Source organism: Coriobacteriaceae bacterium (genome assembly GCA_025992705.1).
Lineage (GTDB): Bacteria > Actinomycetota > Coriobacteriia > Coriobacteriales > QAMH01 > QAMH01.
Window position 1 is genome coordinate 865,071 of the sequence record DAJPGJ010000001.1, and the last position, 57,671, is coordinate 922,741.

Below are 57,671 nucleotides of genomic sequence, written 5' to 3' on the forward strand. Positions count from 1 at the left end.
CATCGCGTGCACGTATTCCAGGCAGCCGGCATCCTGGCCGTTGATGATGCGGAAGGCTGCAATGGCCTCGCGGTAGCGCGCCTCAAGCGGGTTGATGATGGGCAGATCGAGCCCGCAGGCAAGCGCGGCCGTGAGAAAGCTCGCGTTGAGGACGGGACGTGCGGGCAGCCCGAAGCTCACGTTGGAGATGCCGAGCACGGTGCGCACGCCGAGGCGCTCCTTGCAGAGTCGAACGGCTTCGAGGATCTCGGGGATTTCGGGCTGATTGGTGGCGGCGGCCATGACGAGGCAATCGATTGCGATGTCCTCAAGCTGCAGACCAGCCGAAAGAGCAGCGTCGATGATGCGCTCGGCAATGCCGAGGCGCCCCTCGGCAGACGGTGGAATGCCGTCTTCGTCGAGCGTGAGGCCAACGATGGTCGCGCCATAGCGTGCTGCAATGGGCAGCACGGCGGCGAGGCTTTCAGCCTTGCCGTTGACCGAGTTGATGAGTGGACGTCCCGCATAGCCGCGGCAGGCAGCTTCGAGTGCGTGAGGGTTGGCGGAGTCAAGTTGCAGGGGCGCTGATACGGTGGCTTGCAGGCGCTCGGTAAGCTCACGCAGCGCATGCGACTCGTCAATACCCGGCACCCCGACGTTGACGTCGAGAATGTCGGCGCCAGCTTCGATTTGTGCGACGGCTTCGGAAATGGCGAGGTCATAGGAGCCGCTGGCAAGTGCCTCCTTGAGGCGCGGCTTTCCCGTGGGGTTGATGCGCTCGCCGATGGTCGCGACCGTGGGTACGCCTGGCATGAGTTCGACTAGCTCCTGAGCACTTGTCACGACGAAGGAAGGCCGATAGTCGGAAACGTTATCGTGCAACCAGTCGCCATCATCAATGAGCTGACGCAGAGCTGCGATGTGGGCAGGCGTCGTTCCGCAACAACCGCCGACGATGCGAGCCCCGGCCTCCAAGATGGCGCCCATGGCCTGCGCGAATCTTGCGGGGTCGACATCGTAGACCGTGGAACCATCTTCGGCGATGCGTGGGAGTCCCGCATTGGGCTGCACCATGAGTGGGCAGCGGGTGTGCGGGGCCATCTGCGCGACGAGAGGCGTGATCTCGCTTGGACCGAGCGAGCAGTTGATGCCAACGGCCGAGGCACCGAGCGCGGAGAGCGTGGCGGCGGCAACGGCGGGTGTCGTGCCCATGAAGGTACGACCATCCTCGCCGAAGGTCATCGTCACGAAGACCGGCAACGGCGTGTTGTCGAGGCAGGCGAGCAGCGCCGCTTTGGCTTCGAGCAGATCGGCGAAGGTTTCGAGAAAGATGAGGTCGCAACCGGCTGCGCAGGCGGCGCGGGCTTGTTCGGCGAAGATATCGTAGGCCTCCTCGAAGCTGAGTTCCCCAAGCGGGGCAAGCAACGACCCGGTAGGACCGATGTCACCGGCAACGAGCGGTGCTCCCGCGTCACGCGCGATCTGGGCTGCGGCTGCGTAGAGCTCATCGACGCTCGCGTCATGATTCGCGAGTTTGAGGCGGTTCGAGTTGAAGGTGTTGGTGGCGATGCAATCGCTACCTGCTTCGACATAGCCGCGTTGCAAGGTGCATATGTCGTCTGCGTGCGTGAGGTTGAGGAGGTCCGGCACATCGTGGATTTGCGAGAGGCCCGCCTGTTGGATGAGGCTTCCCATGCCGCCATCGCATAGCAGCGGCGCGCGGCCATCTATGACGCGTTTGAGGAGATCGTTTGCGATTTCGAGTTCTCGGGGAGCTGCCATATCCGCCCTTTCAGATCGTGGGTAGATGATACCGCAAGACAAAGCGCGGCCTTTGTGTCGCGAGATAGAGTGTGCGCGGCGTGCAACAATCATCTGGGTACACTCGCGTGCAAGCTTTTTTCGATTTTGCGTAATCGCAAAAACTCGGATGCAAGTTTTAAGCGATTTTGTGTGATCATCCAACGGGTTATGCGCATTATTTTCGATTTTGTGAGGCGGCCATCTCCTATGTTTCGCAAAATCGCAATTTCTTTGCACGCTGTCCGTTGCAGGCACACATTATCGAAATTAATCTGCACGAGAGTTCCGTGGCCTTAAATAATTGCACCTTACGTATGAGGATCCGGCTTTAAGCCGACTATCGCAGTGACGCTCTTCATCGGCGTCATGAGGTGCGAGCTTGCGGTATGGATGCCGAGTAGCTTGCCGGCATCGATCGTCTGGATGAGGGCGTCTTGCAGCTCGAGCGGCAGGTCACCAAAGCCGGGGCTAAAGCGTTTCGTGGGTACGAGATCGATTTCATCGGCGAGTTCGGTGATGCGCCGAGACGCGGCCTGGGCGGCTTCCTCGGCCATTGACGAGGCACACGCATCGAAGAGTAGCGCGTCAAGTGGGTTCGTGGCCTGCAGGCGTGCAATCGTGCGCTCGCTCTCCATACCGAGGGTCACCGCGAGCAGGCAGGCAAGGGTGCAGCCATCGAGGTGGCGGGCGATGTTGCGCCCGGTCAGGACGAGAGAATTGCCCGCGAGTGCGATGCCATCGGGGCGTTCGCGGTCAATCGCGAAGCTACGTGCGATGCCACGTGGCCGGGCGACGCGTTCGCAGCGCGCGACAGCGCCATCGAAGCGAGTTGCGAGTTCGTCGGTGAGCTCTTGGCCGCGTTGCCCGAGGTACTTGAGGGCGCGGAACTCGTCAACGTGGCAGGAGAGTGCCTCGGGACCGAAACGCATGACGCGCAGGGCGCTGAGCGTGTCGTCGGGAATGTCCATCGGCGTCTCCTTCGTCGGTCCGATCGCAAGCGCGCCATTTCGGCTCGAGGTGCATGGTATCAGGACGGGGAGCCCCCGTCCCTCTTGTCTGCCGGTGGGGTTGAGATTTCTCGACTCCGGCGCTTCGCGCCTACGCTCGAAAAGACAGGAGGGGGCGCGCTCGCCCCGCTCGAAATGACAGGGGGGCACGCTCGCCCCGTTCGAAATGGTGGGGCTAGTGGGCGCCGTATTGCTCGTAGTAGGCGTCGAGGGCGGCCTTGAGCGTGTCGTCGATGACCACGCGGCCACCGCGCTCCTGGTTATGCAAGTAGCCGATGACCTCGTCCATCGTCACGATGGCGGCAGTGGGAAAGCCGTACTTCTCGCTTACCTCGTCAATGGCGCAGATCGTGCCGCTCGGGCCGACCTCCTGACGATTGAGCGAGACCATGAGCCCCACGACTTCGACATCGGCGATGCTCTTGAGCAGGGGATACGTCTCATCAATCGACTTGCCCGAGGTCGTAACGTCCTCGACCATGACCACGCGATCGCCGTCGTGCAACTCGGCACCGAGTAGGATGCCCGCATCGCCGTGATCCTTGGCCTCCTTGCGGTTGGAGCAGTAACGCGCTTCCTTGCCGTAGAGCTCCTGCAGACCGATGCAGGTCACGACCGAGAGCGGAATACCCTTGTAGGCGGGGCCAAAGACGATGTCGAAGTCCAGGCCGAAGGCATCGTGAATGGCCTGTGCATAGTAAAGGCCAAGTTTATGCAATTGATTGCCTGTTACGTATGCGCCGGCGTTCATGAAGAATGGGGATTTACGTCCGCTCTTGAGCGTGAACTCCCCGAACTTGAGCACATCGGAATCGACCATGAAGTCGATGAACTCCTGCTTGTAAGCTTCCATGGATCTCCTCGTCTTTCCTGTCAATGAGACAGTTGAATCTGTCCAATCTGTCCCATAACTTCCTCCTCTGGCTAAGATATGAGACAGCGTGCCAGGCACGTTGTCTCAGAAGGAGAGGTCCTCGATGCGGCGCATGGCTTCCTTGGTGGCCTCGGCATCGCCGAAGGCGGTGAAACGGATGTAGCCCTCGCCAGCCGGTCCGAAGCCTGCGCCCGGCGTGGTGATGACGCCGCAACGCTCGAGCAGGATATCGAAGAACTCCCACGAGCTGATGCCTCCAGGGGTGCGACACCACACATATGGGCTGTTCACGGCACCGTATACTTCGTATCCGCAGGCTTCGAGTGCGTTCCTGATGACGCGAGCGTTTTGCTGATAATAGGCAATCGTTTGCATGACTTGCTGTTTGCCCTCGGGCGTGTAAATAGCAGCCGCGCCTTTCTGGATGACGTAGCTCGCGCCGTTGAACTTGGTCGTCTGGCGGCGATTCCACATGGCGTTGAGGCTTTGGTCATCGCGCTCGAGCGCCTTCGGCACCACGGTGTAGCCGCAGCGTGCGCCCGTGAAGCCGGCTGTTTTGGAGAACGAGCGGAACTCGATGGCGCAGGTCTTGGCGCCCTCGACCTCGAAAATGGAGTGGGGCACGCCTTCCTCGACGATGAAGCGCTCGTAGGCGGCATCGAAGAGGATAACGGAGCCGTGCTCGTTGGCGTAATCGACCCAGGCCTTGAGTTGGTCGTAGGTGAGTACGGTGCCCGTGGGATTGTTGGGCGAGCACAGGTAGATGAGGTCGACCGGGGTTTCGGGCAGCGCCGGACAGAAGTCGTTTTCCGCGGTCGTGGGCATGTAGACGATGTCCGTCCAGCCCTCCGTCGTCTCGTCGTAGAAGCCTGCGCGGCCGGCCATGGCGTTGGTGTCGACGTAGACGGGATAGACCGGGTCGCATACGGCGACGCGATTGTCGATGGCGAAGATGTCGCCTATGTTGCCGCAATCGCTCTTGGCGCCGTCGGAGACGAAGATCTCATCGGCGGCGATGTCCACACCACGGGCTGCGAAGTCGTGCTCGACGATGGCCTCGCGCAGGAAATCATAGCCTTGTTCGGGGCCGTAGCCATGGAAGGTCTCCACATGGGCGAGGTCGTCAACGGCGGCGTGCATGGCCTCGACAACGGCAGGCGCGAGCGGACGCGTCACGTCACCGATGCCCATTTTGATGAGCTTGATGTCCGGATGGGCCGCGGAGAAGTCGGCCGTACGATGGGCGATGTCGCTGAAGAGGTAACTACCGGGGAGTTTCTGATAATTCTCGTTGACTGTGGCCACGAGGAGTCCTTTCGTGTGGGAGTAAATCGTAACCCGTAAGTGTACAACGAGAAGCGACCGTGGTTGTGGCAGAATAAGCGCCATGAAAAAACGCATCATATATATGGTCACTGTCGCGCTTGTGGGTGCTTGTGCGCTTACGGGCTGTGCGTCGGGGGCCAAGACACCCGTTGCGTCATCGGCAACGAGTACCGCACCGGCGATGATTGGCAGCAAGGCGGCGCAGGCAGCTGACGTTGTCGGGGCACAGCTCGAACGCTTGGATATCGTGGAGGACATGCGTCCTGCATTCGATCACGGCGAGAAGGGCCGGGAGTTCCAGCGCTACATCGTCTTGCACGACACCGAGAGCGAGGCCGATGCCGCGAGCATCGTGGAGTACTGGGACCAGGCCGGCACGGGCGTGGCGGCGCACTTCATCGTCAACCGCGATGGCAGCATCGTGCAGTGCGTGCCGCTTGATCGTATCGCGCATCATGCCGGCTTTGGCGATACCGGTCACAACGAGCTCTACGGCGTTATGGACGAGTCACGCGACGATAAGGTGGGGACGGTCCCCATTGGCAGCGACATGGCCGATTACGGGATGAACTCGTATTCGGTTGGCATCGAGATGGCGCACGCGGCCGGGCAGGACTATCCCGAGGCGCAGCTCGCAGCCGTGGATGCGCTCATCGCGTACATCGACGGGTATTATGGCTTCGAGAGCCGCATCATCGACCACAAGGTCTGGCGCACGGGCAATTCGGACACGAGCCCGCAGTTTGCGGAGTACCTGGCCAACTACCAGGCCCATGGGACGCATGTGTAGAGGTATTTGAACAGAGGCAGTTGACCCGCGGAGTCTTAATGGAAAGCGATATGCATGGTACAATATAGCCAGCGGATGCCTGCGACGTGTATGTCAGGCAACGCCTGGTTAAGGTAGACCGCCTAGCGCCTATTGACGCGGGCGGTCATCTTTTTTCCGAGCGCTGCTCGGAGTCATGGTCATGAATTTGGCTATCGTTGTGCCAAGACCGATTACTGCTGTAATCAACTTGAGAACCTGGGCCAGAAGATCCATGGGCATCACCTCCCCTCTTGGGAGAGAAGCGTTGCCGACTCGCGGGGCTTACACCGCTGACCGGTGGTAATTCTAGGGCTATGTTTCAAAAAGTGTGTCCGGCGGGACATCACTGACGGTACCTCGTCGGCATGTGAAACTCGTTCCAGTCGAGGGCTATGTTTCAAAAAGTGTGTCCGGCGGGACATCACTGACGGTACCTCGTCGGCATGTGAAACTCGTTCCAGTCGATGGCCTTCCCATACCTCTCCGGGCTTCCATCCGAATGCCGGCCCTCGCCCGAGACGGTTGCGAAAAGCCCGTCGACGTCTTCGTCCCTCGGCATGCGGCGCAGGATCTCCGCCGGGCTCTCGGGCTCTTCGGTGTGCATGTAGCACCACCACATGACGGCCTTCACGCGGTGCAGCAGCGGCAATCCCCGATGCAGCCTGAGCATCTCCCTCAGTTGCGCGTTCAGGCTCTCGATCGGGTTGTTGGTGGAATCCCAGCGCCCGCCGCGCTCCCTTTGCATCTCGATGAATGTGAAAAGCGTCCCTTCCTTCACCAGGCGGTTGAGGCTTCCCCTGGCCCGCCGCAGCCTCTCGTGCGTGTAGACCCTCCTGCCGTCTTTCACCGTGAACTCCTTCAGGAACTCGCTCCAATCGGAGCACCACTGCGCGTAGTCGACGAGCCACTCCCTCATCGCGTCCTCGTCTTTGGCCCTCGTCAGGCGGTTCGCGATGCCCAGGAGCTCGCGGCCGCACTCGAGCTTGGGACTCTTGGTCGTGTAGCGCTTGACCTGGCGCGCGGCATGCACGACGCAGCGCTGTATCCTGGTGCCGGGCCATACGGTGCGCGCCGCCTTCGCGAGCCCGGTGGATCCGTCCGACACCACCAGCATCGGAGCGGGTATCCTCATCATCAGCGCCGCCCAGGAGCTCGAGCACTCCCTTTGCGCCAGGTGCCATGCGATCACGTGCTCCTTGGAGCGCGCGACGAGCACGACGGCGTCGTGGGAAAACCAGATGCCGTCGAGAAAGACCGTGTCGAAGACCTCGCCGGTGAAAGGGGCGATGGGCCAAAGCTCCCAGAACCCGGCGCACTTTCGCCAGAAGGTCGACCTGCTGTATCCGAGATCGGCGATCGACCTCTTGGAGAGGATCCAGGCAAGGAAGGCCCGGAGCAGCTTGGCGGCGTTGTCAATCCTTCTCGTCTTGGAGGCACCGCACGACTTGCACCGCCAGCGCTTGGTCCCTGCCTTCGTGTATCCGTTCCCCTTCATCTCGCTTCCGCAAACGTCGCATCTCGGGCTACTCAAGGCGTCATCCTGTCCACTAGGCAACTTTTCCCTTCGGAAAGCTTGCCTGAACAGGCACGTCAAGAGGAAAGCGGACACACTTTTTGAAACACCTTCGAGTTGGGCGATTCCAACTCAAGGACCTGATTTGCTTGTGTTCAACTGGGGTAACGGGTCTTATTCGGACACACTTTTTGAAACATAGCCCTGATTTCATCTGTTTCTCCAGGTGAGAGTGCGTAAAAGTGCCTTCAAAGTTGTCTGCGTCCAATTATGAGGGTGGACAAAACGTGTTGATAGATTCAAGCATATCCCCAGATCAGGTGCCATAAAATCCCTCTGAAAGTTGCCCGTGTTTGAATTACGGGCATGAACAACATCAAATGCCCTGTGTGCGGGGGCAAGATGGTACGGAACGGCAAGACTGCTGCAGGATCGCAGCGTTGGCTTTGCAAGTCTTGCAGGGCGACCACCACGCACAAACTAGATAACACCGCAAAGCAGCTAAAGACCTTCCTCAAATGGCTTCTCTCGAACGAGCGCCAGGCAGACATGGCCGGTGGCGGCCGTACGTTCAGACGCAAGTGTTCAAAGTTCTGGAGCATCTGGCCGCTGGCTCCGATCACAGGGGAGGTCCACCATGTCGTCTTCGCAGATGGCATCTATCTGGCCCGCAACGTCGTCGTCTTGATCGCCTGCACCCAAGAGCATGTGATCGGCTGGTATCTCGCGCGTTCGGAGAACTCGAGGTCATGGGCTGCCCTCATGGGCAAGATACCCCCGCCGGATGTCGTGGTCTGCGATGGCGGCACGGGATTCGAGAAAGCGCGCAAGAGGGTATGGCCGACAACCCGCGTCCAACGCTGCACCTTCCATGCTTTTTGCCAAGTCAGGGCGCAGACGACGTCACGTCCCAAGCTGCAAGCCGGAGTCGAACTCTACGGATTGGCCAAGGAGCTGCTCGCGATCAAGGAGGTGGCTTCAGCATTGGCCTGGCTTGAAGCCTATAGCGCATGGTGTTCCAGGTGGGAGGGTTTCCTCGCCGAAAGGACCCTCGATGAGGAAAGCGGACGGATGCGCTGGACGCATGAGAGGCTGGTAACGGCGAGGAACGGCTTGAACAGGCTCGTGAGCAAGAACCTGCTGTTCACCTTCCTGGATCCAGAGCTTACCTGCGACGGGCCAATCCCGAGCATGAACAACAAGATCGAGGGAGGAATCAACGCACAGCTCAGACGCATGCTGAGAGACCATCGAGGGCTGAGTTTGATGAGAAGGGCGAAGGCTATCTTTTGGTGGTGCTATGTTCATACGGAAGTCCCGCTTCCGGCAGCTGAGATTCTGAAAACCATGCCTACGGATGACGATATAGAGGAACTGTGCAGGCAAGTATCGACAGAATCTCAGAGAAACCGATGGTCCTGAAGAGTGGGGCGATGGGCTAGTCTGGGCAGAACTCAGGCATGCTCTCCCATGGCGCGCCGAATGGGATTAGCCATCAACACGTTTTGTCCTATAACCCAAAAAGAAGAGGACCCGCCTGAATGGATGAGAGGAGAAGGCGGGTCCTCACAAGGAGGGATGCGACTAAGCGTCGCGACTGATTCGTGTGCCGAGTCAAATTACTTGATTTGACGAATCAGGCGGGCAAGTTGGGGAGACCTTCCCGCTGACATGCAATATACGCGCATTGCGTTCAAAATGGGGCAAATTCGCATTCTCGCCACATCTTTTTAACTCTCCTGTTGCTTTTTACGCCGTTTTGTGTAGACCCTGTGATGAAAGTCGATTTGTCCATATCTTGATAATCTCTCAAGACTATATCCTAGATGTTGATAATTACCGATAGTCCCGTCTATTCACGTTTCCGCAATTCTCATCTCTTCACAAGGTTCTCATAAATGTTGGAATACATGCGAGCGGGGAAGCCGTTGAGCGAAGGTACAAGGGAGCGCGCCGTAAAGACCACGAAGTGGGCTGTCGGGAAGCGACCGTCGAAGCGAGGCGGCTTCCCCGCTCGCACGTAACATCGTTTAGGCGAAAAATGCCCTGTCCATTTCCTCATTCGGCGGCGCTGAGTGCTATACTTCGCGTCACTGCGTTGATGGAGGACAGTTGCATGCTTTCTCGAAGCAGAAAGCCAGAGACGTGCCCGTGTTGCTGGAAAGGCGCGACGCATCAGATGCATGCAAATTCACTCCGGAGCTACTCGCTGAACGGCATCTGCCCATTAGGTGAGTCGGGTGCTCCCGATACAGGGCACAAATGAGTGGGTTGCAAGATGCAGCCAACCGAGGTGGTACCGCGGGTTATCTTGATCCGTCCTCGCATGTCATGCGGGGGCGTTTTTTATTGCCCTCACGTCGTGTGGACGATTGGTCGAAAGGACAAGAGAATGGCGCTGAAGGAAGAACTGGAAGGCTTGCGCGACGAGACGCTTGCCGCCATTTCGGAGGCCGAGACAAGCGATGCACTCGAGGAAGTGCGCATCGGCGTGCTTGGCAAAAAGGGATCGCTCACGAGCGTGCTGCGCAGCATGCGCGATGTCCCGCCCGAGGAGCGTCCCATCGTGGGCAAGCTCTCCAATGAGGTGCGCGATGTGATTGAGGCGGCACTTGCCGAGCGCAAGACGGTGCTCAAGGCAGCCGAGCTTGATGCCCAACTTGAGGGGAGTGCGGTTGACATCACGCTGCCTGGTCGTAGCATGCCCATCGGCAGCGAACATCTCATCAACCGTATTATTCGCGAGTGCACCGACATCTTCGCGGGTATCGGTTACGAGGTCGAGGGTGGACGCGAGATCGAGACCGACTGGTACAACTTCACGGCGCTCAATTCGCCCAAGGACCATCCGAGCCGTTCCATCCAGGACACCTTCTACATCGTCGACCGCTCTGGCGAGGTAAGCAACGTACGTGGCGAGAGCGATGTGCTCCTGCGCACGCAGACCTCGGGCACGCAGGTGCATGCCATGGAGGACAAGGAGCCGCCCATCTACATGATCAGTCCGGGTAAGGTATATCGTCATGACGTGGCTGACCCCTCGCACCTGCCGCAGTTCCATCAGATCGAGGGCCTCGTCGTGGACAAGGGCATCACCTTCGGCGATCTCAAGGGGACGCTCGACTACTTCATCAAGGCGTTCTTCGGCGAGGAGCGCAAGACCCGCTTCCGCGCCCACTTCTTCCCCTTCACCGAGCCATCTGCCGAGGCGGATGTTTCCTGCGGCATTTGCGGTGGCGAGGGCTGTCGCTTCTGCAAGCACACGGGTTGGGTCGAGATCCTGGGCTGTGGCATGGTCGACCCCAACGTCTTCGAGAACGTGGGCATCGATCCCGAGGTCTATACGGGCTTTGCCTTCGGCGTGGGCGTCGAGCGCCTTGCCTGCCTCAAGTATGACGTGCCCGACCTGCGCATGCTGCTCGAAGGCGACATGCGCTTCTTGCGTCAGTTCTAGCCCGCAACGTTTGTAATAGATAAGGAAACCACCATGCTTGTTTCATTGAAATGGCTTGACACGATGGTCAAGGTGCCCGATACCCTGCAGGACTTCTGCGACAGGCTCGATTTGACTGGAACCGGCGTCGAGGGCGTCGAGAAGATGGGTGCCAACCTCGACGGTGTGAAGATCGGCCTCGTTAAGACCTGCGAGCCGCATCCCGATAGCGATCACATGCACGTCACGACCGTCGACTTTGGCGATGGCGCCGAACCGACGCAGATCGTGTGCGGAGCGCCCAACGTGCGCGCCGGTCTCAAGGTTGCCGTCGCGACCATCGGCACGGTTCTGCCTGGTGACTTTAAGATCAAGAAGTCGAAGCTGCGCGGTGTCAAGAGCTGCGGCATGATCTGCTCGGAACGCGAGCTCAACTTGGGAAGCAGCCATGAGGGCATCATGGAGCTGCCCGAGGACGCGCCCCTGGGCGAGTCGTTTGCCACCTGGCGTGGCCTGACCGACACGGTGCTCGATCTCGAGATTACGCCCAATCGCCCCGACTGCCTCTCGATGAAGGGATTTGCCCGCGAGGTGGGCGCCATGTACCACATCCCGTGGCACTATGATCCGCCCTGTGATGTGCCCGGCCCCACCAATGCCGAGGACGTGCGCGACCTCGTCTCGGTCGAGATCGACGACCCCGAGCTGTGCCCGCGCTATACGGCTCGCATCATCCGCGACGTGAAGATCGGCCCCTCGCCGCAATGGCTCGTCGAGCGCATCACGGCCCTGGGCGCCCGTCCCATCAACAACGTCGTCGACATCAGCAACTACATCCTCTTCGAGTTGGGCCAACCCCTGCACACCTTCGACCTGCGCGCCTTTCCCAAGGGCGCCGATGGCAAGCATCACGTGGGCGTGCGTGCCGCGCGCGATGGCGAGAAGTTCACGACGCTCGATGGCGAGGAACGCACGCTTACCAGCGACATGGCGCTCATCACCGATGGAGAGAACCCTGTCGCCCTTGCGGGCGTCATGGGCGGCCTCGACAGCGAGGTCACCGAGACAACGACCGATGTGCTCCTGGAGAGTGCGACCTTCTCGACGGCCCACACGAGCCGCACCTCGCGCAACCTCTCGCTCGTGAGTGAGGCCTCCCTACGCTACGAGCGCGGTGTGGATGCGACCACCTGCGACGAGTACTCCGCCATCGCCGCCGCTCTCATCGCCGAGGTCGCGGGTGGCACCGTTTGCCTCGAGGTTGTCGACGAGTACCCCATTCGTACCGAGCGCGCGCACCTCATGTTGCGCCCCGATCGTCTCCGTGCCCACATCGGCGCAGACATCACTGACGAGGAACAGTTCCGCATCCTCACCGATCTGGGGTGCGATGTCGAAGGCAAGCCCGGCGATAAGCAGGTCGAGGTCATCGCTCCAACCTTTCGTCCCGACCTCACGCGGGAAATCGACCTGTACGAGGAAGTTCTGCGCATCTATGGTATGGACCGCATTCCCTCGACGCTTCCTGGCGGCGCTCATGCGGGCGGTCGTACGGTCGAGCAGCAGCGCATCGAGCTCATGGCTCAGACGTTACGCGCGTGCGGCATGAACGAGACAATGACATACTCGCTCGTGCCCTCCGACGACATGGGCAAGACGCGTATGCCCGAGGAAGGCCGTGGCGAGGCCGTCGAGCTCATCAATCCGATGAGCAGCGAGCAATCGGTCCTGCGTCGCAGCATCATTCCTGGCTTGATGCGTAGCGTTGCCTACAACCAGAGTCGTGGCGTCTTCGACGTACAGCTCTTCGAGCGCGGTGTCGTCTTCGGTGCGGTCGAGGGGCGCAAGTCTCCGAAGGAACGCACGATGCTCGCCGGCGTGCTTGCCGGTTCCTTCACGCTTCCGGGTTGGAACCAGGCGGCGCAGGCCATCGACTTCTTCGATGCCAAGGGCATCGTCGAAAACCTCATGCGCGAGCTCTGCGTGCAAAAGCTCCAGTTCAAGGCTCTTGATGCCGATGAGGCCCCCTGGTTGACGCCGGGACGTGCTGCAAGCGTTATCGCAGGCGGGCGTGTGCTGGGTTGGGTCGGCGAGATGCATCCGCTCGTCTGCCAGGCCTTTGATGTGGAGGGTTCCGTTGCCGCATTCGAGTTCGACGTGCATCAGCTGCTTGGCGTGGCCGGCGATATGCGTCCCTATGTGGACGTACCGGTCTATCCGGGCATTGAGGTTGACCTTGCGATCGTCGTTGATGAAGACGTTACGGCGGAGCGTATCGAGCAGTGCATCACGAGCGCCGGCAAGAAAGGTCCCTTCGAGAGCGTGCGTCTCTTCGATGTCTATCGCGATGACGAGCGCGTGGGTGCGGGCAAGAAATCCATGGCGGTCAGGATCACCTATCGTGCGAGCGACCGTACCCTCACGAGCGAGGAAGTCGAGAAGGCCCACGAGCGCATCGTCGCCAAGGTCATGAAGGCGACAGGCGGCGAGGTGAGGAGCTAGCGCAGGTACTTGTAGAACGCGGCGCAGGAGCCTTCGCTCGAGACCATGCAAGGGCCAATGGGGTGCTCCGGACTGCAGGCCGTGGCAAAGAGCGGACACTCGCTCGGGTCCATGACGCCGCGCAGCACATCACCGCAGCGGCAACCCTTGGGCTCGATCGTCGGCTCGATGATGGGTGAGAACTTGGCAAGCGCATCGAAGCGGGCGTACTTCTCGCGCAGTCTGTAGCCAGAATCGGGGATGAGGCCCAGACCGCGCCAGGTGGCATCACAGGGCTCGAAGGCCTCGGCGATGGTCGCCTGGGCATCGACATTGCCCTCGTCCTGCACGCCGCGCCGGTAATCGTTGACGATGTCGGCCTCGCCGCGCGCGAGCATGCGCAGCAGGATTGCGATGCCGCTCAGCAAATCGTTTGGCTCGAAGCCCATGATGCATCCGGGAATGCCATAGTCACGCGCGAGGAATTCGTAGGGCGTGCGGCCGATGATGGTCGAGACGTGCCCTGGCAGTATGAGGGCATTGATGGCGACCTCGGGGTCGTTGACGAGCGCTTCGAGCGTGTGCGGTACGGTCTTGTGCGCGGCAAAAACGCTGAAGTTCTCGATGCCGGCTGCCTTGGCGCGCTTGATGGTCGAGGCAATGAGCGGTGTGGTCGTCTCGAAGCCCACGCCCACGAAGATGACCTCGCGATCGGGGTTTTCCTGGGCGCAGCGCAGGCCGTCGAGCGGCGAATACACGATGCGGATGTCGCGTCCCGCGGCCTTCTCCTCGTTGAGCGAGGAGGTCGAGCCGGGCACGCGTGTCATGTCGCCAAAGGTCGTGATGATGGCATCGTCGATCCGTGCAAGCGCGATGACGGTGTCGATGTCCTCGTTGGCCGTGACGCAAACGGGACATCCCGGCCCACTCACGAGCTTGATGCCCTCGGGCAAAATGCTGCGGATGCCCGCTCGGGCGAGTGCGACCGTATGCGTGCCGCAGACCTCCATGAGCCTGATGTGCCCGTCACAGCGTTCGAGAGCTGTCGGGGCAATATCGTTGATGCGGGCGATGAGCTCCTTGCCGAGCTTGGGGTCGCGAAATCCGGAGAGGTCGAGCATTAGGCGACACCTGCGCCCATGCCGGGGTGGTCCTCATCGATGAGCTCGGGGAATTGCCTGATGAGCTCGAGCGTTTCGTTGGCGAATTGCTCGTCGATGATTTCGATGCCGTAGCCGGCATGCACGAGTACCCAATCGCCGACTTTTACCTTGGGGACAAGATCAAGTGCCACCTCGCGCGTGACGCCCATGATGTCAACGGTGCCCATCATCTGCTTTTCATCAAACTCGGTGACTTGAGCGGGTATTGCCAAGCACATGTCTATTCCTCCAAACGTGCGCAGGCAACGATTGCCTGTCCATACGAGATACATCCATCATTGGGCGGAAGTTCGCGGTTGATGTAGACCGTGAATCCCAGGTCTCCTAAGCGCTCACGCAGCTGGGAGAAGAGTATGCGGTTGACCATACAGCCACCGCTCAAAGCAATGTCGTTGATCCCCGTCTCGCTTCGCGCCCGTAGCGTTTGTTCGATGATAGCGTTGATGAGGCCCTCATGAAACGCTCGCGCCGTGAGCGGGTGCTCATCGTCATTGCGCCAGGCGGCTGCCTCGAGCAGGCAGGCTGCCTCGCCGTCATAGCCGGGATGCGTGCAGATGCCCAGGAGTGCGCTTGCCGCATCGAAGAGGCGTCCTGTAGACGAGCACAAGGGCGAGTTAATGCCCTTCTCGATCATTTGGTCGAGCAACGTGCGGTTCTCGAGGCGTTCGAGGAAGCACGCGAATTGCGGGTTATCGAGGGAGAACTGGCCGAAGAATGCATCGTCAAGCTCGTCATATGCCTTGAGCAGCGCATATGCAGTGCGCTCGGGGTTGAGGATGGCGGCAGCACCGCCTGGCAACGAGAAGCCGGGTAGGTGCCAGAAGCGTTCGAATTTGCCACGTGTGGCGATGAGAATCTCGCCACCCCAGATCGTGCCGTCCGTGCCGTATCCCGTACCGTCGAGCGCGATGCCGATGACGGGGTCTTGCAGCTTGTTCTCGCCGAGCACCGAGGCAATGTGCGCATGATGATGCTGCACTTCGATGAGCGGCAGGTCATGTTCACGTGCGTATTCGCGTGCCCATTTGCTTGCAAGATATTCGGGATGCATGTCGCAGACAATGACCTGCGGATGCGTGTCGAAGAGCTGTTCGTAGCGCTCGCGTGCCTGGTGCCATGCACGCATGGTGCCTCGATGCTCAAGGTCGCCCAAGTGCTGCGTGACGTAGACGCGTTCGTCTTCGCATAGGGCGAAGGTGGCCTTTTGCTCGGGGCCAGCGGCAAAGATTGCGGGATATGTGACAGGGGCCTGACCCCTGTTACATGCTAGGAGCAAAGGTGCGGGTGCGTAGCCGCGGGCGCGGCGTATCATCTGCGTCTCGCCCCTATCGTCGATGCGCATGACGGAATCATCGTAGCGTGCGACGATGGCGCGGTTGTTGCCGAGAAAGCTATCGGCGATAGCCCTGAGCGCGTCAAGGGCGTCGGCGTCGGTCGCGACGATGGGCTCTCCGCTGCGGTTGCCGCTGGTCATCACAAGGGGGCAACGAAGCTCGTCCATGAGCAGATGCTGGAGAGGGGTTGCCGGGAGCATGAGGCCGATTTCGGGCAGGTCTTCTGCGACGTTTGCGGCGATGGGGAAGCCGTCCATGCGCTCGAGCAGCACGATGGGTCGCGCAGGGCTCTCGAGCAAAACGGCCTCGTCATTGGATACGCGGGCATAGCGGCGCGCCATCGACACGTCACGCACCATGACGGCAAGGGGCTTGCTCGGCCTGCGCTTGCGCGTACGCAAGCGCTCGACGGCCTTTTCGTTACTGGCATCGCAGGCCAGATGCCAGCCACCCAGTCCCTTGATTGCGAGCACATCGCCCGCTCTCAATCGTTCATAGGCTTCGGCGATAATCGCATCCGACTCTTCCCGCGTGAGGTGCTGGCGCTCAAGAATCAGCGCGCCGTCATCGTCGAAGGAAAGCGTCTCCGCGTTCGCGTCTATCCACCAGAGCCGAGGCCCGCACTCGAAGCAGGCGTCGGGCTGGGCATGATAGCGCCGGTCCGTCTCGTCTGCGTATTCGGCAGCGCATTGTGGGCACATGGCAAACGGGGCCATCGAAGTCCTGGGCCGGTCGTAGGGAAGTTCCTCGATGATGGTGAAACGCGGACCGCAATTGGTGCAGTTGATGAAGGGGTAGTGATAGCGGCGGTTGCCTGGGTCGAAGAGCTCCTCGACACAGGCGTCGCAGGTGGCGAGATCGGGGCTTACCAATGTGTCTGCATGCTCGTCGCGAACCGATGCACGAATGGAGAAATCATCAAGCTTCTCTTCCGGCTTGGCCGTGACGTGCAGCTCAGAATGCGGGCGGCTGCGGGTGCGCTATCGACGAGTGCGGTTCTCGAACGCATCAAGCGTGCCCTCATCTTCGTACTGCACTTGGATTTCGACGCCGTGAGTATCGTTGAGCACCCATCCCCGTGCACCCAAGCGAGCGTGCGAGACGCGCGACGTGGGGCCTGAAGCCCACGCCTTGCACGATGCCGTTGAGATGTATCCTGCGCGCCTGCATGTACCGCCTTTCGTCGCGACCGAGTGTACCACGGGCGGCTTTACGGAACGGGAACGGAGGGGAGAGGCGTAACGGGCATCGTAACGGAGGGACGGTCCCAACGTGTCGGTTTCTGCGAAACGTTAGGACCGTCCCTCCGTTACCCTCCGTTACGATGCCCCTCCTCGTTTCGGCCAGCTACGTGAAACATGTTGAAGCACCCGCCCAATCAACCTATCCTATCGGCATATTGAGTTCACGTAAGAGGTGGCCACATCATGAAATCTGCTCTGACAAGACGTCTTATCCCGATGCTCTGCTCCATTCTTGTCCTAGCTGCAGCGCTGGGCCTCTGTGCCTGCGCCTCGCAGCCACAGGCGGGCTCCATCCGCATCGGCACCATGCCCACCGAGGACATATTGCCCATGTGGGTCGCCGAAGACGAGGGCCTCTTCGAGAAGGCCGGCGTCAATGCCGAAATTGTCGTCTTCGATTCCGCTCAGGGGCTTTCGGCGGCGCTCACGGCCGGCGAGGTCGACATCGCGATGACCGATCCCATGCGCGCGGTCAAGCTCTGCGAGTCCGGTACCGACCTCTCGCTTGAGTGGATCACGCTTGGCACGACGCCGCAGCAGGGACGCTTTGGCGTGCTGACCAGCGCCGATAGCGGCATCACCTCCCTTGCCGACCTTGCGACCGGCACCAAGGGCGTGGGCCTAGCGGCCAATACGGTGCCCGAATACGTCTTCGACAAGCTCTGCGAGCAGGCCAACATCGACCCTGCGAGCATTCCGGTGAGCGAGGTGGCAAGCCTGCCCGATCGCTATGGCCTCGTGGCTGCCGGCCAGCTCGATGCTGCCGCCCTTCCCGCGTCCATGCTCGCCCTTGGCCAGGCATCGGGCCTGGTATTGCTCGCCGATGACACGACGGGCGACAATATCTCGCAGTCGGTCATGGTCGTGCGCGATGCCTATGACACGGGCGAGGGCGCCAAGACCCTGGAGGCCGTGCGCGAGGTGTGGGATGAGGCCGCAAGCCAGATTAACGCCGATCCCGAGAAGTACCGCATGCTCCTCGTCGAGAAGGCCAATCTCAACGAGCAGGTGGCATCCACCTACGTCATCAGCGAATACCCCATGGCGCGTACTGCGCAGGGCGAGCCCGCCTATCCTCCCGCCCAGCTCATCGATCCGGTGCTCTCGTGGATGAGCGCCAAGGGTTACGTCACCAAGAACGTGAGCTACGACGAGTCAAACGGCTCATTCACCATCTCGTAGACAGGCGCCACGTAAGTCATGGCAGCATCTGCACAGATGAGGAGCTACGAATCTCTCACGCCACTCATGGCCGTGCGCCTGGCCGCACCCCATACCTGGCCGGGTCCCTCCGTGCTCACGACGGTCTTCGGCGGCGTCTACGCCATCGCCTGCGGCTATGATTTCTCGCCGATCATCTGGTGTTTGCTTCTGGCCGTTGCCGTCTTTGCGCAATCGGCGGTCAACACCTTGAACGATTGGGCGGATTACTGCGCTGGCACCGATACGGTCGAGAACTCCGACGACCCCACCGACGCCGTGCTCGTCTACAACAACCCCAATCCGCGCTCCGTGCTCGCACTGGGTCTTGCGTACATGGCCGTGGCGCTCATCTGCGGAATCATATGCGTCATCTGGGCGGGCAGCGCGATTCCGCTTGTCATCGGTGCCGTCGGTGCCCTCTTCATCGTCTGCTATTCGAGCGGCAAGCTACCTATTTCCTATCTGCCCCTCGGCGAGCTTGCTAGCGGCATCGTCATGGGTGCGCTCATTCCGGCAGCCGACATCTGCATATTTGCCGCCCATACCTATCCGCATGCCGGCCTCTTTGCCATGCCCTGGTCTGTGGACTGGTTGCGTCTTGTCTCGTGCCTCGCGCCCTTCGTCATAGGCATCGGCATGGTCATGGCCACCCAGAACAATTGCGATATCGAGCGCGATGTTCCCGTGGGCCGAAAGACGCTGCCCATCGTCTTGGGGCGCTCCCGCAGCGTCATCGTCTATCGCGTCTTCGTCGTACTCTGGATCGCCATTGTGTTGCATTGCGCGTTCTGGTACTTCAACGCCGGCTTCTGGGCCGCCTGCGTCACCTTGGTGTTTGGCATCGGCGTGATGCGCTCGCTTCTCACCACGCCCGCTTACCCATGAGGTGCGCGGCCCTGCCATGGGCGCCATCATGAAGGCCAACCTCTTCTTCAACGGCGCGCTCATCATGGCGGCAATGGTGTCGCTTATGTGATGATTGTCGTTAAAGCTAGGAAGCGCGGCTCATAGCCATCTGCTGATTTGCACTAAAACATATCAACACTTGTGCGTGAAGAACCGATAATAGAAAGAACGGCATTCTTCAAGTGAGGTAAACATGTCTCGGAAAACCATTTACGAAGCGCTTGCGCCTATTTTGGCAGAGAGCGAAACCGCCAAAGAACAAGGCACGAAATACGAAGCGTTATGCGTGTATTTCCTGAGAGCAGATCCGTTCTGGTCGAAGTTCTATAGCCGTGTGGGTACGTTGGAGCAGGCGGCAACTTGGCAGGATAGTCCGGTTTTCGGACAAAGCAAGGATATAGGCATCGACCTTCTTGCGCAAACGGCCGAGAACGGGGAGTGGCATGCTATCCAATGCAAGTGCTATAACCCCGAGAAGGCTTTGCCCAAGGGCGTATGCGATTCTTTCTTTGCTGCGCTCATGAATCGCAATGACATTTCTGACTGGCTCATCATGACGAGTGCAGGTGGCGCTGGCAAGAATCTTGAAGCTCAGATGTCGGGTGACCTCAGTCGCTTCATCGATACTGCGAAGATGGCGGCATCTGCGCTCGACTGGTCGCATTTCATCGATGGCCTGCCTCCCGAGGAGCGGGTTACCTATGATCCGTTACCCCACCAGCGTGATGCCATAGATTCCGTTCTCTCCGCTTTTAACGAACAAGATCGCTGCAAGGCCATCATGGCCTGCGGTACGGGCAAAACGCTTATGTCATTGCGGCTTATGGAAGAGTGGCTCAACGGCAATCCTGGCATTGTCTTGTTCTGTGCTCCCTCAATCTCTCTTGTGGGACAGTCTATGCGTGAGTGGATGGCGCAGACGCGCGTTCCCATGAGCCCACTCGTCGTTTGTTCTGATGCCAAGGCCTCTCGTCGTGGTGGCGCCGACAGCATGCCCATGACTCTTGCCGATTTTGAATATCCAGCCACGACAAATCCGGAAAGTCTCATGCGCTCATACAGAGCACATCGCAAATCTAATCCTGACGGTGGTGTAGTTGTTTTTTCGACCTACCAATCAATCGACGTCATACACCAAGCTCAAGATCTAGGCCTTCCAGAATTCGATCTCATCATCTGCGATGAGGCACATCGCACAACGGGAAACGCCTTGCCCGGTGTATCCAAGACCGAGGCTTCCGCCTTCATGAAGGTGCACTACGACGAAAACGTGCAGGCAAAAAAAACGCCTGTACATGACGGCAACTCCGCGCATCTACGGTGAGACAGCCAAGCGCAAAGGAGCCGAGGAGGACTACACCATTGCCGTCCATGGACGATGAGGCGATTTACGGGCCCACGGCATATCAAATTAAATTCGGCGAAGCAGTGGAAAAGAAGCTGCTCACCGATTACAAGGTCGTCGTCTTGACCGTCCAAGAGGATGCGCTATCGGATCGTCTGCCCTCGCTCGAAAGCGATCAAGGCGTTAACGCGCGCATGCTTGAGCCTTCGGATATCGGAAAGATAATTGGATGTTGGAAAGGACTTATCGACCACGGCGAAAGTGCACCTGAAGACGCCACCGGTTTGGGCGATATGCTTGTGGTGGATGACATGGAGCAAGTCGCTGCCGACGCAGTCCCGCTCCATCGTGCCGTAGGCTTCTGTTCGACCATCGATGCTTCCAAGACCATATGCGAAGCTTTCACGCAGATTGTCGAAAACTATGCCGAAGAAGCGCCTGAAAACTTGCCTCTTAAATGCGACTTGAGACATGTGGACGGCAACATGCCCGCTGATCGTCGCGCTCGCAACATTGCGTGGCTGGGCGAGAGGGTTGAAGAGGGCGAGTGCCGCATCTTGACGAATGCACGGTGCTTGGCCGAGGGTATTGACGTGCCAAATCTAGATGCAGTCATCTTTTTCAACGCGAAGAATTCCACTGTGGACGTTGTGCAAGCCGTGGGACGCGTCATGCGACGCGCGGAGGGCAAGGATTACGGCTATATAATCCTTCCCATCTTCGTACCGGCCGGAATGACACCGGAAGAGGCGCTAGATGACTCCAAGATATTCGCAAACGTATGGAGCATTCTGCAGGCGCTTCGTTCGCACGATGAACGTATTGAAGCCAAGGTGAACGCGCTTGCGCTTCACCAGGAGGCAGCTAAGAACAAATACGCGGGCTCGGCAGACCACAGGGGTTGGGACGAGGGCTTGGAAAGCCGCAAGGAAGCCGAGCAGCGCAAGGCAGCCGAAATCGCCGAAGGCGTGCAGACGCGTCTTTCTCTCTACCCTGTCGAGCGCTGGGAAAAGGCCGTCAAGACGCAACTCGTCAAGAAATGCGGCACGCGCATCTATTGGGATGAGTGGGCTGAAGACGTGGCTAGGATTGCGGAGCGTCATATAGAGCGAATTGGCGCGCTCGTAAAAGACGACGAAGGAGTCAAGGAACAGTTCGCTGTGTTCCTAAAGGGTTTACGTGACTCGCTCAACCCTGGCATTACAGAAGACGAGGCTGTGCAGATGATTGCGCAGCACATCATCACAGTCCCGGTGTTTGAAGCACTCTTTGGCGATTACGAATTCGCGAAATCCAACCCCGTTTCCATCGCAATCGACTCTTTCCTGGCATCGCTTCAAGGCCATCGTATAGATGAAGCTTCTGATGCAGAAGTGCTGGAGGATGTGTACGCGAGCGTACGTCGTCGCGCGGCAATGGTGCAAACCGATGCCGCACGACAGCAACTTATCCGGGACCTTTACGAGAAGTTCTTCAAGGTGGCGTTTAAAGCTACCTCAGAGAAGATGGGCGTGGTGTATACGCCAACCGAGATTATCGATTACATTTTGTATGAAACGGATCGTGTTCTGCGTAGCGAGTTTGGACGTGGCCTTGCCGATGAGGGCGTGCATATCCTTGACCCCTTCGCCGGTACGGGCTCGTTTATAGCGCATCTCATAGAGAGCGATCTTATACCGGACGATAAACTTGGCTACAAATACAGAAACGAACTGCACTCTAATGAGATTTTGCTGCTTGCCTACTACATTATGACTATCAATATCGAACAGGCGTTCTACTCAAGAATGCAGAGAGAGAGAGAGAGAGAGCTCATCTGCGCATAATGAGGACGGTGGCTTAGGGTATCAGCCATTTCCAGGTGCTGTCCTTACTGACACCTTCCAGATGACCGAGGAAGGCGACACGCTGGATGTGGAAGTGTTCACTCAGAACAGCGAGCGCGTATTGCAGCAAAACGAACTGGACATCCGCGTAATAGTGGGCAATCCGCCTTACTCCGTCGGGCAGAAGAGCGCGAACGATAATAATGCCAACGAGACCTATCCCACATTGGATGCACATATTGCTGCTACCTATGCGGCGAATACTCAGGCGACAAACAAGAACTCGCTCTACAACTCGTATATCCGTGCATTTAGATGGGCCTCTGATCGTATTGATGAGAAAGGAATAGTTTGTTTTGTATCTGGTTCTGGTTGGCTAGATGGGCCATCAGGACAAGGTGTTCGAATTTGCTTCGAGCGTGAATTCGATTCCATTCATATTTTTAATCTGCGAGGCGACAAGGAATTTCGGAGACTCTCTAAAGAGCAATTGAAGTCTGAGGGTGACAACATATTTGCGAGCGGTTCTAAGTCACCTATTGCCATCACCATGCTGGTAAAGAACCCCAACGCAAAAGAACAGGGCATTTTCTACCATGATATCGGTGACTATCTCACTCGCGAGGAAAAGCTCGACATCATCTGTCAAGCCGCCAAAGACGGCATCAAAGATTGGCAACGCATCACACCCGATCGCCATAACGACTGGCTTAACCAACGCGACGACAGCTGGTACGAGTTCGCACCGTTAGGTCTGGAAAAGTACAAAGAGCCTCAGGGAATATTCGCGACGTGGTCATGCGGCTTGAAAACGCAGCGCGACCCTTGGGCGTGGGGCTATTCGGCATCCGCTGTGAGAACTGATATGAAAAAGCTTATCGAAGGGATGGATGAGCAGATAAAGAAATGCGCAGGTGACGAGGGTAAACTCGAATATGACGCGAAAAGGTATAGCTGGACGCGCCGCCTTTTGGACTTTGCCAAGAAGGGCGAGCTCGTGGAATATGATTCCGAGCACGTGATTCTTGGAATGTATAGGCCTTTCTGCAAGCAATACGTTTACTATGACGCAAAGATGAACGAAAGGACCTACCAACAACCGCGCCTTTTTCCGTTCGCAACAAGCGAAGGGAAAAAGGCCGAAAGGACCTACCAACAACCAATCGCCCCTCTTTTGCGAAAAGAAAAAGGCGCGGTCGAAATGACCTACCAACAACACTCTCCTCTCTTGCCGAATATCTATATTGCTACGACAGGAGGAAGCAGCCCCAGTTGCATGGTTTCAGGTCTTTTGCCTGACCTTCATTTCATTGGCGATTCTCAGTGTTTTCCACTGTATTGGTATGAGAAGCAAGATTCGCTTGGTGGTCTCTTCGACAAAACAGACGATGACTACGTTCGTCATGATGCAATTACTGATGAGGCGCTTAACGTCTTTCGTGCGGCTTATCCATATGTTTTTGCTGAACGCAAGAAGAAGGACGGTGGCGAAGAAATCATCAAAGAGGACATCTTCTTCTATATCTACGGCATCCTTCACTCACCCGAATATCGGAAGAGATTCGCAACGAATCTAAAGAAGGAGTTGCCACGTATTCCTTTGGCAGAGAACTTCACGGCTTTCTGCAATGCTGGACGAGAACTCGCCTATTGGCATCTTAACTACGAAGAAGCCGATCCTTATCCACTCGAAGAGGAGGGCGACAGCATTAATCCGGGTCGTACTGAGAAGATACGCTTTGGCAAGTGCAAGAAGGACGACGAGCATCCTAAAGGCGAGGATCGCACCGTGCTTCATGTTGCGGAGAATCTGACGCTTAGAGGCATTCCCGAAGAGGTCTATAATTACGTGGTGAATGGAAAGAGTGCCATTGGCTGGCTGATGGATAGATACAAAGTCACGACTGATAAGGCGTCAGGCATAGTCAATGATCCGAACGAGTACAGTGATAATCCTCGCTATATTGTTGATTTGGTGAAGCGGGTTGTCAGAGTTTCGCTTGAGACGAATGAGATAGTGAATATGCTGCCTCCTCTGAATGAGAGATCACAGCCTGCCAACTGGCCTTTTGCATGGAAGACGGAATAGATCGTGCTTTTCCAGCCGCATGCATATGGAGGTCGCAGTGTCATATCCTGAAGAATCGATACTGGTTGGTGCGGCAGAAAGTATCTGGGAGGGCAGCGACGCACGGGTGAACATCGGCATAGACGTTGGCGACAAGTTGCTTGAAGCTATGCGCCCGTTTCTCGACGACGAACTAGAGCTCGTGTTCATAACTGACAGTGACATAAGGCATATCAAGCGTAAACATGGTGCTGCTGAGGAAGAGCGTGGGCAAAAGTCCATCACCCCCGAAGACTTCGCATGTATCCCCAAGGTCCTCAACGAGTTTGATACGTGCGAGCATACTGATACCGACAAACTCGGAAGCAAGAAGTTTCTTCTGCAGAAGGACATCAACGGGATTGTCTATATCGTCACGATTCAACGAGGCAAGCGAAAGCTTCAGATCAAAACGATGTGGAAGGGGAATCGGTCGGGTGCCTCATGCTAGCCTTGGAGGCTCCCTTGGGCTTACGTCCGAAACGACCCCGACGATACTGCCATTATAACAGGGCATTATGAAGATTATGAGATTGGGGAGGCGCGATGTCCGTTTCCCCTCGCCCTCAATCCGCTATCATGGAGCATCGTTGTTGCGATAAGGGGGAGCTGTGGCCAAGGAACACGTTCACGGGGTATTCGAGTCGATAGCCGATGGCTATGATGCGGCAAACGATCGCATCAGCCTGGGTATGCACCGTCTGTGGAAGCGCGCGCTATGCAAGGCCGCCCTCAAGCCGTGCACGAACGCCAAGCGCGCCGGTCTCGTGCTTGACGTTTGCTGTGGCACGGGCGATATCACGGCCATGCTCGCCGAGGACAACCCCGATGTTCTCGTCTGCGGACTCGACTTTTCCGCGTCCATGCTCGACGTTGCCCGCGAGCGCACGAAGGACCTGTCCAACGTGATGCTCGTCGAGGGAAACGCCATGGATCTTCCCTTCGATGACGATACCTTCGATTCGGCCGTCATCAGCTTCGGGTTGCGCAACACGCCCGACTACGAGCGGGTTATCAGCGAGATGGCCCGCGTGACCAGGCCCGGTGGCGTGGTGGCGTGCCTGGACGCCTCCGTTCCCGAAAGCGATGTGATCCAGCCCTTCTACCAGTTCTACTACAAGAACCTCATGACGCTTTTCGGCGGCGGCATTTCCCATCGCAAGGAATACGACTGGCTCTACGAGAGCACCCAGGAGTTTCTGCGCAAAGACGAGCTTGCGTGGCTCTTCGCGGACTGCGGGCTCATATCGGTGTGCGTACGTCCGTTCATGTTTGGTGCGGCGGCGTTGCACACGGGCGTAAAGCCGCTCTTCAGCGTACCGCTTGCAAGTGCCGTTGCCGATGCCGTGAACAGGGCGGCTTGCGTCAGGGACGATGCATCCCATGCATAAACTCGAGTTTCGCGATGTGACGCTGCGCTATGGCGATGACGACGCCGGCCTGCTCGCCCTCGACGGCCTGAGCCTGAGCATAGAGGCCGGCGAGTCGGTGGCCATCATCGGGCCTTCGGGTTGCGGAAAGTCCTCCACCTTGCAGATGGCGGCGGGCCTCGTGCGACCCACGGCCGGCGAGGTGCTTGTGGATGGGGAGGTCATCACCAGGCCCCGCCGCAAAACGGCGCTCATCTTGCAGGACTTTGGGCTGTTGCCCTGGAAGACGGTGCTCGCCAATGCCGAGCTCGGCCTCAAGGTACGCGGCATCGGCCGTGAGCAGCGCGAGGCAAAGGCGCGTGAGGCTTTGGGCCTCGTCGGCCTTGCCGACTTCGCGCATGCTTACCCCGGTGAGCTTTCCGGCGGCATGCAGCAGCGCCTCGCCCTGGCGCGCTCCATCGCACTCGATGTCGACCTGCTGCTCATGGACGAACCGCTCTCCGCGCTCGATGCGCTCTTGCGCGAGCAGCTGCAAGACACCCTGCTCGAGCTCTGGCACAAGGAAGGCTACGCGCAACTGCTCGTGACGCACTCCATCGACGAGGCGGTGTATCTCGGGCAGCGCATCGTCGTGCTGAGCGCGCGTCCCGGCCATGTGGTCGGCGTGCTCGATAATCCCGCGATGGGCCAGGTTGCCTATCGCGGCAGCTCCGCATATTACGAGCTTTGCAACGAGATTCGCGCCTTGCTGCGCGATGCATCGCATGCTCACGAAGACGGGGAGGCGAGTCATGCGTAAGACCTTGGGATATGTCTGGGGCACTATTTTCGTCATCGTCTTGTGGTGGGTGTGCGCGGTGCTCATTGGCTCGCCCGCCCTTCCGACACCGGCAGCGACGTTGCCTGCGCTCGCCGACAACATCGGCAAGATCGCTCCCGAGTTCATGGTGAGCCTCGGTCGCATCCTGCTCTCGATGGCCATCGGAGCGCTCTTCGGCGTGCCACTCGGCCTATGGATTGGCCGCTCCAAGCGTGCTGACGCCATCTTTGGCCCCGTGCTCTACGTGCTCTATCCCGTTCCCAAGATTGTCTTTCTGCCCGTCCTCTTCGTGCTCTTCGGCTTGGGAGGGGAGGGCAAGGTGGTGCTCATCGCCATTGCCGTGTTCTTCCAGATGATGGTCACGATGCGCGATGCAGCGAAGAACGTGCCGACTGGTGCGGTCGAGTCCATGCGCTCGCTCGGTGCGAGCAAGTTCGCCATCTACCGTGACGTCATCTTCCCGGCAACCATCCCTGATCTGTTCACCGCGCTGCGCATCACCTGCGGTACGGCTGTCGCGATTCTCTTCATCGCCGAGTCGATGGCCGGTTCGAGCGGCCTGGGCTATTACATCATGCATGCATGGTCGCTGCTCGAATACGCCCGCATGTTTGCCGGCATCGTTGCGATGGCACTCATGGGCGTGCTGCTCTACGAGGCCTTCGACATCGCCGAGCGTCGCCTCACCCGCTGGCGTCGTGTCGCATAGTCGAGGGGCTTAATAACGTGTCAGGGGGTCAGACCCCCTGACACGCGGACGTCGTGTTTCCTGGTTAGATGCTGTAAAACGCCGTGCATGCATAGAAGAGGCAGGTCAGGATGACTGATCCGGCGATTAGCAGACCCGCGGGCACGAGGCAACCGAGCTTGAAGGCCTCGCCGCATCCTCCGATGCAGCCGCCATGTCCTGGTCCGCCCAGATATTCCATGTCGTAACCATCGACTCTGCCGTCGTTATTGAAGTCAGGCCCCATGCTCCTGTTTCCTGTTCCCAATCGGTTGCCGAGCTGCGCTATCATGTTCTCATGTTACGTCTGGACATTCCACAGTCGGCTCTCAAGATTCTGGAAGCGCTCGAAGCTGCTGGCTTTGAGGCCTTTGTCGTAGGCGGTTGCGTGCGCGACGCTCTCATGGGCCGCACGCCCAACGATTGGGACATCACCACCTCGGCACGACCCGAGCAAACCAAGGCCGTGGCTGCCGATGCGGGTTTCAAGACGATTGATACCGGCATCAAGCATGGTACCGTGACCGTTATCGTCGATCATGAGCCCTTCGAAGTTACCACCTATCGCGCCGATGGTAGCTACAGTGACGGACGGCATCCGGATTCCATCGAGTTCTTGGACCGCATCGATGGCGATCTTGCCCGTCGCGATTTCACCATCAACGCCATGGCATACAATCCTTCACGTGGCCTTGTCGATCGCTTTGGCGGCCAAGCCGACCTCGAGGCGGGCATCCTGCGTGCCGTGGGTGACCCGCGCGAACGCTTTACCGAGGACGCTTTGCGCATCGTGCGTGGACTGCGCTTTGCCGCGCAACTCGGATTCGCAATCGAGCCCGAGACCTCGGATGCGATGCACGAACTGCGGAGCCTGCTCGACAACATTGCTGTCGAGCGCATCTGGGTCGAGTTTCGCGGGCTGCTCGAAGGACCCTATGCCGTCGACGTCCTACGCGCCTACAACGACGTGGTCTTCACCATCATCCCCGAGCTCGAGCCCGAGTTCGAATTTGACCAGCGCAACCCCTTCCATCGCTATGACGTATGGGAACACACCCTGCATGCTCTTGAGGCAGCGCCGACGGACGTGGAGGCGACCTTGCGTTTCGCGTTGCTGCTTCATGACATCGGCAAGCCCCACTGTCTCACCATCGACGAAGAGGGCAAGGGCCATGCCTATGGGCACGAGAAGGTGGGTGAGCCCGTCGCCGCAGAAGTTTGCCGCCGTCTGAAGCTGTCCCGTTCCGAATGCGAGATAGTCACACAGGTGGTGCGTCATCACATGTTTTCGATTCCCGACACCCCCAAGGCCATGCGTCGCTTTTTGCTCAAGCATGGCCCCAAACGTGCCCAGGATCTCTTCGCCATCCGTCGCTGCGACAAGAGCGGCATCGGACGCGGGCAGATGGTTGACAGTCCCATGAGCATAGCGTTTGCCAAGGCCGAGAAACTCATGGACGAACAGCTCAACGCCGAGCCTGTCTTCGGCGTGAAGGACCTTGCGATTAACGGTTCGGATTTGATCGCGCTTGGTATGGAACCCGGGCCAGTTATCGGTCATGTGCTGCAGGTGCTTTTGAATGAGGTTGTCGATGGCGACGTGCTCAACGAACGCGAAGCACTCATCGCGCATGCTCAACGGCTGATGTAGTTACAGCGATACCGCACGATGGGAAGAGCCGAGGTCCAAGGGAGCGCGCCGTAAGGACCGCGTAGCGGGCCGTCGGGAAGCGACCATCGAGGTTTGCCATCGCCATAAACTGTTGCTGATTCGCCATGGCTCTTGCGTTAGAATCGGGGGTTACATACCGATGAAAGGACACCACCATGGCCGAGAAGAACAAGCAGGTCCGCTTCAACATCCAGGCAAGCCCCGACCGCATGTGCGGCGTATACGCCAACGCCTCGATCGTGAGTACGACCAATGCCGAGTCCCGCATTGACTTCCTCTACGTCGACCATGCCAACAAACAGGGCGATGACGTTCCGGCACACCTCGTCGCGCGCGTCATCATGCCCACCACCGCGCTCGCCGACCTTTCGGAGACCTTGAGTAAGCACATCTCCAAGCATCTCGAGCAGGGAATGTAGACTCCATCGAAGCCGATTAAATCAAGAGAGACGAAAATGCCTGATACGCCAAACTACAAGCACACGATGAACCTCCCCAAGACTTCCTTCAAGATGAAGGCGAGTTTGCCCCAGCATGAGCCGGAGCGCCTCAAGAAGTGGGAGGACATGGACCTCTACTACAAGGTACTCGCCCATAACGAGGGGCACGAGTCCTTCGTCCTGCATGACGGGCCGCCGTATGCCAACGGACCCATTCACATCGGCCATGCGCTCAACAAGACGCTCAAGGACATCATCGTCAAGTATCATGCGCAGCGCGGCTACTACGCACCATACGTTCCCGGCTGGGACTGCCATGGCCTGCCCATCGAGAACAAGGTGGAGGAGGAACTCGGTCCCGAGAAGATGGCCAAGATTGACGTCCCCACCTTCCGCAAGATCTGCCGTGAATATGCCGAGAAGCAGGTCGATGGCCAGCGTGAGGGTTTCAAGCGTCTTGGCGTTTCCGGTGACTGGAACAATCCCTACCTTACCTTCACGCCCGAGTACGAGGCGGGAAACATCGAGGTTTTCAAGGACCTTTATCTTTCGGGGGCGATCTACCGTGGTCGCAAGCCCATCCACTGGTGCACGCATTGCCACACGGCGCTTGCCGAGGCCGAGATCGAGTATTCCGACGAGGTGAGCCCCTCCATCTTCGTGAAGTTCCGCTTTACCGAGGTGCCCGAGGCCTTCAAGCCGGTCATGCACGATGACGCGGCGATGTCGGTCATCATCTGGACGACCACCCCGTGGACGCTTCCTGCCAACGCTGCCGTGAGCCTCAATCCGGATGCGGAATACGTTGCCGTGCGCGTGCGCGGCGAGTACTTCGTGCTTGCCCGCGAGTTGCTGGAAAGCGTCGCCGAGAAGGCGGGTTGGTCGGGCTACGAAGTCGTCGAGAAGGACGGCGAGCCCTTCGTCGTGAAGGGCGTCGACCTGGCAGGCGCTACATACAAGCATCCCATTCATGCTGACATGACGGGCACCCTCATCTACGGTGATCATGTCACGTTGGATACGGGTTCCGGTGCGGTTCACACCGCTCCCGGCCATGGCGCCGATGACTACGAGGTCGGCCTCAAGTTCAACATACCCGTCATCATGCCCGTCGATGACGATGGCACGTTTCTGCAGGGCGGTGGCCCCTGGGCTGGCAAGGATGCCGTCGCCAGCAACGAGGACATCATCGCGTGGCTCGACGAGGACAACGCGCTCATCGCTCGCGAGGATATCACTCACTCGTACCCTCATTGCTGGCGTTGCAAGAATCCCGTTATCTTCCGCGCGACCACGCAATGGTTCGTCTCCATGGACAAGACGGGTTTGCGCGAAAGAGCGCTCGAGCAAATCGATGATAACGTGCGCTGGATTCCCGCCTGGGCTTCCAACCGCATCGGGTCGATGGTCGAGGAGCGTCCCGATTGGTGCATCAGCCGCCAGCGGTACTGGGGCGTGCCCATCCCGGTCTTCAAGTGCAAATCCTGTGGAGAGATTGTCGCCAACGAGGAAAGCTTCGATGCCGTCATCGAGCTATTCCGCACCAAGGGTGCCGATGCCTGGTACACCACTGCCCCCGAGGATTATCTGCCATCGAGCGTGTGCTGCCCCAATTGCGGCAGCCATGACCTCGAGCCCGAAAAGGACGTCCTCGACGTCTGGTGGGAGTCCGGCGTGTCGCACACGAGCGTCTGCGAGGCTCGTCCGTACCTGCATCGTCCGGCCGACGTGTACCTCGAGGGTTCCGACCAGCATCGTGGCTGGTTCCAGTCTTCGCTGCTCACGAGCGTGGGAGCCTATGACGAGGCTCCTTTCAAGACGGTCGTGAGCTGTGGGTTCACGGTCGATGAGAATGGCCGCAAGATGTCCAAGTCCCTTGGCAACGTCATCGACCCACTCGAGGTCTGCAAGGAGTTCGGTGCCGACGTTTTGCGCCTGTGGGTGGGTTCGGTCGACTACTCGCAGGACATGTCCGTGAGTCACACCATCTTCGAGCGCACTTCGGATGCCTACCGTCGTATTCGCAATACGTTCCGCTACCTACTCAGCAACCTCAACGACTTCACCAACGAGGATTACGTCTCTGCCGACGAGATGCTCGAGTTTGACAAGTGGGCTCTTGCCCGCCTGCAGGCGCTCGTAGAGGAGACGACGCAGGCTTACGAGGACTATCACTTCCATAGCGCCTATCGTGCCTGGTACGACTTCATCGTCAGTATCTCGTCCGAGTACTTCGATGCGGTGAAGGACCGTCTCTACGCTGACGCTGCCGCTTCCGTCGAGCGTCGCAGCGCCCAGAGCGTGCTTGCTAACATGCTTGAGGCCATGGTGCGCCAGTTCGCCCCCATCCTGACCTTCACTTGCGACGAGGTGTGGGAGAAGTACCCCGAGGGCATGATGGAGGATGGCCGCGTGGCATCTGTCCAGCTGGCCGGATGGCCCGCGGCGGAGGACTTTGCCCCGCAATTGCCGGTTGCCGAGCGCGATGAACTCTTGGCTTCCTACGAGGTGGTCATGGCGGCTCGCGATGCCGTGATGAAGGCCATCGAGGAGGCGCGAAACGACGGCATGTTCACGAAGAGCCAGGAGGCCGCCGCGACGATCATGGGCAACACGCAGCTCATCGAGGCCTTGGCTGCCCACGGCCTCGATACGCTTGCCGAGGCCTTCATCGTCTCGGCCGTCGAGCTCGAGGAGTCCGATGACGCCGATGGCTTCGTGGCGAGTGTATCGCCGGCACCCGGCGAGAAGTGCCCCCGCTGCTGGAACTACCGCGAGCTTGGTCCCGACGGTTTGTGCGAGCGCTGCCATGACGTCGTGTTTGGCCTCGAGTTCGAGACCCTCGAGTAGCGCATAGGTGTCGCGTAAGCGGACATTCGCGCTGTTCATTCCCATCGTGATTGCGATGGTCGCCCTCGACCGCCTGGCCAAAGTCTGGGCGGTCGATCATTTGCGCCAAGGCGCTGCCGGTCCCGATTTCGGGCTCGTCGACCTCACGCTCGTGCACAACGCCGGCGCGGCCTTTGGCATGGGGCAGGGGAGCGGCACCATCTTCATCGCGATTGCAATTGTGATATGCGTCGCTGTCATCATCTGGCTTGCCGTTGGCAAGCGTCATAATGCCCTGGAGATCACGGCGCTCGCGCTCGTGGTCGCCGGTGGCATCGGTAACTGCATAGATCGTCTTACCACGGGTTACGTCGTCGACTTCATCCGTTTCACCTTCATCGACTTTCCCGTCTTCAACGTCGCCGATATCTGCGTGACCTGCGGCGTCATTCTCTTTCTCGTCGCCATCATCTTTACGGGCGTGCTCTCCGATGCCGATGAGGAGGAGGGGTGATGACGAACGTCTTCGATCGTGAGGTAAGCGTCGACGAGCAAGGTACACGCCTTGACGTCTTCGTGGCTTCCCTCGGCATCGATGAACTCGCTTCGCGCTCGGCTGCCGTGCGCCTCATCGAGTCCGGTCGCATACTCGTTAACAGCCAGCCCACGACCAAGAAGCGCATCGTGGTGGCCGGCGATCAGGTCCACATCGAGATTCCGCCCCGTAGCGGCGAAGGTGGCGTAATCGAGGCTGCCTATGACATTCCCCTGGACATTCGCTACGAGGACGAGCATCTCATCGTGCTCTCCAAGCAGCCGGGCCTCGTGTGCCATCCGGCGCGGGGGCATTATGGCGACACCCTGGTAAATGCCCTCGTCGCCCATTGCGGCATCGGCAACCTGGCTCAGGTGCAGGGCGAGGACAGGCCGGGCATCGTGCATAGGCTCGACCGCGACACGAGCGGCCTCATGCTCGCGGCCAAGACCGACCTGGCGGCTGCCCGTCTGCAGGATGGCATACGTACGCGCAACATCGACCGACGTTACCTCACGCTCGTCCATGGTTCCTTGGGTCATGACACGGGCATGATCGATGCGCCCATCGCCCGACATGTGACCGATCGCACGCGCATGGCCGTGAGCGATGCCCCCAATGCAAAGGGGGCGATCACGACCTTCGAGGTGCTTGAGCGCTTCGAGGCCGATCGCTATGACGACGGCTACAGCCTGCTCGAATGCCACCTTTTCACGGGACGTACGCACCAGATTCGCGTGCACATGGCCTACACGCACCACCCCGTCGTGGGAGATCCGCTCTACGGGCGCGCCGCGACGGCCAAGGCGCGCAACCGCAATGCCGCAGAGCATAGCGAGATGGGGCTCGACCGGCAGTTTCTCCATTCATGGCGTTTGAGTTTCGAGCATCCCATCACCGGCGAGAAGCTGAGCTTCACGGACATGCCCAGCGACGATTTGCAGATGATTCTGAATGAGCTTGCCCCGCGCTCCATGGGTCGCACGGACTATGGTCACGAGCTGCTGGGCTAACGTATGGACATCTTTTTCTTACGTATAGGTATTATTTTTGCAAATCGTATATAAATCTTCCCGATACGTACTATAATGAGCTCCAGATAAATAATATTCCCTATATGTACTATTTTGGAAGGTCAAACGGGCTTGAACGGAGTCAACGATGGTTTCCAGAGACCAGGCAATCGCGGCGGGGAGAAAAATCGATGCTGCTGCGGATATGGGATCGCTTCTTAAAGAGCGACGAAAAAAGCTCGGGTATACGCAGGAGCAAGTTGCGAGTTCCCTTGGCTACAGTCCGCGGCTCGTCGGAGAAATCGAGCGAGGGCGCGGGACGGTCGGATTTGACCGCGTGATGAACTACGCGACGAGCCTCGGTCTTGATATCGCCGCATTCGAGAGATGATAGTCATGGATGAGGATGGCATCAGCGTATTTCGCGAAATCAATGGCGTATATCAACGGGTTGGCATGACGAGGGTTCGAGAGGATGGCTTTACGTTCGAATATGATGATGAGTATCTGAACGACCAAAACGCGCGCGCCATATCGAGGAATCTTCCATTGGCCAATGAGGTTTTCTCAGGCCGGGCAACCAAGGAGTTTTTCGATGGGCTGCTTCCCGAAGGCAGCCTGCGCAAACGGCTGTCAGAGGCGATGCACTTCGACGAAGGAGCGACGTTAGCTCTTCTGTCACGTTTGAACAACGAGTCCAGCGGCGCGTTGGTTTTCGGAAGCGATGAGGCGTCCCTGCTTTCCGAGAGAGGATACGAGCCTCTATGCGCTGACGATCTTGCGGCATTCGCAAAATCGCCCCAGAGAAAGACCATGCAATATGACATGTCATCACGGCTCTCCCTGGCTGGCGCACAAAGCAAGATCGGCTTGTTCCATGAAGGCGATGACCCCAGCAGCGGCTGGTTTCTCCCTAAAGGATCGGCGCCTTCAACTCACATCATCAAGGCGGTCGATGGAACCTTTCCCTTGCAGAGCATCAACGAAGCCCTTTGCCTGAGGACGGCGCGTTACCTCGGCTTTGAGGTGGCTAGACATGCCCTTATTGATGTCGGTACCGATGAGCCGTTATTGGTGGTCGCTAGGTTCGATCGGATGACGGAGCCAGAGCGGGTATATCCGATTCGCTTACATCAGGCGGATTTTTGCCAGGAACTGGGATATCCCTCATGGTTGAAATACGAGCCAACCGACGGTAGCTATGCCGCTAATTGCCTATGGCTAATCTCACGGGAATCATCCGACCCCCTTTCGGATAGAAGGACCTTTGTCTCGCGGCTTCTCTTGGATTGGGCCATAGGGAATTGTGACAACCATTTGAAAAATCACTCGTTCGTGTGGAACGAGGATTGGAGTCACGTGAGGCTGTCTCCTCTTTACGATGTCACTTGCACGACGTTGTATCCGGAACTCAGCCGGGAGATGGGCGTCTCCCTAAGTCGGAGTAGAAGAATTGACGACGTGACCGTAGACGATGTCAAACGGCTTTCGACAGCGGCCGGCATTGGCGAGTCGATTGTTCTTGGCGAGCTGGAAAAGCTGCTTGCGGGTTTTCAAGAAGCTCTCGAGAAAGCGGAGGGGGAAATCATCGCTGAGGGATTTCCCGAGGCGTCTCGTATAGCTGCGCATGTTTCCGAGGGATTCGACGATCGAACGAGGCGGCTTGGGCTATAGCCTGCTCGCGCTATCTGGGAAGCAACGATACGAAAGATGCGTTTGCGGTACGTGGGATGTGCTGTGACTATTGAAACGTGCTTAGGATACGGCAAAACTTCCCTGTTACGACACATCCCATGTGCCGTAAACGCGTGAAAAAACATGGAACCATAAACATACGTGGACTTACACTGGAGGTAAGTCAACTGAACACATAAGACCCTCCTTATTGGAGGGCCTTCTTTTTCACCGTTCGGCTTATTCGCCAAAATTGATTCTCTAACCTTTCACGTAAACGGTATTACCTTTACATGTATGTAAAAGTAATTACCGTCTACGGCAATCGAATCTTAGTTAGGATGCCTCATGAATTCCATGAAGATGCAAGATCGCCCGACATTCATCGCATATCTGAGAGTTCTAGCATTTGTCGTGACTCTCTTGACGGTCCTGTCATGGGTGGGGACGGCCGCCTATGCCTTCGCCTCTCCCATGCAAGATGCCGACAGCGTCCTCGAGGCACAGGCGCCAGCTACTTCCACCGCAGCCTCGGCGGATATGTACCGCATGTACAACCGCAATTCCGGCGAGCACTTCTACACGGCCAGCACCGTCGAGCGCGACAGCCTCGTCAACGCCGGCTGGCGCTACGAGGGTGTGGGCTGGCGAGCGCCCGAGACGTCTTCCGCTCCGGTTTATCGCCTGTACTCGGGTACGGACCATCACTACACCACCAGTGCCTATGAGCGCGACAGCCTCGTCGCCTCTGGCTGGCGCTACGAGGGCATCGGCTGGTACTCCGAGGACGCCATCAAGGACAAGCCGCTGTACCGCCAGTTCAATCCCAACGTGAACACCGAGGCCATCCACAACAACTCCGGGTCCCACAACTACACCATGTCCTACGACGAGCATAGCTTCCTCGTGGGCGTGGGTTGGCGTGGTGAGGGCGTTGCCTGGTATGCCGCAGGGGAGGGCGCCTTGCTGCCCAACACCAATCCTTCGGCCGATGCCCTGCGCGCGCGGTTGAACCTCACGACGTATCTGCAGCCATCGCTGACCTATAACTACAAGGGAGCGGATTGGCAGGGCTACATCGTGCTCCATGACACCGAGGGCGGTGGCGATCCCATGAGCGTCGTAGATGGCTGGCTCTACAACGGTGCTGGCGTGGCGTCCCACTTCGTCGTGGGTCTGGACGGTTCCATCGTCCAATGCGTCGACATGGATTACGTCGCCCACCATGCCGGCTGGGGCAACCGCGGCTTCAACCGGGAGTTCGGGGTGCGCGAGTGGCCCTACGACGGGAGCATCGACACCAATTACGGCATGAACTTCTGCTCCATCGGCATAGAGATGGTGCACTGGAACGGCCAGGGCTACTATCCCGAGGCCCAACTCAACGCCCTGGATAACCTCATCGCCTACATCGATGCCTACTACGGGTTCGAGTCCACCATCATCGATCACAAGATGTGGGCCATCGGCAACTCGGACACCTCATCGGACTTCGCAGGCTATCTCGAGAATTACCAGCGTTTACGCCATCACTAGAAGTGCGTACGTAGGTTGCATGCGCAATAATCACGGAAGTCTAGGATGCGGATGCGTAGTTTTTGGATAGCATGCGCAGAAATCGCGAGAGTCTAGGATATGTCAGAGATTACAGCGCGTATATCGCGAGATTCTATCGTCTTTTAGCTGCAGACCCTAGACTTCCGCAATATATGCGCGACTGCTCTTCCGGAATCCTAGACTTTCGCAATAAATGCGTACTCCTGGTGCAAAACGGAGCGTTGCGTCTGCTCGCCATTGCAAAAGGCCGGCGCACCGTCAAGGTACACCGGCCTCGTCCTTGCTGTGCGAGCGCTTCGCCCTATTGCTTCACGGCAACGACGACGAAACGCTCGTCGGCCGTGCCGTAACTGCAGGTCGAAAGTGCGAGCAAGTCGTCACCGTAGCTTGCGCTTATGCCCGTTTCGTACATGGCGAGTTGCTTGACGTTTGCCACGTAGTCGTTGAACTGCTGCTCGGAAAGTTCGCCAACTTGATCCCAATAACGATAGGGGCTGGGTGCTGTCAGGTCCTCGTACCAGCAACCGAGGAGTTGATAGGTGCCGAAGCCCGTTGCGCCTTCGATGGTGTTGTAGTCGATTACGTGGGAAAGGCCGAAGTCCGGGTTGTCGAAGCTGCGCAGGCTCGCGAACATGCTGCCGTCGTTCATGTTGTGGCCGTAAATGATGGAACTATTGCCATCGAGCAGGCAGCCCTTGCCCAGAAACGGCGTGCCTGCCGACGAGTACTCGCCTTCGAAGTTGCGGTGCAGGTAGTACTCGGGGTCGTCGGGTGTGTACATGACGGGATAGTCGATACGCGTGTCGGCAACCTTGATCCACCCCACGCAATTGGGATTATCCGTCACAAGCGCATTGGGGTTGCGATCGTATTCCTCCGTGATGGTGTTGAACTCCTCGTTTGCGGCCCAGTATTTGTTGACCTGCATGAAGATGAGCACGGCACATACGATGACGACAATGATGCAGATAATCTCGGCGATGAGAAATCCGCGGCGTCTGCCGGACCTGCTGGCGTGTTTTCCCTGTGCCATGCCTAGTAGTTCCCTTCGAAGAAGTCGGTGTCCTGAGGCAGCTCGTATCCGGTGAAGTACGCGTCGAAGTCAAGGCCGAGATACGAGCAGAGGTTCGCGAGTTCGATCATCGTGTTGTCGTTGACGGGGATGCCCTCCTTGCGCAGGCGCTCTTCGTTGAAGTGCTCCTTCTCGCCGTGGGTCCAGACGCGCTCGGCATCCTGCGCCACGGGGCTATCCCGCAGCTTCTGGAGGTAGTCGGAAAGATGAGCCCTGATTTCGGTGGGATCGCCGAAGATAGCCGGATCGATGACGATGAAGCCGTGGCAGATACCCGTCTTGTCATCGAAGGTGCAGCACTCGTCCGAGGTGTTGCCCATGGAAAGTATGGAGGAAAACAGCTCGCAGACCATGCCCCAGCCATAGCCCTTGTGACTGCCGGTCTTCTCGCTTGCGCCACCGAGCGGCATAATGCCACCGCCCTTCTTGCCGACGATGTTCGCGAGTACGTCGGGGGCGTCGGTGGTGGGCTCGCCCTGGGCGTCAAGGGCCCAGACGGGCGGCAGGGGCTCGCCGTTCTTGTTGTAGATCTCGAGTTTGCCGCGCGTGACGACGGAGGTCGATGCGTCAAACCAGAAGGGATAGGGGTCTGCCGGGGCGGCGATGGCGATGGGGTTGGAGCCGAGCATGGCCTGGCGCCCAAAGGTGGGAACCATGATGGCCTCGGAGTTGGTGCAGGCGATGGCGATGAGCCCCTGGTCGCAGGCCATCTTGGTGTAGTAGCCGGCGATGCCGAAGTGGTTGCCGTTGCGCACGGTCACCATGGCCATGCCGCTCTTCTTGGCCTTCTCGATGGCAAGGTCCATGGCGAATTTCGAGATGATCTGGCCCATCGCGGAATGGCCGTCGATAGTAGCCGAGACGGGCGTCTCGAAGACGACTTCGGGGGTCTCGTCGACGTGGATGGTGCCCTTCTCGATGCCCTTGTGGTAACGCACCATGCGCTGCATACCGTGGCTCTCGATGCCATAGAGGTCTGCGGTGAGGAGCACGTCGCTGATGACGGCGCTGTCTTCATCGGAAAAGCCGAACGCCTTGAAGACGTCGTTGCAGAAGGTGTTGAGGGTGTCATATTGCCAGTTCACGTAAGGCATGTGCTTCCCATTCTCTCGCGCGTGTACGTGCTCTATAAGATACTCCATTTGGGCTGGTTGGCACAGGCGCTATATGATGCGGACGGCGTTTTGTAACGTTTTATCCGATGATGACGAGGAGCATACCGTCGCGCACGCCAATCTGAAACTGCTCCCGGCAGCTACGGTTGCTTACCCCGAGGGGTATGGCGCAGCTCAATGCGGCATCTTCAAGCTCCCATTGCAGGCCGCGTTCGGTGACGCCGTAGGCATCGCCCCCAAAGGCGAGTACGGAGACGCGTGTTCCTGGCGGTGCCGAAAATCCTTGCGGTTCATTGGATGATGTGACGAGATGCACGCGCTGGGAGTCCCCGTATAGTACGCCGCTTGCGCCATGTTCGTGCAGGAAGGCGAGGGTCTGCATGTTCGCAAGCTCATGACCGACATCTCCGCCGAGTGCCGCGTGCAGGGCGAAGTTCGTGTATCCACGTGCCAGGCCCTCCTTGCATGCGTAGATGGTGTCGGTGTCGTCCTTGTCGCAGGGCAGCTCGATGCGCTCGCAGGTGATGAGTCCCACGAGCTCGGGTGCAAGGCTGTCGAGGTCGCCTACGAAGAGATCGGGCTCGAGGCCTGCGGCAAGGCAATGCGCAAAGCCGCCATCGACGGCGATGAGGAGGTCATCGGGTTTGACAGGGGGGACGTGACAGGGGGACGGGGGTTCTGTCACGCTGGGTTCGCGTGACAGAACCCCCGTCCCCCTGTCACGTCCCCCGGGTCCGGCGCAGACGATGTGGCAGGTGCCGCTCATGCTTGCCTGCCCTCGTCGATGAGCTCGCGTAGTTCGCGACTTGCCGCCTCGATGTCATCAGCGGCGATAATAGCCGAAACGATGGAGTAACCGGCAAGTCCCAAGCCGGCAAGCGAGGGTATGGTCTGGGCGTTCACGCCGCCGATGGCTACGATGGGAATGTCGACGGAGTCAACGATCTCGCGTAGCTCCTCGATGGTCAACACGCCGGCCTCGGGCTTGGTGGCGGTGGGGGTAATGGCACCGACGCCCAGGTAGTCGGCACCCGCCTTCTGGGCCGCCTGCGCTTCTGCGACGCTTGCGGCAGATACGCCCACGATGGCATCGGGACCCACGATGTCACGCACGCGCGATGCTTCGAGGTCTTCTTGTCCCACATGAACGCCGGCAGCGCCGACGGCGACGGCAACCGCTGGATCATCGTTGATGATAAGCGGGACGCCATATGCATCGCAGATGCGCTTGACATCGCGTGCGATCGTTTCGTACTCCTCGCGAGTGACGTGTTTCTCACGCAGCTGTACAAGTGTCACGCCGCCTGCACAGGCCGCCTCAACGGCTTCGACGAGGGTGTCGGTCGACATAAGGTCACGGTCGGTGACCAGATAGAGCGTGTAATCGATGGCGGGTTTCATACGCGTCCTTTCGGATTGTCTTGAGCCCTGGTCAATCTTGTCTAGAGAGCCGTGCGCTTCCAGACGTTCGATGCGCGCAACGGGTCGAACACCTGTGTTCCGTGTCCGAGCGCAAGCGGTTGGACGAGTGCGCGAGCAATGAAGTCGTGACCGTCACGGACCGCATCGACAAGGGGCTTGCCGCATGCGAGGTTGCAGGCAATCGCGGTCGAGAGGCAGCAACCGGTGCCGTGGTATTCCCCTGGCAGGCGCGGCGAGACGAATTCGTGGACCTCATCGCCGACGTACAGACGATCGACGAGAAGGTCTGCCTGATCATGCCCGCCCTTGATGAGCACGGCTTCTGCGCCGGAATCGAGAAAAGCGCGGGCTGCGTGCCCCATGCTCTCGGCATCGCGTACTTCGACGCCCGTGAGTTCGGTTGCCTCCGGGATGTTGGGAGTTACCACCGTCGCACGAGGAATGAGCGTATCGCGCACGAGTTCAAAAACGCTTGCCTCCGTGAGCGTCGCGCCTGACGTGGCGACGAGTACGGGGTCGAGCACGACCGGAACCTCCGGGTGCTCGACAAGTGATGTGGCGACTGCCTGGGCCACGCTGGCGTCCCCCAGCATGCCGATCTTGATGGCCGCCGGCGGCATGTCGGCGAAGACCGCCTCGATTTGCGCCTGCACGATAGTCGGCTCGATATTCTGGATGGCGGTGACCTCGTAGGTGTTTTGCGCTGTCACGCCCGTGATGGCGCAGGTGCCGTGAACGCCGTGCGCGGCGGCGCACTTGAGGTCGATCTCGATGCCCGCTCCGGCGCAGCTGTCCGACGCGGCGATGATGAGTATGGTGTTGTCCATGGCAATCCCTTCCGGTCCCGCATTACCGGAACCGTCTTGTCGGTCGCGAATAACTTCGCCTCTCAGCCGCACCTTGTCGCGCAGCTCCCGATAGGTGTTAGGTAATGGTAGCATGTCGCTTCTGTCATTTCGAGCGAAGTGAACGCAGCGGCCCTCCCTTGTCATTTCGAGCGAAGCGAACGCAGCGGGCCCTCCCTTGTCATTTCGAGCGAAGCGAACGTAGTGAGCGGAGTCGAGAAATCTCGCCCCTCGCGTTTCATCGGATCGTGTCAGAGGAGATTTCTCCACTACGCCGCCTGACGGCGGCTCCGGTCGAAATGACAGCGGGGCACGTAATTAATCCTTGCATGCGTCTTGCGGCAGAGATAGAATTGGCAAGCTGTGCGAAAACGCATGGCAGTAGCTTTTATTTCACATGCGAGGGGAGCCGCCCCGCTAGTGGCCCCGAAGGGGGTTGCGGGCAGCACGGCGATGATCCGAGCAGAGGACTAACGAAAACTGGAGGTTTACCCACAATGGCTACAACTGTGTCCATCAAGTCCCTTCTGGAGGCCGGCGTCCACTTCGGCCATCAGACCCGCCGCTGGAACCCGAAGATGAAGCCGTATATCTTCGGCGAGCGCAACGGCATCTACATCATCGATCTCAAGAAGTCCCTCTACGCCATCGACGACGCGTATAGCTTCCTGCTCAATCTGGGCGCAGCTGGCAAGAAGGTCCTTTTCGTCGGCACCAAGAAGCAGGCCCAGGAGCCCATCAAGACCGCTGCCGAGCGCTGCGGTATGCCCTACGTCAACTATCGCTGGATGGGCGGCATGCTCACCAACTTCGCCACGATCCGCACGCGCGTGCAGCGCATGGAGGAGATCGAGGCCATGAAGGCCGACGGCCGCTTTGACGCATACACCAAGAAGGAGCAGGCCGGTCTCAACAAGGAGCACACCAAGCTCGAGCTCGCCCTGGGCGGCATCCGCAACATGCATGACCTGCCCGACGCGCTCTTTATCGTTGACACGAAGCACGAGGATAACGCCGTGCGCGAGGCGCATCGTCTGCATATCCCCATCGTGGGCCTCATCGATACCAACGCCGATCCCGACGATATCGATTATGGCATCCCCGCAAACGACGATGCCATCCGTTCGGTCAACCTGCTGTGCCAGCTTGCCGCCGATGCGCTCATCGCCGGTTCCGGCACGGTTGTTACCGAGCAGGAGATGACTGCGGATACGGACAAGGAAGTCCCCGCTATCCCCGAGGAGCCCGAGATCTCCGAGAGGGTCGAGGTCTCCGAGTCCACCATTAAAGAGATTGAAGAGAAGACCGAGGAGGTTGCAGAGTAATGGCAGAGATCACCGCAAAGATGGTCAAGGAGCTCCGTGAGGCCACCGGAGCTGGCATGATGGAGTGCAAGAAGGCTCTTACCGAGGCTGAGGGCGATTTCGAGAAGGCCGTCGACGTGCTGCGTACGCACGGTCTTGCCAAGGCAGCCAAGAAGGCCGGCCGCGCGACCAACGAAGGCCGCGTCAACGTTGCCGTCTGCAAGAACGATGCGCGCAAGGGCGCCGTCGTCGAGGTCAACTGCGAGACCGACTTCGTTGCACTTACCGACAAGTTCCAGGACTACTGCGACACCTTCACGCGTGCCGTCGTCCATAACAATCCCGCCACCGTCGACGAGCTCCTCGAGAGCGAGTACGAGGGCGAGAAGGTTGGCGATGCGCTGACCGAGGCCATCCACATCATCGGCGAGAACATGCAGATCTCGAACTTCAAGCGTCTTGAGATCGACGGTACGGGCGCACTGGTCCCCTACATTCACATGAACGGCCGCATCGGCGTGCTCGTGGGCTTTACCTTCGACAACGAGGCCACGGCTACCGACGAGCGCTTCCTGGCCATGGGCAAGGACGTTGCCATGCAGATCGCCGCGACCAATCCCGTGTCGCTCGACAAGGAAAGCGTGCCTGCGGACATCCGCGAGCACGAGTTCGAGATCTACAAGGCCCAGGCTGCCGAGTCCGGCAAGCCCGAGAACATCCAGGAGAAGATCGCCACGGGCCGTATGGAGAAGTTCTACAAGGAGAACTGCCTCGTGGAGCAGGAGTTCGTGAAGGATCCGGACATCACCGTCGGCGCCTACATCGCCAAGTGCGCCAAGGAGATTGGTGACGACATCAAGGTCGTCTCCTTCGCCCGCATCGAGCTCGGCGAGTAACGCTCCTTCAACTGCACGTCAGTCGGGAGGGGATAGCGCACGGCGTTATCCCCTCTTTAACAAAGGAATGAGACAGTTGCTCAGGGACGTTGTCTCATCGAAAATGAGACAACGTCCCTGAGCAACTGTCTCATTTCGCGCTTCTGGAAAGATTGGATGAGCTATGAGTGAGGTTCGAGTTCGCTTTGCCCCGTCGCCGACGGGCAAGCTGCACATTGGCGGTGCACGCACCGCCATCTATAACTGGGCGTTCGCACGCGCGATGGACGGTACCTTCGTCCTGCGCATCGAGGATACCGATCCCGAACGCTCGACCAAGGAGAACATCGACCTCATCATCCGCGCCATGAGGTGGCTCGGCCTCGACTGGGACGAGGGTCCACACATCGGAGGCGACTACGGTCCCTATATGCAGACCGAGCGCTTCGACACTTACAGGGAGGCCCTCGAGCAGCTCAAGGAGAGCGGTAATGTCTATCCCTGCTTCTGCACTTCCGAGGAGCTTGCGGCGCGTCGCGAGGCCGTGCAGGCTGGTGCTGCCAACGAGCCCGATCCTTGCCGCAGCCTGAGCCGCGAGGAGGCCCAGAAGCGCATCGATGCGGGCGAGCCCCATGTGTGGCGTCTTAAGGTCCCCGAGGATCGCGGCACCATCGTCGTGCACGACATCATCCATGGCGATGCGGAGTTCGATGCCGCCCTCATGGACGACATGATTCTCGTGCGCAGCGACGGCACGCCCACCTATAACTTCGCGGTCGTCTGCGATGACGTGAACATGAAGATGACGCACATTATCCGCGGCGATGACCATCTCTCCAACACGCCGCGCCAGGTCCTCGTCTACGAGGCCCTTGGCTATCCCACGCCGACTTTTGCTCATCTGCCGATGATCTGCGGCCCGGATGGCAAGAAGCTCTCCAAGCGTCACGGTGCGGCAAGCGTCGAGGAATATCGCGATATGGGCTACCTGCCCGATGCGCTCTTCAACTACCTCGCGCTGCTCGGCTGGGCGCCTGATGGCGAGACCACGCTGTTCACGCGCGAGCAGATGGCCAAGCTCTTCACGCTCGAGCGCATCAGCAAGAATCCGAGCTCGCTTGACTACGACAAGCTCGAGTGGATCAACAGCCAGTACATCCAGCAGATGGGCGCGGCGGCCTTCGTCGACGTACTCGCACCGTATCTCATCGAGGCGGGGTATGCAGCGGACGAGGCCGGTGTCGAGGCGATGCGCCCGCGTCTGGAGGCCATCTATCCGCTCGTGAGCGAGCGCGTCAAGCTCATGACCGAGGCCGTGCCCATGATTGCCTATCTTCTCGACGAGCATATCGAACTTGACGAGAAGAGCGTCGAGAAGGTCCTCCGCAAGGAGGGCAAGGCCGCGAAGACGGCCCTGCTTGAGGCCGCTGAGGTGCTCGCGGATTGCGAGTGGACGGTCGAGGGCATCGAGGCCGCGTTGCGCGGCTTGCTCGAGAAGCTCGACGCCAAGCCGAAGTTCGTCTTCCAGCCGATTCGCGTTGCCGTGTGTGGCAACATGGTGAGCCCGCCGCTCTTCGAGTCCATCGAACTTTTGGATCGGGCCATTGTCGAACAACGGCTCAAGGCCGCTGCCGAGCTCGCCGTCGATTAGTCGACGGCGAAGCTATTGGCGCATAGACCACCGTGGTCGATGGCGATGACGCCCTCGTTGCCTAGGCGGCAGTAGAAGCCAACGGGCTTGCCCTCGTAGAGATACACGCCGGGCATGGACTGCCATGACTCGACTCTGCACGGATCGTCATCATCGATGACGGTGTTGATGATATCGACGCGAGGCGGTTGGTAGAACTCCTGCACGATGTATCCGGCATCGAGGTTCTCGTCCACGATGCGCTCCCATCGCTCCTGGTCAAAGTCGACGCCGGGGTATACGCCGTGCGCGCCGTAATCATCGGCCGGTTTGATGATCCAGGCGTCCTTGTCGTCTTTGACCTCGTCGAGCGTGAAGCCGTTCACGCCGCTTTCGAGACGATAGGTGCGTGGTACGTGTGCGTCCACGAAGGCGGCTTCCTCCTCGCTCAAGAACGCGCGGGTGCGCTCGTCGAACAGGGCGATGTTGACTTCCTTGGAATGCACGACCGTCGTGCGGAAATGCCCGATGAGACAGACTTTGCCAGCAGCCACGGCGTCGATGAGACCATCGCACTCGCCCGGGTGCTGCAGGATTTCGCTCGTGACCGCCCGACGGTAGATGGCATCGACGATCTGACCGTCAGTCGAGTCGATGAGATGCTCACCGTCAAACTCAAAGTCACGTATGTCGGTGAAACGCGCGTCGTATCCTGCCTTCTGGAATGCTTCAATGAAACGGTTGAAGTCGCTGAAGACCCCGCTTTCGCGAAAATCGGTGACGGCAATCGTCGGGTTGGAACGTGCGCTGGGACGGCTTTCGTATATACGCATGAAGGACGCGACCCAACTGTCGAAGAGCTCGAACTGCCTGAGCTCGTGCTCCTGGGAGAAGCGGCGATAGGCCTCGCCTTGCATGAGGGCCTTGCCGATCATGTAGTCGCGTGACATGGCACCGCTGCCGTCCGTGTTGAATTCGCAAAACTTGTAGCTTAGATCATCCTCGTTCAGGAAGAGGTCAAAGCGCGCCATGGGCAGAAGGTCGTCGTAGTCGCAAGGCAGCATGATGAGGCGATGCAACTCCTCGGGAAAGTGAAAGAGCTCGCGATAGCCCTCGTCGTCAAGGTAACGCCTAATCACCTTGCAGAGAATGCGATGCATGGTCGTTACTTGATCGGCGATATAGGCGCGGTCCTCTTTGTTGAAGAGGTACGGCACGTAGGGAAATGGCGCAGGCGCCCCATGAACCCAGACATCTGAGTCGGCGATGAAGGCAAGCGCCATTTCTCGCCCGTTGACGTCTCCATCCAACGCCAGGATATCGGCAATGTACTGCGCGCGTTCCTCTTTCATGAACCCTCCGCTCTGTCGTTTCACATGCTCAGTATCCCACGGTGTGCGTGTCGTGCATAGCGCAAATCGTATCCGGGTTCGTTCCGATTTTCGTTGGAGTGAGGTCTTGAATCGATGGGTGTTTGCTCGGTGATTTGACCAAAGACATTCGGCGTTTTTGTTGGATTTGCCTGAAAGAATTTTCCCCACGGTAGTTTGGCGAGAAAGGATGAACATGGCCGCAAAAGCGCAGATTGCATATCCCGGAAATGACGAAGAAGTGCCAGATGACGAGCATGACACGATTAAGGACGAGGAGGCCCGCGGTGACGAATGCGGCGATGGGTCCACATGTGATATCGACGAGGATTTGCTCGAGTTCGCCGAAGGCAAGGTCAAGAACGATGAAGGCGAGGCTGGGGCAGCGAACGAAGATGCCGAAACGGTCGTTCGTGCACCGAGCGTGCCTCCAGATCGCAGTTTCGATATCTCGCCCGAGGAATTCTGCGGGGATCCCTACGAGCAGGAAGGTCATATCGAGTCACGTCAGGAACTCGGCAGGAAAGGCGAAGAGGCGGCCGTGCGCTACCTCAAGTCTCGCGGGTACACGATCGTCAAGCGCAATTGGTTCTGTCGCTTCGGGGAGGCGGACATCATCGCGCGCGATCCGGAAGACACGCTTTGTTTCATCGAGGTCAAGACGCGCCAGAGCCTCGAGGCCGGGCTTCCCGAGGAGGCGATCACGCGCAACAAACAAAGCCGCTACGAACGCATCGCGCTGTGTTACATGATGGTGACTGATGACTGGGATGACAACAGCAGCGTCCGCTTCGATGCCATTGCGATCTGTGTTACGGCACCTCATCGCGCGCTCCTGCGTCATCATAAGGGTTGCTTCAATGAGTGCTTCTAGGACCGTACGCGCCTGCGTTCCCACCTGTGCCCTCTACGGCGTCCAGGCCGTTCCCGTCACGGTCGAGATCGAGATCGGGCCGGGGTTGCCTGGCTGGCACATCGTCGGCATGGCCGATGCGTCCGTGCAAGAGGCACGTCTGCGGGTGCGAAGTGCCGTGAGGGCGGCCGGTTTCGATATGCCGGCCAGTCACGTGGTTATCAACCTGGCTCCTGCCACCGTGCGCAAGAGTGGCTCCGGCTTCGATTTGCCTATCGCGATCGCATATCTTCTTGCAACGCGACAGATTGACCCGGCTTGTGTCGAGGAGACCCTGGCCGTGGGAGAGCTTGCCCTTGATGGTGCCGTGCGTCCCGTTGACGGCTTGCTCGCATACGCCATCGGTGCCCAACGAGACCAGTTGCGCCTGCTATCCGCATCCGATGCAACGTGCATGCCAAAGCTCAGCGGGCTCGATCACGTGTGCATCGATCATCTTGCCCAGCTGCGATCCGCATCGTTTTCTCCTCCCGACACGCTCGAGGCTGGGGTAGGTGCCGAGCAACTCGATTATCGTGATGTCGTCGGCCAACAATTCGCCGTGCGCGCTCTCACGATTGCGGCGGCAGGCGGGCATGGCGCTCTGCTCATCGGGCCTCCCGGTGCGGGCAAGAGCATGCTTGCAAAACGCTTGCCGAGCATACTCCCGCCGCTTGACGAGGAGGAGCGCATCGAGACGGCACTCATTCACTCGGTTGCCGGCCTCGATTTGCATGCCATTACGTCAGGGGTACGCCCCTTTCGCGCACCGCATCATTCGGCGACGGTCGCTTCGCTCGTCGGTGGCGGCTCGGGTAACGTGCGGCCGGGCGAAGTGTCGCTCGCCCATAACGGTGTGCTGTTCCTTGATGAGTTCGCCGAGTTCTCGAACAGCGCTTTGCAGGCTCTGCGTCAGCCCATCGAGGACGGCAGGGTTGTCGTGAGCAGGGTGGGCTCGCGTGCGGTCTTTCCCGCGCGCTTTCAGCTCATCGCCGCCTCCAACCCCTGTCCCTGTGGCTTTCTGGGTGATGTCGCGCACGCCTGTCGTTGCAGCGAAAACCAGGTAAGTCACTATCAGGCAAAGCTGGGCGGTCCGCTCAAGGATCGTATCGATCTCATATGCGAGGTCACCCGTGTCGATCCCACACGCGTGTTGGAGAGCGGCAGGGGCACGTGCTCGGCGCAGATCGCCGACGAGGTGCGTGCGGCACGCGAGCGTGCGAGCTGGCGTGGCGAGCGTACGGAGTCGCTTGGAAACGTCACGCCGCATGAGGTGATCGAGTCATGCGGACTCAGCACCGCCGGCCACAAGCTCATCGAGGACATGGCACACAAGCATTTTCTCTCGGGGCGTGGCATCGTGCGTATCCTGCGCGTGGCACGCACGATTGCCGACCTCGACGAGAGCGAGTCCGTTCGCGAGGAGCATCTGCTCGAGTCGTGTATGTACCGTGTCGACAATAACCTGGAGTAGCCATGGATGATGCATGCCAATTGGACGGTCCACGATTCGAGATTGATATCGTCTCAGACGAGTATCCGGCCATATTGCGCGATACGCCCGATCCACCTCGCGTGCTTCGCGGTATCGGCAACCCGGCCGCCTTACGGCCGGGCATCGCCATCATCGGCTCTCGCAAGGCGACGCCCTATGGCCTGGCCTGCGCCGAGGTCTTCGCCTCGCATATCGCCTCGCGCGGCATTCCCATCATCTCCGGTGGCGCGATGGGATGCGACCAGTGCGCGCATCGCATGGCGCTCGATGCCGGTTGCCCGACGGTCGTCGTCTTTGGCTCGGGTGCCGACGTGACCTATCCCAAACGCGGCCGCGAACTGTTCCAACGCGTCATAGACGCCCAAGGTGCTGTCATCTCCGAAAATCCCTGGGGTACCCAACCCCTGCGCCCGACCTTCGTGCGACGCAACCGCATCATCGCGGGGCTTGCGGCACTTGTGCTCATCGTCGAGGCTGGCCTTCCGAGCGGGACCTTCTCGACGGCGGATGCGGCACTGCGCGCCAATCGCGACGTCGCGGCCGTGCCCGGCTCCATCACCTCGCCCAACTCGCGTGGCACCAACCATCTCATCACCCAGGGCGCCTATTGCGTCGTCGATACCGAGACCCTCGATTCCGCGATCGAGCTTGCCTGGGCCCATTCCATGTACGAGCTGCTTTCCGATAGGGTCGCAAAGGGGGAGGGGGATGCATGCGATGACCTCATCGGCGACGATTCCGTCTTGCGCGCTCTTGCCGCCGAGGCGCTTTCCGCCCAGCAGCTCGCGGCCTACTTCGACTTCTCTCCCGGCGAGCTCTCGAGACGCCTTGCCTCCTACGAACTCGACAACCTCGTCCAACGTGGCATGGACGGTCGCTACCAGCTCGTGCCAAGACGCTAGGGAAGGAGGGAATCGTCATATGTAATTCCTCGCATCATGAGACAAGAAGATGCGGCAATGGTAAGGTAAATCGGTGAGTTCAAGCAGCTTGCCGAAAGGAATGCACCATGGAGGATCAGGAAATGACCAAAGAGGAAATGCAAAGGTACCTGAATCAGCAAGCTGAAGCAGGTATTCCAGAAGAGCAGGCGCTCAAGAACCTCGCGGATGTCTTGGGCATCAGCTATCCCAAGCTCGAGAAGTAGGGCTTTGGAGCGGTTCTCTATAGGTGAGGTCGTTTGTTGTCTATGGTCGATAGAGGGTTTCCGATGGTCACGGTCATCGGGGCAGGACTCGCTGGTTGCGAGGCCGCTTTGCAGCTCGCCTTGCGCGGCGTGTCCGTGCGTTTGGTCGAAATGCGCCCCGAGCATCCCACGCCCGTACACAAGACGGGCAACGTCGCCGAGCTCGTCTGCTCGAACTCCCTCAAGAGCGTCGATCCCGAAACGGCAGCAGGATCGCTCAAATACGAGCTCGATGCGCTTGGCTCCAGACTCCTTGCTTGCGCCTTTGATACGCGCGTAGCCGCAGGCGGCGCGCTTGCAGTCGATCGCGACGAGTTCTCCGCCGCCGTGCAACGCCTCATCGACGCATCACCCAACATCGAGCTCGTGCGCGAGGAGTGCACGAGCATTCCCGATGGTCCAGCCATCATCGCGACCGGCCCGCTCACGGCTGATGCGCTCGCGAGGCAACTTGCCGACGAGCTCGGCTCGCAAGGTCTTGCGTTCTACGATGCGGCAGCTCCCATCGTCGAGGCGGAATCCCTTGACCGCTCGGTCATCTTCGCCCAGTCACGCTATGACAAAGGTGACACGGCCGACTATCTCAACGCTCCGATGAATCGTGAGGAGTACGAGGCCTTCGTTGGCGAGCTCGTCAACGCGGGCCGCGTCATCGAGAAAGATTTCGAGCGCCGCGAGCTCTTCGCAGCGTGCCAGCCGGTCGAGGAAGTCGCGCGTACCGGGCGCGATGCGCTCTCGCATGGTGCCCTCAAACCGGTTGGGCTTACCGATCCGCGTACGGGCAAGCGCCCCTGGGCCGCCGTGCAGCTGCGCGCCGAGAACGCCGCGGCGACGGCATACAACCTCGTCGGCTTCCAGACCAACCTGCGCTTTGGCGAACAGGAACGCGTCTTCAGGATGATTCCCGGCCTCGAGAACGCCGAGTTCTCGCGCTTCGGCGTCATGCATCGCAACACCTTTGTCGACACACCGCACGTGCTGACGAAGACGCTTGCCATCCCCTCGAGGCCCGAGGTACACCTCGCAGGTCAACTCACGGGTACGGAAGGATACCTCGAGGCCGTCGCTTCGGGTCTCTTCGTCGCGCTCGCCGTCTACGCCGAGCTCGCCGGGCTTGATGCACCGGTCTTGCCACGCGACTCACTCTTTGGTTGCCTGCTCGCGTATGCGACCGATTCTGGCACGAAAGATTACCAGCCCATGCATGTCAACTATGGCATCATCGATCCCATCGAACCCAAGATACGCAACAAGCGCGAGCGCAAGGCTGCCTATGCCGCGCGGGCGCATGCGGCTATCGACGATTTCGTTGCGAGGCGCCCCGACCTTTTCGATGGAGTATCGCAATCATGACGAAGATCTTCTCTCCCGAGGAATGCTTCGCCGACGAGCGCCTCGACGCGAATGCCGCGCGTTGGGCTTGCGCCTTTGCGCGGCATCTCTCGGTCGAGCGGGGGCTTTCCGATAACACCGTGCGTGCGTACTGCATCGACATACGCAGCTACCTTGATTGGGCCGCACGTAGCGGTCTCGACCCGCTTCAGGTGGAGTATCGTCGGTTTCGCCGTTATCTCGTGGAGCTCAATGCCTCTGGCTATACCCCCAAGACGGTCTCTCGACGCCTTTCGGCCATACGCACCTTCTTCAAGTACCTGAACGTCCAGAATGTCACGCAGCTCAATCCAGCGGCAGCGACGTCATCGCCCAAGCTGGGGCGCGACCTCCCGCGCAAGACGAGCGATTCCGACATCGAGCGATTGCTTGCCGTATGCGAAGGCGATTCCGTCGGTCTGCGTGACCAAGCCTTTCTCGAGCTACTCTATGCGAGTGGCGCCCGTATTGCCGAGCTTGCCCGTCTCGAGCTTGCTGACGTCAATTTCTCGGATGCGAGCATCCGCCTCTTTGGCAAGGGTTCCAAGGAGCGCATCGTCCCTCTGTACCCCATCGCGCTCGAAGCCGTGGACCGTTACGTGCGAGAGGGGCGTCCGGCTCTTCTGGAGGATGCCTGCGGCAACGCACTCTTCGTCTCCACACGCGGAAACGCGATGTCTGCCGATAGCCTGCGACGCGTCTTCAAACAGCGGGCTGCCCAGGCGGGCCTTGACCCGAGTCTGCATCCCCATGACATGCGCCATGCCTTTGCAACGGATTTGGTCGAGGGCGGTGCCGACCTGCGCAGCGTACAGGAGATGCTCGGGCATGCGAGCCTTTCGACGACGCAAGTCTACACGCATCTGTCGCTGCAGCACATGAAGGACGTCTACAAGGATGCTCACCCAAGGTCATAGGGATTGCCGACGGACAAACGAGGAATCCTCACCACCCAGAAAATCATCGTCTCATTTCATGCAATTTGTGCTATAGTTCTGAATTCGCGTGGTGACACGCTCAATCCGCATGGAAATCCGGCGTAAGCCGTTTGTAGCAAGGAGAACGAAGATGTCGAAGGTATGCGAGGTCTGCGGAAAGCATCCGGCAGCAGGCCGCAATGTCAGCCACTCCCACCGTGTGACCAACAGGGTCTTTCGTCCCAACATCCAGAAGGTCACCATCAAGGACGCCAAGGGTCACGTTCGCAAGGCAAACGTTTGCACGAGCTGCCTGAAGGCCGGCAAGGTCACCCGCGCCTAGTCTTCGTGTATATACGCATTACCTCGAGAGGCCCTGATGGGCCTCTTTTGCGTACATGACCATCATCTGCAAAGGAGCCATGCATGAGTAGTTTTCAGGAAACCGCCAAAGAGCTCATCGACAAGGGCAGCGAGTTCATGTCAGGGCTTGCGTCGACGGCGGGTGATGTGGCGGCTAAGGCCAGGATCAAGATGAAGATTGCCGACTTGGTGCTTGAGGAGAACAAGCTCATGCAGCAGCTTGGCCGCGATGTCTACGAGCAGCTGGCAGATGATACGGCGTTTCGCGCAGCGCATGCCGAGCTCATAGCTCGCATCGAGGAAAACGCCGCTCACAAGCAGGCATACGAGGACGAACTTGCGACCATGAGCGCGACTGTCGAGGACGCGCAAGGCCCGGATGACCCGCAGCCCATCGATGTCGATGCCATCGTCGTGAGCGACGAACCTGTCGCAAGCGGAGACCAGACGAATGAAAGGGACGGCAAGTAATGCGATACAAGGCGCCGAAAGGCACTCAGGATCTTATCTTTGACCGCGCAGGTGCGTGGCTTGAGTTCGTCGCACGTGCGAACGAGGTGTTTTCCGCCTATGGCTACGAGCCCATCCAGACGCCGGTTTTCGAGAGTACCGAGCTCTTCACGCGCAGCGTGGGAGAGACGAGTGACGTTGCCAGCAAGGAGCTCTTCTCGGTACGGTCGATGGGAGCCATGCAGGCAATGCGCGAGGGCACCACGCTCAAGAGCGATCAGGTCCTCTCGCTGCGTCCCGAGGGCACGGCGGGTGTCGTGCGTGCCATCGCCGAGCACGCCCTCGTGCCGCAAGGCGCGGCTCCGGCAAGGCTCTGGTATGCAGGGCCGATGTTTCGCGCCGAGCGTCCGCAGAAGGGACGTTATCGCGAATTCAGGCAGGTGGGTGTCGAGTGCCTCGGCGCCACCGAGCCAATTGCCGATGCCGAGATGATCATCATGTGCATGCGCTTCTTCGCCGCGCTCGGCATTCCCGCCGAGCAGATGACGCTGCTCATCAACTCGATGGGTGACGAATCGTGTCGCCCCGCTTACACGCAGGCGGTGCGCGATTACGAGGCCGAGCACGCCGACGAGCTCTGCGATGAGTGCAAGCGTCGCATCGACGCCAATCCGCTGCGCTCCTTCGACTGCAAGAACGAGTCGTGCAAGCATGTCATGGACGACGCTCCGCGCTTTTCGGACTACCTGTGCGAAAGCTGCTCCGATCGCTTCGAGCAGGTCAAATCGTGCTTGGATGCCGCCGGTATCTCGTACGTGGAAGATTCCCGTCTCGTTCGCGGCTTCGACTATTACACGGGCACCGTTTTCGAGGTGCAGGTTACGGCTGGCCTGGGAACGCAGACTGCCATCGGTGGTGGCGGTCACTACGACAAGCTCATGGGCGAGATTTCGGGCAAGGATCTGCCGGGCCTCGGCTTTGCCGTTGGCTTTGAGCGTATCCTGCTCGTACTCGAGGAGCTCGGCATCGATCTTGCACCCGAGAGTCGTCCCTTCGTCTACGTTGCGCTCGCAGACGCCGCACTTGCCGAGGACGCCTTCGCCATCGTGCAGACCCTACGTGATGCGGGTATCGCCGCGCAGATGGACATGCAAGGCCGTTCGCTCAAGTCGCAATTCAAGGTCGCCGGCAAGACGCAGGCGGCTTACGTGCTCGTCATCGGTCCCGACGAGCTTGCTTCCGGTACGTGCGTGGCACGCAACATGAGCACACACGAGGAGACGCCCGTATCACTCGATACCATTGCCGAGGATATGGCGCGTTTGCTCTAGGTACGCTTGGCGAAATGCCCCTCGCGCGGGCTTGTCGCTTGTTTCATAATAGCTACCTTGTGATAAGGAAAGGCGCGGTCCTCCACTGTCTATGGCGGATCGCATGATGAAGGAGGGCATACAGTGCCTGAGGATTTTGCAAACGAGTACTCCATGCACACGCATACCTGTGGCGAGCTGCGTCGCGAGGATATCGGCCAGACGGTGACGCTTACCGGCTGGGTTGCCCGCAGGCGTGACCACGGCGGTCTCATCTTCGTCGATTTGCGCGACCGTACGGGCATTACGCAGGTCGTTTTCGATCCCGATACCGCCAAGGATTGCTTCGAGCTGGGCGAGAGGATGCGTCCCGAGTGGGCCATCGAGATTACCGGTTTCGTGCGCGAGCGCCCCGAAGACACTGCCAATCCCGATTTGCCCACGGGCGAGATCGACGTGGTCGTGAACGAGTGCACGATCCTCAACGAGTCTGCCACGCCGCCCTTCCCGCTCGACGACGATATCGACACCGACGAGCTCACGCGCATGAAGTGGCGCTATCTCGACATGCGACGCACGCCCGTTGCCGAGGCCCTGCGTCTGCGCGACACCGTCACCTGGTCGATTCGCAACGCCCTGCATGAACGCCTCTTCATCGAGGTCGAGACCCCGATTCTCGGCAAGTCCACCCCCGAGGGTGCGCGCGACTTCATCGTGCCATCGCGCACCAATCCCGGTCACTTCTATGCGTTGCCCCAATCGCCGCAGCTCTTCAAGCAGCTCACGCAGATTGGCGGCATCGAGCGCTATTACCAGGTCGCGCGTTGCTTCCGTGACGAAGACCTGCGCGCCGACCGTCAGCCCGAGTTCACCCAGGTCGACATCGAGATGTCCTTCGTCACCGAAGATGACGTCATGAACATGATGGAAGACGTGCTCGCCGAGGTCTTCAAGGCCGTCGGGATCGACGACGTGAGCTTCCCGCTCGATCGCGTGCCCTACGCCGAGGCCATGGCCCGTTATGGCACCGACCGCCCGGACCGCCGTTTTGGCATGGAGCTCGTCGACATCTCCGATATCGTCAAGGACTGCGGCTTCAAGGTCTTTTCCGGCGCGCTCGCCAATGGCGGCGTCGTCAAGGCCATCAATGCCAAGGGCGCGGGCGATTGGCCGCGCGCGCAAATCGACAAGCTGGGCGATCTGGCTCTCGAGTGGGGCGCCAAGGGCATGGCCTGGATTCAATTCCGCAGCGAGGGCAAGGTCAACAGCCCCATCACCAAGTTCTTCACCGAAGATGAGATCGAGGCGATCAAGACGGCGCTCGACGTCGAGCCGGGCGACCTCGTCATGTTCGGTGCCGATAGCACGAGCGTCGTCAACGAGGTCCTGGGCAACATGCGTCTGCACATGGCCCATGCCATGAACCTCGTCGAGCCGGGCACGCATGACCTGTGCTGGGTCGTGAACTTCCCGATGTTCCGCTACGACGAGGACGAGAAGCGCTACGCCGCCGAGCATCATCCGTTCACGCGCGTGCGCGACGAGGACCTCGACAAGATCGAGAGCGATCCGCTTGCCTGCGGAAGCTACTCCTACGACATCGTCATGGACGGCTTCGAGATGGGTGGCGGCACGATTCGTATCCACCAGCCCGAGTTGCAGCGCCGCATTCTGCGCCAGATTGGCATGAGCGACGAGCAGATCGACGAGCAATTCGGATTCCTCATCACGGCGCTTGGCTTCGGCGCGCCTCCTCACGGCGGCATCGCGCTTGGCCTTGACCGCCTGGTCATGCTCATCGGCGGCTATGCTTCCATTCGCGATGTCATCGCCTTCCCCAAGACGAGCTCGGGTGCCGATCCGATGACGGGCGCACCCGGCGAGGTGAGCCGTCGCCAGCTCAAGGAAGCCAACATCAGCATCAATCTCTAGTTTTTCGCTTTCACATCGAGGACGCCCCGGACTCACGCTGTCCCGGGGCGTCTTCGTGTTTTAGTGACGTCTGGGATTTGACCCCGTGGCGATGATTGTCCACCTGCCTTGGCTACGCTTTTTGCCGCTGACGGCTGTGCCGTATTTGCACGGGGTGTCCGTTTGCGGCAACAGCGGCATCGTGATGCCGCTGAGCGGGTGCGATGTTCACGATTCCCCTTGAACCTCAAATCTTTATCCGAAAATCAGAATAAATCATTGTTCACGTTGCTGCTAAGGTGTGCCTGCTTTTATTGGATGCCAAGTAAAGGAGTACATTATGGCTTGCAATCACACCTATCGCGACTACACCAAGATGACCGTCGAGGAGATGGTTTCCTACATCGTCCAGGACGGCAAGATTCAGAGCACCTTCTCCGAGGACAACTATCGTGACGGTGCGCTGGCTTGCTCCGTGCGTGGTGCTTTCGTGGGCAACGAGGAGCGATAAGCGCGTTTCGAAGGCAAACGGATTCTTGTGTCGAAGGTCTGGATTCGGCACTGAAGCCGTGGGAGAGGGGCAGATGCATTGCATCTGCCTCTTTTGCGTGGATATGGCTTTCATTGCAGTTGTGCCTACGTGGTACCATGTGCGACATATGTTTCGAGCACGAGCGCAAGCGAGGGTACAACATGAGCATCATGCGTATGAGCAAGACCTATTGTCCGACATTGAAGGAAGATCCTGCCGGAGCGGATATCGCAAGCCACAAGCTGCTGCTCCGCGCGGGCATGATTCGTCAGATGGGATCGGGCACCTACACCTTCTTGCCACTAGGAATGACCGTGCTCAACAAGGTGCAGGACATCGTGCGCGAGGAGATGAACGCGACCGGCGCCCAGGAGATCCTCATGCCCATCTTGCAGCCTGCCGAGCTCTGGCACGAGTCGGGGCGCTGGGATGATTACGGTCCCGAGCTCATGCGCGTTACCGACCGCCACGAGCGCGAACTGTGTCTGGGCCCCACCCACGAGGAGCTCATCACCGACCTCGTGCGCGACGAGCTGCGTAGCTACAAGGACCTTCCTTGCACGCTGTGGCAGATGCAGGTGAAGTTCCGCGACGAGATGCGTCCGCGCTTCGGCCTGTT

At 59.3% G+C, this 57,671-nt stretch carries 50 protein-coding genes and 1 pseudogene (2 of these 51 cut by a window edge); 36 read left to right on the forward strand and 15 right to left on the reverse strand.

Features of this window, described 5'->3' with window-relative positions:
* The 4 genes from OIM11_03860 to OIM11_03875 all read right to left on the reverse strand — a co-directional run.
* Window positions 1-1,761: the 5' portion of a homocysteine S-methyltransferase family protein gene (locus tag OIM11_03860; GenBank protein HJJ00267.1), read on the reverse strand. 768 nt of this gene lie to the left of the window's left edge; 1,761 of the gene's 2,529 nt are visible here — the first part of the coding sequence; the start codon lies at window positions 1,759-1,761; its stop codon lies off the left edge, out of view.
* Between the two features lie 329 nt (window positions 1,762-2,090).
* Window positions 2,091-2,750: a hypothetical protein gene (locus OIM11_03865; GenBank protein HJJ00268.1), complete on the reverse strand. Its 660-nt coding sequence runs from the start codon at window positions 2,748-2,750 to the stop codon at window positions 2,091-2,093.
* Window positions 2,751-2,964: 214 nt separating this feature from the next.
* Complete coding sequence (gene pyrE / locus OIM11_03870) at window positions 2,965-3,642, reverse strand: orotate phosphoribosyltransferase (GenBank protein ID HJJ00269.1); 678 nt, start codon at window positions 3,640-3,642, stop codon at window positions 2,965-2,967.
* Between the two features lie 105 nt (window positions 3,643-3,747).
* Window positions 3,748-4,968, reverse strand: coding sequence for an LL-diaminopimelate aminotransferase (locus OIM11_03875; protein ID HJJ00270.1), 1,221 nt, complete (start codon window positions 4,966-4,968; stop codon window positions 3,748-3,750).
* A gap of 82 nt (window positions 4,969-5,050) precedes the next feature.
* Between OIM11_03875 and OIM11_03880 the strand changes: the two genes are divergently transcribed.
* The gene (locus OIM11_03880) at window positions 5,051-5,779 is read left to right on the forward strand and encodes an N-acetylmuramoyl-L-alanine amidase (protein ID HJJ00271.1); all 729 of its coding nucleotides are present in this window, start codon (window positions 5,051-5,053) and stop codon (window positions 5,777-5,779) included.
* 442 nt (window positions 5,780-6,221) lie between these two features.
* Here the strand turns inward: OIM11_03880 and OIM11_03885 are convergent, their stop codons facing one another.
* Window positions 6,222-7,409, reverse strand: coding sequence for an IS1249 family transposase (locus OIM11_03885; GenBank protein ID HJJ00272.1), 1,188 nt, complete (start codon window positions 7,407-7,409; stop codon window positions 6,222-6,224).
* Window positions 7,410-7,679: 270 nt separating this feature from the next.
* Here OIM11_03885 and OIM11_03890 point away from each other — a divergent pair.
* From OIM11_03890 to pheT, 3 genes and pseudogenes are all read left to right on the forward strand, one after another.
* Window positions 7,680-8,805: pseudogene (locus tag OIM11_03890) on the forward strand (IS1249 family transposase).
* 906 nt (window positions 8,806-9,711) lie between these two features.
* Complete coding sequence (gene pheS, locus OIM11_03895; GenBank protein HJJ00273.1) at window positions 9,712-10,767, forward strand: phenylalanine--tRNA ligase subunit alpha; 1,056 nt, start codon at window positions 9,712-9,714, stop codon at window positions 10,765-10,767.
* Between the two features lie 33 nt (window positions 10,768-10,800).
* Window positions 10,801-13,248, forward strand: coding sequence for a phenylalanine--tRNA ligase subunit beta (pheT, locus tag OIM11_03900; GenBank protein ID HJJ00274.1), 2,448 nt, complete (start codon window positions 10,801-10,803; stop codon window positions 13,246-13,248).
* Here pheT and hypD read toward each other — a convergent pair.
* The 3 genes from hypD to hypF are packed head-to-tail and all read right to left on the reverse strand — an operon-like array spanning window position 13,245 to window position 16,596.
* Window positions 13,245-14,348 (reverse strand): hydrogenase formation protein HypD, encoded by a 1,104-nt coding sequence (gene hypD / locus OIM11_03905; protein ID HJJ00275.1) that lies wholly within the window; start codon window positions 14,346-14,348, stop codon window positions 13,245-13,247. The genes pheT and hypD overlap by 4 nt on opposite strands.
* Entirely contained in the window at window positions 14,348-14,608 is a 261-nt protein-coding gene (locus tag OIM11_03910; GenBank protein ID HJJ00276.1) for a HypC/HybG/HupF family hydrogenase formation chaperone, read from the reverse strand. The genes hypD and OIM11_03910 overlap by 1 nt, the downstream gene beginning before the upstream one ends.
* Window positions 14,609-14,610: 2 nt before the next feature.
* On the reverse strand, window positions 14,611-16,596 hold the full coding sequence (gene hypF / locus OIM11_03915; protein HJJ00277.1) for a carbamoyltransferase HypF: 1,986 nt from the start codon (window positions 16,594-16,596) through the stop codon (window positions 14,611-14,613).
* A gap of 555 nt (window positions 16,597-17,151) precedes the next feature.
* On the opposite strand from hypF, the gene OIM11_03920 reads away from it, so the two are divergent.
* From OIM11_03920 to OIM11_03960, 9 genes are all read left to right on the forward strand, one after another.
* Window positions 17,152-18,150: an ABC transporter substrate-binding protein gene (locus tag OIM11_03920; GenBank protein ID HJJ00278.1), complete on the forward strand. Its 999-nt coding sequence runs from the start codon at window positions 17,152-17,154 to the stop codon at window positions 18,148-18,150.
* Between the two features lie 18 nt (window positions 18,151-18,168).
* Window positions 18,169-19,056: a prenyltransferase gene (locus OIM11_03925; protein HJJ00279.1), complete on the forward strand. Its 888-nt coding sequence runs from the start codon at window positions 18,169-18,171 to the stop codon at window positions 19,054-19,056.
* Window positions 19,057-19,270: 214 nt separating this feature from the next.
* On the forward strand, window positions 19,271-20,401 hold the full coding sequence (locus OIM11_03930) for a DEAD/DEAH box helicase family protein (protein HJJ00280.1): 1,131 nt from the start codon (window positions 19,271-19,273) through the stop codon (window positions 20,399-20,401).
* Between the two features lie 47 nt (window positions 20,402-20,448).
* Window positions 20,449-22,248 (forward strand): helicase-related protein, encoded by a 1,800-nt coding sequence (locus OIM11_03935; GenBank protein ID HJJ00281.1) that lies wholly within the window; start codon window positions 20,449-20,451, stop codon window positions 22,246-22,248.
* A 61-nt stretch (window positions 22,249-22,309) separates the two neighbouring features.
* On the forward strand, window positions 22,310-24,337 hold the full coding sequence (locus OIM11_03940) for a hypothetical protein (GenBank protein ID HJJ00282.1): 2,028 nt from the start codon (window positions 22,310-22,312) through the stop codon (window positions 24,335-24,337).
* A 37-nt stretch (window positions 24,338-24,374) separates the two neighbouring features.
* Window positions 24,375-24,806, forward strand: a complete 432-nt coding sequence (locus OIM11_03945) for a hypothetical protein (GenBank protein HJJ00283.1) — start codon at window positions 24,375-24,377, stop codon at window positions 24,804-24,806.
* Window positions 24,807-24,966: 160 nt separating this feature from the next.
* The gene (locus tag OIM11_03950; GenBank protein ID HJJ00284.1) at window positions 24,967-25,746 is read left to right on the forward strand and encodes a ubiquinone/menaquinone biosynthesis methyltransferase; all 780 of its coding nucleotides are present in this window, start codon (window positions 24,967-24,969) and stop codon (window positions 25,744-25,746) included.
* The gene (locus OIM11_03955) at window positions 25,739-26,524 is read left to right on the forward strand and encodes an ABC transporter ATP-binding protein (protein HJJ00285.1); all 786 of its coding nucleotides are present in this window, start codon (window positions 25,739-25,741) and stop codon (window positions 26,522-26,524) included. Before OIM11_03950 ends, OIM11_03955 begins: the two co-directional genes overlap by 8 nt.
* Window positions 26,517-27,254 (forward strand): ABC transporter permease, encoded by a 738-nt coding sequence (locus OIM11_03960; protein ID HJJ00286.1) that lies wholly within the window; start codon window positions 26,517-26,519, stop codon window positions 27,252-27,254. The genes OIM11_03955 and OIM11_03960 overlap by 8 nt, the downstream gene beginning before the upstream one ends.
* A 64-nt stretch (window positions 27,255-27,318) precedes the next feature.
* Here OIM11_03960 and OIM11_03965 read toward each other — a convergent pair whose 3' ends face one another.
* Entirely contained in the window at window positions 27,319-27,519 is a 201-nt protein-coding gene (locus OIM11_03965) for a hypothetical protein (protein ID HJJ00287.1), read from the reverse strand.
* Window positions 27,520-27,570: 51 nt separating this feature from the next.
* Between OIM11_03965 and OIM11_03970 the strand changes: the two genes are divergently transcribed.
* The 8 genes from OIM11_03970 (at window position 27,571) to OIM11_04005 (ending at window position 36,971) form a co-directional block, all read left to right on the forward strand.
* A complete protein-coding gene (locus OIM11_03970; GenBank protein HJJ00288.1) occupies window positions 27,571-28,923 on the forward strand; it encodes an HD domain-containing protein in 1,353 nt (450 codons plus the stop codon).
* 176 nt (window positions 28,924-29,099) lie between these two features.
* The gene (locus tag OIM11_03975; protein HJJ00289.1) at window positions 29,100-29,363 is read left to right on the forward strand and encodes a DUF3467 domain-containing protein; all 264 of its coding nucleotides are present in this window, start codon (window positions 29,100-29,102) and stop codon (window positions 29,361-29,363) included.
* Window positions 29,364-29,399: 36 nt separating this feature from the next.
* Window positions 29,400-32,234 carry an isoleucine--tRNA ligase gene (gene ileS, locus OIM11_03980; protein HJJ00290.1) on the forward strand — a complete coding sequence of 945 codons (2,835 nt, stop codon included), beginning with the start codon at window positions 29,400-29,402 and terminating at the stop codon, window positions 32,232-32,234.
* Between the two features lie 7 nt (window positions 32,235-32,241).
* Window positions 32,242-32,727, forward strand: a complete 486-nt coding sequence (lspA, locus tag OIM11_03985) for a signal peptidase II (GenBank protein ID HJJ00291.1) — start codon at window positions 32,242-32,244, stop codon at window positions 32,725-32,727.
* Entirely contained in the window at window positions 32,727-33,761 is a 1,035-nt protein-coding gene (locus OIM11_03990) for an RluA family pseudouridine synthase (protein HJJ00292.1), read from the forward strand. Before lspA ends, OIM11_03990 begins: the two co-directional genes overlap by 1 nt.
* A 148-nt stretch (window positions 33,762-33,909) precedes the next feature.
* Window positions 33,910-34,152 carry a helix-turn-helix domain-containing protein gene (locus OIM11_03995; GenBank protein ID HJJ00293.1) on the forward strand — a complete coding sequence of 81 codons (243 nt, stop codon included), beginning with the start codon at window positions 33,910-33,912 and terminating at the stop codon, window positions 34,150-34,152.
* 5 nt (window positions 34,153-34,157) lie between these two features.
* Window positions 34,158-35,435 (forward strand): HipA domain-containing protein, encoded by a 1,278-nt coding sequence (locus tag OIM11_04000; GenBank protein ID HJJ00294.1) that lies wholly within the window; start codon window positions 34,158-34,160, stop codon window positions 35,433-35,435.
* A 414-nt stretch (window positions 35,436-35,849) separates the two neighbouring features.
* Window positions 35,850-36,971, forward strand: a complete 1,122-nt coding sequence (locus OIM11_04005; protein ID HJJ00295.1) for an N-acetylmuramoyl-L-alanine amidase — start codon at window positions 35,850-35,852, stop codon at window positions 36,969-36,971.
* A 322-nt stretch (window positions 36,972-37,293) separates the two neighbouring features.
* On the opposite strand, the gene OIM11_04010 is transcribed toward OIM11_04005, so the two are convergent.
* The 5 genes from OIM11_04010 to thiD all read right to left on the reverse strand — a co-directional run bounded on the left by OIM11_04010 (window position 37,294) and on the right by thiD (window position 41,428).
* Window positions 37,294-38,025, reverse strand: coding sequence for a class B sortase (locus OIM11_04010; protein ID HJJ00296.1), 732 nt, complete (start codon window positions 38,023-38,025; stop codon window positions 37,294-37,296).
* A 2-nt stretch (window positions 38,026-38,027) separates the two neighbouring features.
* The gene (locus tag OIM11_04015) at window positions 38,028-39,158 is read right to left on the reverse strand and encodes an Ldh family oxidoreductase (protein HJJ00297.1); all 1,131 of its coding nucleotides are present in this window, start codon (window positions 39,156-39,158) and stop codon (window positions 38,028-38,030) included.
* A 100-nt stretch (window positions 39,159-39,258) separates the two neighbouring features.
* The gene (locus OIM11_04020) at window positions 39,259-39,945 is read right to left on the reverse strand and encodes a thiamine diphosphokinase (GenBank protein HJJ00298.1); all 687 of its coding nucleotides are present in this window, start codon (window positions 39,943-39,945) and stop codon (window positions 39,259-39,261) included.
* On the reverse strand, window positions 39,942-40,580 hold the full coding sequence (gene thiE, locus OIM11_04025) for a thiamine phosphate synthase (GenBank protein HJJ00299.1): 639 nt from the start codon (window positions 40,578-40,580) through the stop codon (window positions 39,942-39,944). Before thiE ends, OIM11_04020 begins: the two co-directional genes overlap by 4 nt.
* A 41-nt stretch (window positions 40,581-40,621) precedes the next feature.
* Complete coding sequence (thiD, locus tag OIM11_04030; GenBank protein ID HJJ00300.1) at window positions 40,622-41,428, reverse strand: bifunctional hydroxymethylpyrimidine kinase/phosphomethylpyrimidine kinase; 807 nt, start codon at window positions 41,426-41,428, stop codon at window positions 40,622-40,624.
* A 515-nt stretch (window positions 41,429-41,943) separates the two neighbouring features.
* On the opposite strand from thiD, the gene rpsB reads away from it, so the two are divergent.
* From rpsB to gltX, 3 genes are all read left to right on the forward strand, one after another.
* Window positions 41,944-42,771: a 30S ribosomal protein S2 gene (gene rpsB / locus OIM11_04035; protein HJJ00301.1), complete on the forward strand. Its 828-nt coding sequence runs from the start codon at window positions 41,944-41,946 to the stop codon at window positions 42,769-42,771.
* The gene (tsf, locus tag OIM11_04040; GenBank protein HJJ00302.1) at window positions 42,771-43,646 is read left to right on the forward strand and encodes a translation elongation factor Ts; all 876 of its coding nucleotides are present in this window, start codon (window positions 42,771-42,773) and stop codon (window positions 43,644-43,646) included. Before rpsB ends, tsf begins: the two co-directional genes overlap by 1 nt.
* A gap of 163 nt (window positions 43,647-43,809) precedes the next feature.
* Window positions 43,810-45,276: a glutamate--tRNA ligase gene (gene gltX, locus OIM11_04045; protein HJJ00303.1), complete on the forward strand. Its 1,467-nt coding sequence runs from the start codon at window positions 43,810-43,812 to the stop codon at window positions 45,274-45,276.
* Here the strand turns inward: gltX and OIM11_04050 are convergent.
* Window positions 45,273-46,607, reverse strand: coding sequence for a glutathionylspermidine synthase family protein (locus OIM11_04050; protein HJJ00304.1), 1,335 nt, complete (start codon window positions 46,605-46,607; stop codon window positions 45,273-45,275). The two genes, gltX and OIM11_04050, sit on opposite strands and share 4 nt — an antisense overlap.
* Window positions 46,608-46,821: 214 nt before the next feature.
* Between OIM11_04050 and OIM11_04055 the strand changes: the two genes are divergently transcribed.
* The 12 genes from OIM11_04055 to OIM11_04110 form a co-directional block, all read left to right on the forward strand.
* Window positions 46,822-47,499 (forward strand): YraN family protein, encoded by a 678-nt coding sequence (locus OIM11_04055; GenBank protein ID HJJ00305.1) that lies wholly within the window; start codon window positions 46,822-46,824, stop codon window positions 47,497-47,499.
* Window positions 47,486-48,991, forward strand: coding sequence for a YifB family Mg chelatase-like AAA ATPase (locus OIM11_04060; protein HJJ00306.1), 1,506 nt, complete (start codon window positions 47,486-47,488; stop codon window positions 48,989-48,991). Before OIM11_04055 ends, OIM11_04060 begins: the two co-directional genes overlap by 14 nt.
* 2 nt (window positions 48,992-48,993) lie before the next feature.
* Window positions 48,994-49,914, forward strand: a complete 921-nt coding sequence (gene dprA, locus OIM11_04065; GenBank protein HJJ00307.1) for a DNA-processing protein DprA — start codon at window positions 48,994-48,996, stop codon at window positions 49,912-49,914.
* A gap of 107 nt (window positions 49,915-50,021) precedes the next feature.
* Window positions 50,022-50,159, forward strand: a complete 138-nt coding sequence (locus OIM11_04070; protein ID HJJ00308.1) for a hypothetical protein — start codon at window positions 50,022-50,024, stop codon at window positions 50,157-50,159.
* Window positions 50,160-50,222: 63 nt separating this feature from the next.
* Entirely contained in the window at window positions 50,223-51,551 is a 1,329-nt protein-coding gene (gene trmFO, locus OIM11_04075; protein ID HJJ00309.1) for a methylenetetrahydrofolate--tRNA-(uracil(54)-C(5))-methyltransferase (FADH(2)-oxidizing) TrmFO, read from the forward strand.
* Window positions 51,548-52,486, forward strand: coding sequence for a tyrosine recombinase XerC (locus OIM11_04080; protein ID HJJ00310.1), 939 nt, complete (start codon window positions 51,548-51,550; stop codon window positions 52,484-52,486). The genes trmFO and OIM11_04080 overlap by 4 nt, the downstream gene beginning before the upstream one ends.
* 151 nt (window positions 52,487-52,637) lie before the next feature.
* Window positions 52,638-52,829, forward strand: coding sequence for a 50S ribosomal protein L28 (gene rpmB, locus OIM11_04085; protein HJJ00311.1), 192 nt, complete (start codon window positions 52,638-52,640; stop codon window positions 52,827-52,829).
* A gap of 83 nt (window positions 52,830-52,912) precedes the next feature.
* A complete protein-coding gene (locus OIM11_04090; GenBank protein HJJ00312.1) occupies window positions 52,913-53,320 on the forward strand; it encodes a hypothetical protein in 408 nt (135 codons plus the stop codon).
* On the forward strand, window positions 53,320-54,630 hold the full coding sequence (hisS, locus tag OIM11_04095) for a histidine--tRNA ligase (protein ID HJJ00313.1): 1,311 nt from the start codon (window positions 53,320-53,322) through the stop codon (window positions 54,628-54,630). Before OIM11_04090 ends, hisS begins: the two co-directional genes overlap by 1 nt.
* A gap of 153 nt (window positions 54,631-54,783) precedes the next feature.
* Entirely contained in the window at window positions 54,784-56,541 is a 1,758-nt protein-coding gene (gene aspS / locus OIM11_04100) for an aspartate--tRNA ligase (GenBank protein ID HJJ00314.1), read from the forward strand.
* A 319-nt stretch (window positions 56,542-56,860) separates the two neighbouring features.
* On the forward strand, window positions 56,861-57,031 hold the full coding sequence (locus OIM11_04105) for a hypothetical protein (protein ID HJJ00315.1): 171 nt from the start codon (window positions 56,861-56,863) through the stop codon (window positions 57,029-57,031).
* A gap of 191 nt (window positions 57,032-57,222) precedes the next feature.
* A protein-coding gene (locus OIM11_04110) for a proline--tRNA ligase (protein HJJ00316.1) crosses the window boundary here: on the forward strand, window positions 57,223-57,671 show its beginning. It continues 1,279 nt past the right edge of the window; 449 of the gene's 1,728 nt are visible here — the first part of the coding sequence; it begins with the start codon at window positions 57,223-57,225; its stop codon lies off the right edge, out of view.

Excerpts from the sequence above, each read along its gene's own strand:
- OIM11_04080 (HJJ00310.1), top strand. The coding sequence starts at position 51,548 with ATGACGAAGATCTTCTCTCCCGAGGAATGCTTCGCCGACGAGCGCCTC.
- OIM11_04055 (HJJ00305.1), top strand. The coding sequence starts at position 46,822 with ATGGCCGCAAAAGCGCAGATTGCATATCCCGGAAATGACGAAGAAGTG.
- ileS (HJJ00290.1), top strand. The coding sequence starts at position 29,400 with ATGCCTGATACGCCAAACTACAAGCACACGATGAACCTCCCCAAGACT.
- hisS (HJJ00313.1), top strand. The coding sequence starts at position 53,320 with ATGCGATACAAGGCGCCGAAAGGCACTCAGGATCTTATCTTTGACCGC.
- rpmB (HJJ00311.1), top strand. The coding sequence starts at position 52,638 with ATGTCGAAGGTATGCGAGGTCTGCGGAAAGCATCCGGCAGCAGGCCGC.
- OIM11_04020 (HJJ00298.1), bottom strand. The coding sequence starts at position 39,945 with ATGAGCGGCACCTGCCACATCGTCTGCGCCGGACCCGGGGGACGTGAC.
- OIM11_04010 (HJJ00296.1), bottom strand. The coding sequence starts at position 38,025 with ATGGCACAGGGAAAACACGCCAGCAGGTCCGGCAGACGCCGCGGATTT.
- thiD (HJJ00300.1), bottom strand. The coding sequence starts at position 41,428 with ATGGACAACACCATACTCATCATCGCCGCGTCGGACAGCTGCGCCGGA.
- OIM11_03940 (HJJ00282.1), top strand. The coding sequence starts at position 22,310 with ATGACCGAGGAAGGCGACACGCTGGATGTGGAAGTGTTCACTCAGAAC.
- OIM11_04070 (HJJ00308.1), top strand. The coding sequence starts at position 50,022 with ATGGAGGATCAGGAAATGACCAAAGAGGAAATGCAAAGGTACCTGAAT.
- rpsB (HJJ00301.1), top strand. The coding sequence starts at position 41,944 with ATGGCTACAACTGTGTCCATCAAGTCCCTTCTGGAGGCCGGCGTCCAC.
- OIM11_03920 (HJJ00278.1), top strand. The coding sequence starts at position 17,152 with ATGAAATCTGCTCTGACAAGACGTCTTATCCCGATGCTCTGCTCCATT.
- hypD (HJJ00275.1), bottom strand. The coding sequence starts at position 14,348 with ATGCTCGACCTCTCCGGATTTCGCGACCCCAAGCTCGGCAAGGAGCTC.
- OIM11_03865 (HJJ00268.1), bottom strand. The coding sequence starts at position 2,750 with ATGGACATTCCCGACGACACGCTCAGCGCCCTGCGCGTCATGCGTTTC.
- OIM11_04060 (HJJ00306.1), top strand. The coding sequence starts at position 47,486 with ATGAGTGCTTCTAGGACCGTACGCGCCTGCGTTCCCACCTGTGCCCTC.
- OIM11_03930 (HJJ00280.1), top strand. The coding sequence starts at position 19,271 with ATGTCTCGGAAAACCATTTACGAAGCGCTTGCGCCTATTTTGGCAGAG.
- thiE (HJJ00299.1), bottom strand. The coding sequence starts at position 40,580 with ATGAAACCCGCCATCGATTACACGCTCTATCTGGTCACCGACCGTGAC.
- pyrE (HJJ00269.1), bottom strand. The coding sequence starts at position 3,642 with ATGGAAGCTTACAAGCAGGAGTTCATCGACTTCATGGTCGATTCCGAT.
- dprA (HJJ00307.1), top strand. The coding sequence starts at position 48,994 with ATGGATGATGCATGCCAATTGGACGGTCCACGATTCGAGATTGATATC.
- trmFO (HJJ00309.1), top strand. The coding sequence starts at position 50,223 with ATGGTCACGGTCATCGGGGCAGGACTCGCTGGTTGCGAGGCCGCTTTG.
- OIM11_04090 (HJJ00312.1), top strand. The coding sequence starts at position 52,913 with ATGAGTAGTTTTCAGGAAACCGCCAAAGAGCTCATCGACAAGGGCAGC.
- OIM11_03955 (HJJ00285.1), top strand. The coding sequence starts at position 25,739 with ATGCATAAACTCGAGTTTCGCGATGTGACGCTGCGCTATGGCGATGAC.
- OIM11_04050 (HJJ00304.1), bottom strand. The coding sequence starts at position 46,607 with ATGAAAGAGGAACGCGCGCAGTACATTGCCGATATCCTGGCGTTGGAT.
- OIM11_03990 (HJJ00292.1), top strand. The coding sequence starts at position 32,727 with ATGACGAACGTCTTCGATCGTGAGGTAAGCGTCGACGAGCAAGGTACA.
- aspS (HJJ00314.1), top strand. The coding sequence starts at position 54,784 with ATGCACACGCATACCTGTGGCGAGCTGCGTCGCGAGGATATCGGCCAG.
- OIM11_03910 (HJJ00276.1), bottom strand. The coding sequence starts at position 14,608 with ATGTGCTTGGCAATACCCGCTCAAGTCACCGAGTTTGATGAAAAGCAG.
- OIM11_03925 (HJJ00279.1), top strand. The coding sequence starts at position 18,169 with ATGGCAGCATCTGCACAGATGAGGAGCTACGAATCTCTCACGCCACTC.
- OIM11_03935 (HJJ00281.1), top strand. The coding sequence starts at position 20,449 with ATGGACGATGAGGCGATTTACGGGCCCACGGCATATCAAATTAAATTC.
- OIM11_03960 (HJJ00286.1), top strand. The coding sequence starts at position 26,517 with ATGCGTAAGACCTTGGGATATGTCTGGGGCACTATTTTCGTCATCGTC.
- OIM11_04000 (HJJ00294.1), top strand. The coding sequence starts at position 34,158 with ATGGATGAGGATGGCATCAGCGTATTTCGCGAAATCAATGGCGTATAT.
- gltX (HJJ00303.1), top strand. The coding sequence starts at position 43,810 with ATGAGTGAGGTTCGAGTTCGCTTTGCCCCGTCGCCGACGGGCAAGCTG.
- pheT (HJJ00274.1), top strand. The coding sequence starts at position 10,801 with ATGCTTGTTTCATTGAAATGGCTTGACACGATGGTCAAGGTGCCCGAT.
- OIM11_03965 (HJJ00287.1), bottom strand. The coding sequence starts at position 27,519 with ATGGGGCCTGACTTCAATAACGACGGCAGAGTCGATGGTTACGACATG.
- OIM11_04105 (HJJ00315.1), top strand. The coding sequence starts at position 56,861 with ATGGCTTGCAATCACACCTATCGCGACTACACCAAGATGACCGTCGAG.
- OIM11_03975 (HJJ00289.1), top strand. The coding sequence starts at position 29,100 with ATGGCCGAGAAGAACAAGCAGGTCCGCTTCAACATCCAGGCAAGCCCC.
- OIM11_04015 (HJJ00297.1), bottom strand. The coding sequence starts at position 39,158 with ATGCCTTACGTGAACTGGCAATATGACACCCTCAACACCTTCTGCAAC.
- OIM11_03880 (HJJ00271.1), top strand. The coding sequence starts at position 5,051 with ATGAAAAAACGCATCATATATATGGTCACTGTCGCGCTTGTGGGTGCT.
- tsf (HJJ00302.1), top strand. The coding sequence starts at position 42,771 with ATGGCAGAGATCACCGCAAAGATGGTCAAGGAGCTCCGTGAGGCCACC.
- OIM11_03970 (HJJ00288.1), top strand. The coding sequence starts at position 27,571 with ATGTTACGTCTGGACATTCCACAGTCGGCTCTCAAGATTCTGGAAGCG.
- OIM11_03995 (HJJ00293.1), top strand. The coding sequence starts at position 33,910 with ATGGTTTCCAGAGACCAGGCAATCGCGGCGGGGAGAAAAATCGATGCT.